Annotated in this window: 45 protein-coding genes and 1 pseudogene; 34 read left to right on the top strand and 12 right to left on the bottom strand. The window is 68.2% G+C overall.

From position 1 onward, the window contains the following. Positions 1–110 precede the first annotated feature (110 nt). The 6 genes from gudD to ACODT0_RS03125 all read right to left on the bottom strand — a co-directional run bounded on the left by gudD (position 111) and on the right by ACODT0_RS03125 (position 5,926). Positions 111–1,457 (bottom strand): glucarate dehydratase, encoded by a 1,347-nt coding sequence (gudD, locus tag ACODT0_RS03100; RefSeq protein WP_479672053.1) that lies wholly within the window; start codon positions 1,455–1,457, stop codon positions 111–113. A gap of 58 nt (positions 1,458–1,515) precedes the next feature. Continuing rightward, positions 1,516–2,493, bottom strand: coding sequence for a Bug family tripartite tricarboxylate transporter substrate binding protein (locus ACODT0_RS03105; protein WP_057594495.1), 978 nt, complete (start codon positions 2,491–2,493; stop codon positions 1,516–1,518). A 16-nt stretch (positions 2,494–2,509) separates the two neighbouring features. Further along, complete coding sequence (locus ACODT0_RS03110) at positions 2,510–2,965, bottom strand: nuclear transport factor 2 family protein (protein ID WP_057594496.1); 456 nt, start codon at positions 2,963–2,965, stop codon at positions 2,510–2,512. 51 nt (positions 2,966–3,016) lie between these two features. After that, entirely contained in the window at positions 3,017–3,928 is a 912-nt protein-coding gene (gene kdgD / locus ACODT0_RS03115; protein ID WP_057594497.1) for a 5-dehydro-4-deoxyglucarate dehydratase, read from the bottom strand. Between the two features lie 55 nt (positions 3,929–3,983). Beyond that, positions 3,984–4,973, bottom strand: coding sequence for a Bug family tripartite tricarboxylate transporter substrate binding protein (locus ACODT0_RS03120; protein WP_057594498.1), 990 nt, complete (start codon positions 4,971–4,973; stop codon positions 3,984–3,986). Positions 4,974–5,095: 122 nt separating this feature from the next. Then, positions 5,096–5,926, bottom strand: coding sequence for a FadR/GntR family transcriptional regulator (locus ACODT0_RS03125; RefSeq protein WP_057594531.1), 831 nt, complete (start codon positions 5,924–5,926; stop codon positions 5,096–5,098). Positions 5,927–6,040: 114 nt separating this feature from the next. Here ACODT0_RS03125 and ACODT0_RS03130 point away from each other — a divergent pair, with 114 nt between their 5' ends. From ACODT0_RS03130 to ACODT0_RS03240, 23 genes and pseudogenes are all read left to right on the top strand, one after another. Then, positions 6,041–6,787, top strand: a complete 747-nt coding sequence (locus tag ACODT0_RS03130) for an amino acid ABC transporter permease (protein WP_057594499.1) — start codon at positions 6,041–6,043, stop codon at positions 6,785–6,787. 29 nt (positions 6,788–6,816) lie between these two features. Next, a complete protein-coding gene (locus ACODT0_RS03135) occupies positions 6,817–7,440 on the top strand; it encodes an amino acid ABC transporter permease (protein ID WP_489040775.1) in 624 nt (207 codons plus the stop codon). After that, positions 7,424–8,239, top strand: coding sequence for an amino acid ABC transporter ATP-binding protein (locus ACODT0_RS03140; RefSeq protein ID WP_409976511.1), 816 nt, complete (start codon positions 7,424–7,426; stop codon positions 8,237–8,239). Before ACODT0_RS03135 ends, ACODT0_RS03140 begins: the two co-directional genes overlap by 17 nt. Positions 8,240–8,296: 57 nt before the next feature. Continuing rightward, positions 8,297–9,091 carry a transporter substrate-binding domain-containing protein gene (locus ACODT0_RS03145; RefSeq protein ID WP_413763993.1) on the top strand — a complete coding sequence of 265 codons (795 nt, stop codon included), beginning with the start codon at positions 8,297–8,299 and terminating at the stop codon, positions 9,089–9,091. Between the two features lie 13 nt (positions 9,092–9,104). Next, on the top strand, positions 9,105–9,917 hold the full coding sequence (locus tag ACODT0_RS03150) for an NAD-dependent epimerase/dehydratase family protein (protein ID WP_489040555.1): 813 nt from the start codon (positions 9,105–9,107) through the stop codon (positions 9,915–9,917). 14 nt (positions 9,918–9,931) lie between these two features. Next, a complete protein-coding gene (locus tag ACODT0_RS03155) occupies positions 9,932–10,822 on the top strand; it encodes an SMP-30/gluconolactonase/LRE family protein (RefSeq protein ID WP_489040776.1) in 891 nt (296 codons plus the stop codon). A 64-nt stretch (positions 10,823–10,886) separates the two neighbouring features. Continuing rightward, positions 10,887–11,864, top strand: coding sequence for a TRAP transporter substrate-binding protein (locus tag ACODT0_RS03160; RefSeq protein ID WP_261210498.1), 978 nt, complete (start codon positions 10,887–10,889; stop codon positions 11,862–11,864). 137 nt (positions 11,865–12,001) lie between these two features. Then, positions 12,002–12,490: a TRAP transporter small permease gene (locus ACODT0_RS03165; protein ID WP_057594505.1), complete on the top strand. Its 489-nt coding sequence runs from the start codon at positions 12,002–12,004 to the stop codon at positions 12,488–12,490. Between the two features lie 9 nt (positions 12,491–12,499). Further along, on the top strand, positions 12,500–13,795 hold the full coding sequence (locus tag ACODT0_RS03170) for a TRAP transporter large permease (RefSeq protein ID WP_057594506.1): 1,296 nt from the start codon (positions 12,500–12,502) through the stop codon (positions 13,793–13,795). Then, positions 13,795–15,354 carry a galactarate dehydratase gene (gene garD / locus ACODT0_RS03175; RefSeq protein WP_261210497.1) on the top strand — a complete coding sequence of 520 codons (1,560 nt, stop codon included), beginning with the start codon at positions 13,795–13,797 and terminating at the stop codon, positions 15,352–15,354. Before ACODT0_RS03170 ends, garD begins: the two co-directional genes overlap by 1 nt. Before the next feature lie 85 nt (positions 15,355–15,439). Further along, the gene (locus ACODT0_RS03180) at positions 15,440–17,461 is read left to right on the top strand and encodes a lipocalin family protein (RefSeq protein WP_261210496.1); all 2,022 of its coding nucleotides are present in this window, start codon (positions 15,440–15,442) and stop codon (positions 17,459–17,461) included. 59 nt (positions 17,462–17,520) lie between these two features. Then, the gene (locus ACODT0_RS03185) at positions 17,521–18,282 is read left to right on the top strand and encodes an SDR family NAD(P)-dependent oxidoreductase (protein ID WP_489040556.1); all 762 of its coding nucleotides are present in this window, start codon (positions 17,521–17,523) and stop codon (positions 18,280–18,282) included. 30 nt (positions 18,283–18,312) lie between these two features. Continuing rightward, positions 18,313–19,293 (top strand): Bug family tripartite tricarboxylate transporter substrate binding protein, encoded by a 981-nt coding sequence (locus ACODT0_RS03190; RefSeq protein WP_489040557.1) that lies wholly within the window; start codon positions 18,313–18,315, stop codon positions 19,291–19,293. A gap of 8 nt (positions 19,294–19,301) precedes the next feature. Further along, positions 19,302–20,291, top strand: coding sequence for a Bug family tripartite tricarboxylate transporter substrate binding protein (locus ACODT0_RS03195; protein ID WP_057594533.1), 990 nt, complete (start codon positions 19,302–19,304; stop codon positions 20,289–20,291). A gap of 138 nt (positions 20,292–20,429) precedes the next feature. Further along, on the top strand, positions 20,430–21,281 hold the full coding sequence (asd, locus tag ACODT0_RS03200; RefSeq protein WP_489040558.1) for an archaetidylserine decarboxylase: 852 nt from the start codon (positions 20,430–20,432) through the stop codon (positions 21,279–21,281). Positions 21,282–21,476: 195 nt separating this feature from the next. Continuing rightward, positions 21,477–21,779, top strand: a pseudogene (locus ACODT0_RS03205) (winged helix-turn-helix transcriptional regulator); the annotation flags it as partial. 274 nt (positions 21,780–22,053) lie between these two features. Beyond that, complete coding sequence (locus tag ACODT0_RS03210; protein WP_057594512.1) at positions 22,054–22,404, top strand: FKBP-type peptidyl-prolyl cis-trans isomerase; 351 nt, start codon at positions 22,054–22,056, stop codon at positions 22,402–22,404. Positions 22,405–22,643: 239 nt separating this feature from the next. Continuing rightward, positions 22,644–23,207, top strand: coding sequence for a nucleotide exchange factor GrpE (gene grpE, locus ACODT0_RS03215; protein WP_057594513.1), 564 nt, complete (start codon positions 22,644–22,646; stop codon positions 23,205–23,207). Positions 23,208–23,331: 124 nt separating this feature from the next. Then, positions 23,332–25,275 carry a molecular chaperone DnaK gene (gene dnaK / locus ACODT0_RS03220; protein ID WP_489040559.1) on the top strand — a complete coding sequence of 648 codons (1,944 nt, stop codon included), beginning with the start codon at positions 23,332–23,334 and terminating at the stop codon, positions 25,273–25,275. Positions 25,276–25,397: 122 nt separating this feature from the next. Next, positions 25,398–26,537 (top strand): molecular chaperone DnaJ, encoded by a 1,140-nt coding sequence (dnaJ, locus tag ACODT0_RS03225; protein WP_057594515.1) that lies wholly within the window; start codon positions 25,398–25,400, stop codon positions 26,535–26,537. 676 nt (positions 26,538–27,213) lie between these two features. After that, on the top strand, positions 27,214–29,136 hold the full coding sequence (locus ACODT0_RS03230; RefSeq protein ID WP_057594516.1) for a PrkA family serine protein kinase: 1,923 nt from the start codon (positions 27,214–27,216) through the stop codon (positions 29,134–29,136). A gap of 60 nt (positions 29,137–29,196) precedes the next feature. Further along, positions 29,197–30,489 (top strand): YeaH/YhbH family protein, encoded by a 1,293-nt coding sequence (locus tag ACODT0_RS03235; protein WP_057594517.1) that lies wholly within the window; start codon positions 29,197–29,199, stop codon positions 30,487–30,489. Further along, complete coding sequence (locus ACODT0_RS03240) at positions 30,486–32,060, top strand: SpoVR family protein (RefSeq protein WP_057594518.1); 1,575 nt, start codon at positions 30,486–30,488, stop codon at positions 32,058–32,060. Before ACODT0_RS03235 ends, ACODT0_RS03240 begins: the two co-directional genes overlap by 4 nt. Before the next feature lie 7 nt (positions 32,061–32,067). Here the strand turns inward: ACODT0_RS03240 and aroQ are convergent, their stop codons facing one another. After that, the gene (aroQ, locus tag ACODT0_RS03245; RefSeq protein WP_057594519.1) at positions 32,068–32,508 is read right to left on the bottom strand and encodes a type II 3-dehydroquinate dehydratase; all 441 of its coding nucleotides are present in this window, start codon (positions 32,506–32,508) and stop codon (positions 32,068–32,070) included. Between the two features lie 76 nt (positions 32,509–32,584). On the opposite strand from aroQ, the gene ACODT0_RS03250 reads away from it, so the two are divergent. From ACODT0_RS03250 to ACODT0_RS03295, 10 genes are all read left to right on the top strand, one after another. After that, on the top strand, positions 32,585–33,277 hold the full coding sequence (locus ACODT0_RS03250) for a Rieske 2Fe-2S domain-containing protein (RefSeq protein ID WP_489040560.1): 693 nt from the start codon (positions 32,585–32,587) through the stop codon (positions 33,275–33,277). 14 nt (positions 33,278–33,291) lie between these two features. Continuing rightward, positions 33,292–34,155, top strand: a complete 864-nt coding sequence (locus ACODT0_RS03255; RefSeq protein ID WP_489040561.1) for an aromatic ring-hydroxylating dioxygenase subunit alpha — start codon at positions 33,292–33,294, stop codon at positions 34,153–34,155. Continuing rightward, positions 34,152–34,802: a glutathione S-transferase family protein gene (locus ACODT0_RS03260; RefSeq protein WP_057594523.1), complete on the top strand. Its 651-nt coding sequence runs from the start codon at positions 34,152–34,154 to the stop codon at positions 34,800–34,802. Before ACODT0_RS03255 ends, ACODT0_RS03260 begins: the two co-directional genes overlap by 4 nt. Positions 34,803–34,875: 73 nt before the next feature. Then, the gene (locus ACODT0_RS03265; RefSeq protein WP_057594524.1) at positions 34,876–35,982 is read left to right on the top strand and encodes an S-(hydroxymethyl)glutathione dehydrogenase/class III alcohol dehydrogenase; all 1,107 of its coding nucleotides are present in this window, start codon (positions 34,876–34,878) and stop codon (positions 35,980–35,982) included. Positions 35,983–35,999: 17 nt separating this feature from the next. Then, positions 36,000–36,908 carry an alpha/beta fold hydrolase gene (locus tag ACODT0_RS03270; RefSeq protein WP_489040562.1) on the top strand — a complete coding sequence of 303 codons (909 nt, stop codon included), beginning with the start codon at positions 36,000–36,002 and terminating at the stop codon, positions 36,906–36,908. Next, positions 36,905–37,780: an S-formylglutathione hydrolase gene (gene fghA, locus ACODT0_RS03275; protein WP_489040563.1), complete on the top strand. Its 876-nt coding sequence runs from the start codon at positions 36,905–36,907 to the stop codon at positions 37,778–37,780. Before ACODT0_RS03270 ends, fghA begins: the two co-directional genes overlap by 4 nt. Before the next feature lie 9 nt (positions 37,781–37,789). Next, on the top strand, positions 37,790–38,284 hold the full coding sequence (locus ACODT0_RS03280) for a GNAT family N-acetyltransferase (RefSeq protein ID WP_489040564.1): 495 nt from the start codon (positions 37,790–37,792) through the stop codon (positions 38,282–38,284). Positions 38,285–38,307: 23 nt separating this feature from the next. Beyond that, positions 38,308–38,697 (top strand): VOC family protein, encoded by a 390-nt coding sequence (locus ACODT0_RS03285; protein WP_261210488.1) that lies wholly within the window; start codon positions 38,308–38,310, stop codon positions 38,695–38,697. A gap of 5 nt (positions 38,698–38,702) precedes the next feature. After that, positions 38,703–39,167: a TfoX/Sxy family protein gene (locus tag ACODT0_RS03290; protein ID WP_489040565.1), complete on the top strand. Its 465-nt coding sequence runs from the start codon at positions 38,703–38,705 to the stop codon at positions 39,165–39,167. Beyond that, positions 39,164–39,775, top strand: coding sequence for a 3'-5' exonuclease (locus tag ACODT0_RS03295; protein ID WP_489040566.1), 612 nt, complete (start codon positions 39,164–39,166; stop codon positions 39,773–39,775). Before ACODT0_RS03290 ends, ACODT0_RS03295 begins: the two co-directional genes overlap by 4 nt. Here the strand turns inward: ACODT0_RS03295 and ACODT0_RS03300 are convergent, their stop codons facing one another. Further along, the gene (locus tag ACODT0_RS03300; RefSeq protein ID WP_261210486.1) at positions 39,776–40,513 is read right to left on the bottom strand and encodes an alpha/beta fold hydrolase; all 738 of its coding nucleotides are present in this window, start codon (positions 40,511–40,513) and stop codon (positions 39,776–39,778) included. It lies immediately after the preceding gene. 79 nt (positions 40,514–40,592) lie between these two features. Continuing rightward, positions 40,593–41,609: an AraC-like ligand-binding domain-containing protein gene (locus ACODT0_RS03305; RefSeq protein WP_489040567.1), complete on the bottom strand. Its 1,017-nt coding sequence runs from the start codon at positions 41,607–41,609 to the stop codon at positions 40,593–40,595. A 201-nt stretch (positions 41,610–41,810) separates the two neighbouring features. Here ACODT0_RS03305 and gnd point away from each other — a divergent pair, with 201 nt between their 5' ends. Beyond that, a complete protein-coding gene (gene gnd, locus ACODT0_RS03310; RefSeq protein WP_057592460.1) occupies positions 41,811–43,238 on the top strand; it encodes a decarboxylating NADP(+)-dependent phosphogluconate dehydrogenase in 1,428 nt (475 codons plus the stop codon). Positions 43,239–43,277: 39 nt separating this feature from the next. Here the strand turns inward: gnd and ACODT0_RS03315 are convergent, their stop codons facing one another. From ACODT0_RS03315 to ACODT0_RS03325, 3 genes are all read right to left on the bottom strand, one after another. Then, positions 43,278–47,315: a prealbumin-like fold domain-containing protein gene (locus ACODT0_RS03315; RefSeq protein ID WP_489040568.1), complete on the bottom strand. Its 4,038-nt coding sequence runs from the start codon at positions 47,313–47,315 to the stop codon at positions 43,278–43,280. Between the two features lie 33 nt (positions 47,316–47,348). Next, complete coding sequence (locus tag ACODT0_RS03320) at positions 47,349–54,491, bottom strand: hypothetical protein (RefSeq protein ID WP_489040569.1); 7,143 nt, start codon at positions 54,489–54,491, stop codon at positions 47,349–47,351. 250 nt (positions 54,492–54,741) lie between these two features. After that, positions 54,742–57,618 (bottom strand): hypothetical protein, encoded by a 2,877-nt coding sequence (locus ACODT0_RS03325; RefSeq protein WP_479672039.1) that lies wholly within the window; start codon positions 57,616–57,618, stop codon positions 54,742–54,744. Positions 57,619–57,671: the final 53 nt, after the last annotated feature.

Genomic DNA, 57,671 nt, shown 5'->3' on the forward strand with positions numbered 1-57,671 from the left:
GTAGCTCGCGCCGGCGCGCCATTCGCCGCCGATCAGGTTGTCGTGGTTCTGCATGGAATGCATCCTTGTTGCTGCGGAAAGAACGGAATGAGGGGGTGAAGCCGGCGCGCTCAGCGGACCATGCAGGGCCGTTTGTTGTCGAAGCGCCAGTTGGGGATCAGGTACTGCATCGCCTGCGCATCATCGCGCGCGCCCAGGCCATGCTTCAAGTAGAGCGCGTGAGCTTTTTTGACTTCGTCCATGTCGAGCTCCACGCCGAGGCCGCCGCGCGTGGGCACCTTCACGAAGCCGCCCTCGATGCGCAGCGGCTCCCTGGTCAAGCGCTGGCCGTCCTGCCAGATCCAGTGCGTGTCGATGGCCGTGACCTTGCCGGGCGCGGCCGCCGCCACGTGCGTGAACATGGCCAGCGAAACGTCGAAGTGGTTGTTCGAATGCGAGCCCCAGGTCAGGCCCCAGGCCTGGCACAGCTGGGCCACGCGCACCGACCCGGCCAGGGTCCAGAAGTGCGGGTCGGCCAGCGGGATGTCGACCGACTGCAGCGACAGGCTGTGGACCATCTCGCGCCAGTCGGTGGCGACCATGTTGGTGGCCGTGGGCAGGCCGGTGGCGCGGCGGAACTCGGCCATCACCTCGCGGCCCGAGAACACGCCCTCGGCGCCGCACGGGTCCTCGGCATAGGCCATCACGCCATGCAGGTCGCGGCACAGCCGCACCGCGTCGGCCAGCAGCCAGCCGCCGTTGGGATCGAGCGTGACGCGCGCCTGCGGAAAGCGCTCGTGCAGCGCGCGGATCGCCTCCACCTCCTCCTCGCCGCGCAGCACGCCGCCCTTGAGCTTGAAGTCGGTGAAGCCGTAGCGTGCATGCGCGGCCTCGGCCAGGCGCACGATGGCCTCGGGCGTCATGGCCTCCTCGTGGCGCAGGCGGAACCAGTCGTTGTCGGCGCCGGGGTCGCTGTCGTAGGGCAGGTCGGTCTTCGCGCGGTCGCCGACGTAGAACAGGTAGCCGAGCATCTGCACCGCGTCGCGCTGCTGGCCCTCGCCGAGCAGCGCCGCCACCGGCACCTCGAGGAACTGGCCCAGCAGGTCGAGCAGCGCGGCCTCGACGGCCGTGACCGCATGGATGGTCACGCGCAGGTCGAAGGTCTGCAGGCCGCGCCCGCCGCTGTCGCGCGCGGCGAACTCGCGGCGCATGGCGTTGAGCACGGCGTTGTGGTTGCCGATGGGCTGGCCCACGACCAGGGCACGCGCGTCCTCGAGCGTCTGGCGGATCTTCTCGCCGCCTGGCACCTCGCCCACGCCGGTGCGCCCGGCGCTGTCGGTGAGGATCAGCAGGTTGCGCGTGAAGAAGGGACCGTGCGCGCCGCTGAGGTTCATCAGCATGCTGTCGCGGCCCGCGACCGGGATCACCTGCATCTCGGTGACGACGGGGGTGGAGGAACGGGAGTCCGGGAGCGTCATGGCTTTGGCGTCGGTTCTGAAGGCTGCGGGCCCGCGGGGCCCTTGTCGATCGGCGTGATCAATCGGCGGTGATGTGGCGGGTTTCGATCAGGGTCTTCCAGCGCGTCCATTCGCGCGCCTGGAAAGCGGTGAATTCCTCGGGCGTGCTCGCGACGATCTCGAGGCCCTGCTCGAGCATGCGCTTCCTGGTCTCGGGATCCTGCATCGCGGCCACCACGGCATCGGCCAGCTTCTTCTTCGTGGCCGGCGGCAGTCCGCGCGGCGCGGCCACGCCCTGCCACGAATAGACCTCGGCGCCCTTCACGCCGGCCTCGGCCAGCGTGGGCACCTCGGGCAGCACGGGCGAGCGCTTGTCGCCGGTGACGGCAATGGCGCGCAGCTTGCCGGCGCGGATGTGCGGCAGCACGGCATTGACGTTCTGGAACGAGAAGTCGACCTGGTTGCCGAGCAGGTCGTTGACCGCCGGCGCGCCGCCCTTGTAGGGCACGTGCACGCCCTCGGTCTTCGTCTGCTGCCAGAACAGCTCGGCCGACAGGTGATCGGACGATCCGTTGCCCGAGCTCGCGAACGAGACCTTGCCCGGCGTCTTGCGCAGCAGCGCGAGCACCTCGTCGACGGTCTTCTCGGGCCGTGCGACATTGGCCACCAGCACGTTGGGCGCCTGCACCGGCACGCTGATGTAGTCGAAGTCCTTGGTCGCGTCGTAGGGCACGCTCTTCTGCAGGTGCGGCGTGACGACGAAGGCGCCGAGCGAGGACACCAGCAGGGTGTAGCCGTCGGGCGCCGCGCGCTTGACGAAGCCGGTGCCGATGGTGCCGGTGGCACCGGGCCGGTTGTCGACCACGAAGCTGCCGCCGAGCTTCGTCTGCAGCTGCAGCGCCAGCGCGCGCGCCACCATGTCGGTGGAGCCGCCCGCGGGGAACGGCACGATGACGGTCACGGGCTTCTGCAATGGCCAGTCGCCTTGTGCGAAGGTGGCCATCGGCAGCCAGGCCGCGGCGGCCAGGCCGGCCGCGAGCAATGCTCTGCGCTTCATGCGTGTCTGCCCCGGATCAGGAGGCGCGCACGGCCTGGCGCGCGAGCAGCTTCCAGTTGCCGCCCTGCTTCTGCCACACGCCGAGGATCTTCAGCGCCACCTTGCCGGGCTTGCCCGAGTCGTTGGTGTCGGCGGCCAGCGCATGGCGCACGATGGCGGTGCGGGCATCGACCACCTTCACGGTCTGCTCGGTGATGGTGATGGTCACGAAGTCGGACTTGCCGTCGAGCAGGTCGGCGATGAAGCTTTCCTTGGTGTCGACCTTGCCGCCCGAATGGCCGTAGCTGAGCTCGTCGGCCACCAGCGCCGACAGCGCGGGACGGGTCGGGTCGACCATCGCGATGCGCAGGCGCTCGGCGGCCGCGGCCACGTCGGCCGCATCGGAGGCGCTGCCGCCGCCCGTGGGCATGACATTGGCGCAACCCGAGAACAGCGCCGCGGCGGCGGCAACGAGGAACAGTTTCTTCAGCATGTCGTCATCTCCGGTGTTTTGTATTTGCTTCTCTTTCGACAGCGGCGCCGCTTACTGCGGACCCAGCTTCTCGATCAGCGCGGCGAGCTGCGCGACCTCGTCGGGCTTGAGGTCGGTCAGCGGCGCGCGCACCGGGCCGGCGTCATGGCCGACGATCCTGGCGCCGGCCTTGACGATGCTCACGGCGTAGCCCGGCACGCGGTTGCGCAGCTCGAGGTAGGGCATGAAGAAGTCCTTCAGCAGGCGGTGCTGGGTCGGCAGGTCGTCGTTGGCGACGGCGTTGTAGAAGTCCATCGCGGTCTTCGGGATGAAGTTGAAGACGGCCGACGAATACACCGGCGTGCCCATGGCCTTGTAGGCCGCGGCGTAGACCTCGGCCGTGGGCAGGCCGCCCAGGTAGGCGAAGCGGTCGCCCATCTTCTGGTAGATGGCGACCATCGCCTCGATGTCGCCCACGCCGTCCTTGAAGCCCACCAGGTTCGGGTTGCGTTCGGCCAGGCGCGCCAGCGTGTCGGGCTTGAGGCGGCTGGTGGCGCGGTTGTAGACGATCACGCCGAACTTCACGCTCCTGCACACGGCCTCGACGTGCGCGGCGATGCCGTCCTGGCCGGCTTCGGTCAGGTAGTGCGGCAGCAGCAGGATGCCGTGCGCGCCGGCCTTCTCGGCCGCCTGCGCGCACTGGATCGCGAAGCGCGTGGGGCCGCCTGCGCCCGCGATGATCGGCACCTTGCCGCGGCAGGTGTCGACCGCGGTCTGGATGATGCCGGGGTACTCCTCGCCGGTCAGCGAGAAGAACTCGCCCGTGCCGCCGGCCGCGAACAGCGCGCTGGCGCCGTAGGGCGCGAGCCATTCGAGGCGCTCGATGTAGCCCTTCTGGTCGAAGTCGCCATTGGCATCGAAGTCGGTCAGCGGGAACGAGAGCAGGCCGGAGCCCATGATGTTTTTGAGTTCTTGCGGGTTCATCGAAGAAAACGTCCAGTGAAAGAAATGAAGAAAGGGTTGGAAGCGGCGAGCGCGTTCAGTCGAGCTTGATGCTGGCGTCGGCCACCACCTTGGCCCAGCGCGCGCGTTCCTTGTCGAAGAAGCGCTCCTCCTCGGCCGGGGTCATGGTCACCACCTCGGCGCCCTGCCCCGCGAGGCGCGAGCGGATGTCGGCCGTGCGGATGACGGCGATCAGTTCCTTGTTGAGGCGCTGCACGATGGCCTCGGGCGTGCCGCGCGCGACGCGCACGCCCTGCCAGGTGCCCGATTCGTAGCCGGGCACGCCCTGCTCGGCGATGGTCGGTACGTCGCCGATCAGCGGCATGCGCGTGGCCTTGGACACGCCCAGCACCTTGAGGCGGCCGCCCTGCACCTGCGGCAGGGTGGCGAGCATGCCGTTCATCAGCACCTGGGTCTGGCCCGAGACGGTGTCCTGCACCGCCTGCACGCCGCCCTTGTAGGGCACGTAGGTCCACTTGGCGCCGCTCGCGCGCTCGAGCGCCACGCCGGCCAGGTGCGGTGCACTGCCGGTGGCGGTCACGGCGAAATTCAGCTCGGAGGTCTTCGAGAGCGCGACCAGTTCCTTGAGGTTGTTGGCCTTCACCGACGGATGCACCACCAGCAGGTGCGGCGAATAGGCCAGCATGGTCACGCCGCGCAGGTCCTTCGACGGATCGAAGGACAGCCTGGTGTAGACCGAGGGGCTGATCGCCAGCGCGCCCACGTCGCACAGCAGCAGCGTGTAGCCGTCGGGCGCGGACTTGGCGACGAAGTCGGCGCCCAGATTGCCGTTGGCGCCGGGCTTGTTCTCGACGATCACCGGCTGCTTCAGCGCCTCCGACAGCGGCTGGCTGATGGCGCGCGCGATGATGTCCGACGAACCGCCGGGCGGGTACGGCACCACGATGCGCAGCGGCTTCGCGGGCCAGCCGGCGGTGCCGGCTTGCGCCAGGGCGAACCCCGGCAGGCTTGCGGCCAACGTCGTGGCCAGTGCGGCGCTGAGCGCGCCGCGGCGTTTGATGGTCATCCTCTGCCTCCAGTTGTCTCGATGGTCGATGCCTCGCTCGTTGGCCTTGCGAGTTATCAGTCATCGTACAACTAGAAAAACAAGTTGTCCAGCATCACGAACGCCAAAAGGCGTTCGCGGGGCTAGTTATCGGAGGACTTGGCCGCTTCGGCCTTCTTCTGCGCCGCTTCCTGCGCCATGCGCAGCCGTTCGCGGCTGTTGGTCAGGTGGATGCGCATCGCGGCGCGGGCCGACTCGGGGTCGCGCCGCGCGATCGCCGCATAGATCTCTTCATGCTCGCGGTTGACGCGGCTGAGGTAGGCCCCGCCCTCCTGGTGGCGGATCGCGCTGATGCGGGTGCGCGGGATGATCGTCGTGCCCAGGTGCCGCATGATGTCGGCGAAATAGGGGTTGCCGGTCGACTGGGCGATCTGCAGGTGGAAGCGGAAGTCGGGCGCCACGGTGTCGCCCGAGACGGTCACGTTGTGCTCGAAATCGTCGAGCGCCTGGCGCATCGCGACCAGTTGCTCCTCGGTGCGGCGGCTCGCGGCCAGCCCGGCGGACTCGGTCTCGAGGCTGATGCGCAGCTCGAGCACGGCCAGCACGTCGACCGAGGTCGCGATCTCGCCCGGCTCGAGCCGGAACACCCCGCCCGGGCGCGGCTGCAGCACGAAGGTGCCGACGCCGTGCAAGGTCTCCACCAGCCCGCCGGCCTGCAGCTTCGACAGCGCCTCGCGCACCACGGTGCGGCTCACGCCATAGGCCTGCATGATGGCCGACTCGGTCGGCAGCTTGTCGCCCGGCCGCAGCGCCTGGCTGCGGATCTTCTCGCCCAGGTCTTCCACCAGGCCGTGCGCCAGTCCGCGCGCGCGCTGGCGCGGCCGCCCCACGAAGGCGCTGCCGCCCTTCGCGGCGGAGGCGCCGGTTTCCGGCGCATCGGAAACCAAGGGATTACCCGCAGTCGTCTGGTCCATGCCCACGATCATAATCTCCCGTAAGTTGTACGACAACAGATAACCTATCACTCAAAAACTGTCCAAGCGCCTTTTTCGCACCGCCGCGGGTGGTGTTCCGGAAGCGGCTTTCGCATGAAGTATTCGCTCGATTTCTCTCCGCTGGCATCGTACTGGCCCGTGTTCGTCAACGGGGCATGGCTGACCCTGAAGATGACCGCGCTGGCCGTGCTGATCGGCGTGTGCGTGGGCACGCTGGTGGCTTTCGCCAAGCGCAGCCGCATCCGGCCCCTGTCGCGCGCCTGCTCGATCTACATCGAGGTGGTGCGCAACACGCCGTTCCTGGTCCAGATCTTCCTTTTGTATTTCGGCCTCGCGAGCTTCGGCCTGCGCATGCCGACCTTCGCGGCCGCGGTGCTGGCGATGGTGATCAACATCGCGGCCTACGCGGCCGAGATCATCCGCGCCGGCCTCGAGTCGGTGCCGCGCGGGCAGATCGAGGCCGCCGAATGCCTGGGCCTGTCGAAATGGCGCATCGGCTGGCACGTGATGCTGCAGCCCTCGATCGAGAAGGTGTACCCCGCCCTCACGAGCCAGTTCCTGCTGATGATGCAGGCCTCGGCGATGGCCTCGCAGATCTCGGCCGAGGAGCTCACGGCGATCGCCAACACCGTGCAGTCCGACACCTTCCGCTCGCTCGAGACCTACATCGTGGTCGCGGCGCTCTACCTGGTGCTGTCGCTTCTCATCAAGCTCGTGACCTGGGCGCTCGGCGAGTACATGTTCCGCCGCCGCCGTGTGGTGCGCCGCGCGGCCGCGCAGGCCGGCAAGGCGCAGCCGGCCGCAGCGGCCGCCGTTGCGATCCATGGGGGTGCAGCGTGAGCATCGGCCACTTCACCTTCACGCATTTGATGTACCTGGTGCAGTCCATCGGCTGGACCCTGGTGCTGTCGGCCATCGCCTTCGCGCTCGGCGCCATCGGCGGCTTCGGCCTGATGCTCGCGCGCATCTCGCCGCGGCCCTGGCTGCGCTGGTTCGCGCTGGTCTACATCGAGTGCATCCAGGGCATCCCGCTGCTGATCCTGCTGTTCATCGTCTACTTCGGCCTCTCGGTCTACGGCCTCGCGCTGCCCTCGCTGATCGCGGCCGGCATCGCGATGATGATCTACGTCAGCGCCTACCTCGGCGACATCTGGCGCGGCTGCGTCGAGGCCATGCCCAAGCCGCAGTGGGAAGCCTCCGAATGCCTGGCCATCACGCGCTGGCAGACCTTGCGCCTGGTGATCATCCCGCAGGCGGTGCGCCTGTCGCTGCCGCCCACGGTCGGCTTCCTGGTGCAGATCATCAAGATGACCTCGCTGGCCTCGGTGATCGGCTTCGTCGAGCTCACGCGCGCCGGCCAGATCATCAACAACACCATCTTCCAGCCCTTCCTGGTCTTCCTCCTGGTCGGCGCTTTCTATTTCGCCCTGTGTTATCCGCTGTCGCGCTGGAGCGAAGCGATGGAGAAGAAGCTCAATGTCGCCAATCGTTGAATCCCTGCGCACCCCCTACATGGACGCCAGCGTCGGCACGGCCGGCGGCGGTGCCGCGCAGGTCCCGGGCGCCGCGCCCATCGTGCGCCTGGACCAGGTCTACAAGAGCTTCGGCGCGAACCAGGTGCTCAAGGGCGTCTCGTTCGAGGTCGCCAAGGGCGAGATGATCGCCATCATCGGCGCCAGCGGCTCGGGCAAGAGCACGGCGCTGCGCTGCATCGACCGGCTCGAGGTGATCGACCGCGGCAGCATCGAGGTCTGCGGCATCCGCGTCGACGATCCCGCGGTCGACCTCAAGCGCCTGCGGCTCGAGGTCGGCATCGTGTTCCAGAGCTACAACCTGTTCCCCCATCTCACGGTGCAGGAGAACATCATGCTGGCGCTGCGCCACGTGAAGAAGCTCTCGCGCGGCGAGGCCGCCGAGGTCGCGATCCGCGTGCTCGACCAGGTGGGCCTCAAGCAGAAGGCCGACGCCTATCCCGAGCAGCTCTCGGGCGGCCAGCAGCAGCGCGTGGCCATCGCGCGCTCGCTCGCGATGTCGCCCAAGGTCATGCTGTTCGACGAGGTGACCTCGGCGCTCGATCCCCAGCTCACCGGCGAGGTGCTGCGCGTGATGGAGGACCTCGCGGCCGGCGGCATGACCATGCTGCTGGTGACGCACGAGATGGCCTTCGCCAAGCGCGTGGCCGACCGGATCATCTACATGCACCAGGGCACCGTGTGGGAGACCGGCCCCGGCGAGATGCTCGACGCGCCACGCACGCCGGAGCTGCATGCCTTCCTGAACAACGGGCTGTAAACAGGCAGCCCGGGTCTTTCTCTTTACTCCCATACCAAACCACACCAGGAGATATTCATGAAACTCGGCAAAGCCTTCACCCGCAGCTGCATCGCGCTGGCCCTCGTGGCCGGCGTGGCACAGGCCGCCATGGCCGACCAGCTCGACGACATCAGGAAGGCCGGCAAGATCCGCGTCGCGATCGCCATGGGCACGCCGCTGTTCAGCTTCGCCGACGCCAACCTGCAGCCCACCGGCTCCGACGTCGACACCGCCGCGCAACTGGCCAAGGACCTGGGCGTGAAGCTCGAGATCGTCTCGGTCACCAACGCCGCGCGCGTGCCCACGCTGCAGGCGCAGCGCGCCGACATCGTGGTGGCCGACCTGTCGATCACGCCCGAGCGCGAGAAGGTGGTCGACTTCTCGACGCCCTACGCCGTCATCAGCATCATCGTGGGCGGCCCCAGGAGCATCAAGGTCACGGACTACGCCGACCTCAACGGCAAGCGCATCGGCCTGACGCGCGCCACCGTCAACGACACGCTGACCACCCAGCAGGCCAAGGGTGCCGAGATCGTGCGCTACGAGGACGACGCCACGCTGATCACCTCGATGGTCACGGGCCAGATCGACCTGTTCTCGAGCACGCCTTCGAACCTCAGCGAGATGATCAAGCAGGCCCCGGCCAAGAACCTCGAGCTGAAGTTCTCGCAGAAGGACTTCGACCTGGGCATCGCGCTCAACAAGGAGCAGCCCAAGCTCAAGGAGTGGATCAACAACTGGGTCGTGACGAACCAGAAGAACGGCAAGCTCAACGCGATCTACAAGAAGTACCACGGCCGCGACCTGCCCGAGCGCATCACCAAGCTGTAAGGACGAGCGACGGATGGAATCGAACAAGAAACTCAACCGGCTGCTGTTGACCGGCGCCGCTGGCGGCCTCGGCAAGGTGCTGCGCGATCGGCTCAAGCCCTATGCGGACGTGCTGCGCGTGTCCGACATCGCGGCGCTCGCGCCGGCCGCCGACGCGAGCGAGGAAGTGGTGCCCTGCGACCTCGCGGACAAGGCCGCGGTGCATGCGCTGGTCGAGGGCTGCGATGCCATCGTCCACCTGGGTGGCGTGTCGGTCGAGCGGCCGTTCGAGGAAATCCTCGAGGCCAACATCAAGGGCGTCTTCAACGTCTACGAGGCCGCGCGCCGCCACGGCGTGAAGCGCGTGGTGTTCGCGAGCTCGAACCACGTGATCGGCTTCTACCGGCAGGACGAGCACATCGACGCCCGTGCCGCGCGTCGGCCCGACGGCTACTACGGCCTGTCGAAGTCCTTCGGCGAGGACATGGCGCAGTTCTACTTCGACCGCTGGGGCATCGAGACCGTGAGCATCCGCATCGGCTCCTCGTTCCCCGAGCCGGCGAACCGCCGCATGATGAGCACCTGGCTCAGCTACCGCGACCTCACCACGCTGATCGAGAAGTCGCTGTTCACGCCCGGCGTGAAGCACACGGTGGCCTACGGCATGTCGGCCAACCGCGACGTGTGGTGGGACAACAGCGCGGCCGCGCACCTGGGCTTCGTGCCGCAGGACGGCTCCGAGGTGTTCCGCGACAAGATCGAGCAGCAGCCGCCGGTGGCCCCCACCGATCCCAACGCGATCTACCAGGGCGGTGCCTTCACGGCGCAGGGCCCGTTCGGCGATTGAGCGGCACGCCCAGCATGCAGGCCGAACTCGTTCTCGACGCGCGCAACGGCACCGGCGAAAGCCCGGTCTGGCATGCGGCCGAGCAGGCGCTCTACTGGGTCGACATCCCGGCGCGCGCGCTGCACCGCTGGCACGCCACCGAGGGCCATGCCAGCTGGACCGCGCCCGAGATGATCGCCTGCATCGCGCCGCGCGCCGACCGCCCCGGCACCTGGATCGCGGGCATGGAGAGCGGCCTGTTCTCGCTCGAACCGCGGGCCGACGGCACGCTGGCCGCCACGTCGGTCGCGCCGGTCGAGCACGCGGCTCCCGCGATGCGCTTCAACGACGGCCGCTGCGACCGCCAGGGCCGCTTCTGGGCCGGCACCATGCTGCTGGACATGGCCGCGGGCGCGCGCGTCGGCCGCCTCTACAGCCACGGCCGGGGCGACGCGAGCGCCGCCTTGCGCCTCGACGACCTGATCGTGCCCAACGGCCTGGCCTGGAGCCCCGACGGCCGCACGATGTACCTCTCCGATTCGCACCCGAGCGTGCAGGCGATCTGGGCCTTCGACTACGACACCGCCAGCGGCACGCCGTCGAACCGCCGCCTGTTCGTCGACATGAAGCCCCTGCCCGGCCGCCCCGACGGCGCCGCGATCGATACCGAGGGCTGCTACTGGATCTGCGGCAACGACGCCGGCCTGGTCCACCGCTTCACGCCCGGGGGACGGCTCGACCGCTCGCTCGCGGTGCCGGTGAAGAAGCCCGCGATGTGCGCCTTCGGCGGCGCGGGCCTCGACACCCTGTTCGTCACCTCGATCCGGCCGGGCCACACCGACCTGTCGGACCAGCCGCTGGCCGGCGGGGTGTTCGCGCTGCGGCCGGGCGTCACTGGATTTCCCGAGCCGATGCACGGCACTTGATTGGGTACCCGAGTCTTTGCGCTTTCATTTTCACGACAACCAACGATCAGAGGACGAGACAGACATGAAACTCCAGAAGACACTCATCGCACTTGCAGTCGGCGCCGCGGCCATGCTGACCACCCTGGCCGCCAGCGCCACCGAGTTCCGCTCGGCCGACATCCATCCCGACGACTACCCCACCGTCACCGCCGTCAAGTTCATGAGCGAGCGCCTCAAGGCGCTGTCGGGCGGCAAGCACAGCATCAAGGTCTTCAACAACAGCGCGCTCGGCAGCGAGAAGGACACCATCGAGCAGACCAAGATCGGCGCGCTGCAGATGGTGCGCGTGAACATCGCGCCGATGAACAACATCTGCGCCGAGACGCAGGTGCCCACCATGCCCTTCCTGTTCCGCTCGGTCGACCACCTGCACAAGGTGCTCGACGGTCCGGTCGGCGAGGAGATCCTCAAGTCCTGCGAGAAGCAGGGCTTCATCGGCCTGGCCTTCTACGACAGCGGCGCGCGCTCGATGTTCACGGCCAAGAAGCCGGTGCGCAGCTTCGCCGACATGAAGGGCCTGAAGGTGCGCGTGCAGCAGTCCGACCTCTGGGTCTCGATGATCGAGGCCATGGGCGCGAACGCCACGCCGATGCCCATGGGCGAGGTCTACACGGGCCTGAAGACCGGCCTGGTCGACGCGGCCGAGAACAACTATCCGAGCTACGAGAGCGCGCGCCTGTTCGAGGTGGCCAAGTACTACACCAGGACCGAGCACTCGATGGCGCCCGAGATGCTGCTGTTCTCCAAGCGCGCCTGGGACAAGCTCTCGGCCGAGGAGCAGGGCTGGATCCGCCAGGCCGCCAAGGAATCGGTGCCCTACATGCGCAAGCAGTGGGAGGAGCGCGAAGTGAAGTCGCTGGCCACCGTGAAGGCCGGCGGCGCCGAGATCATCGACATCGACAAGGCCGCCTTCCAGGCCGCGATGAAGCCGGTGTACGACAAGTTCATCACCGACGCGAAGCTCAAGGACCTGGTGAAGCGGGTGCAGGACACGAAGTAACCGGACCGGTTCGCTGAATTGGCTCCTTCCCCCGCCGGGGGAAGGCCGGGATGGAGGCACGGCGGCGCCCGACGCAAGCACCGCCTGCCCCCTCCCCTGTCCTTCCCCGAGGGGGAGGAAGAAAGAAGGAAGACCTCATGTACACCAAACTCTGCCGCACGCTCGCGCGTGCCTGCATGTGGCTGGGCATCCTCGGACTCGTCGCGGTGATCTGCGCGGTGAGCTGGCAGGTGTTCGGCCGCTACGTGCTCAACAACACCCCGACCTGGGCCGAGAGCCTCGCGCTGCTGCTGGTGCTCTACGTCACCATGCTCGGCGTGGCCGTGGGCGTGCGCGACGCCGGCCACATCGGCCTCGAGTCCTTCCTCGTGCTCGCGCCCGACTGGCTGCGGCTGAAGATGGAATACCTGATCCACGCGCTGATCCTGGTCTTCGGCGCCGCCATGGCCTGGAACTGCGCCGAGCTGGCCGATTCGGTCTGGGAATACCGGCTGCCCACGCTGTGGATCTCCGAAGGCTGGAAGTACATCCCCGCCGCCGTCTCGGGCGTGCTGATCGTCCTGTTTTCCATCGAACACATCATCGCGCTCGCCAAGGGCCGCGAAGTCGAACCCGCCTGGGGATAAGCCGCCATCATGACGATCCCGCTCCTCATCCTCTGCCTCTCGTTCACGCTGTTCCTGCTGCTCGGCGTGCCGGTGGCCTTCTCCATCGGCCTGTCCGCGCTCGCCACCCTGCTCTACGAAGGCCTGCCGCTGGCGGTCGGCTTCCAGCAGATGACCTCGGGCATGGGCATCTTCTCGTTCCTCGCGATCCCCTTCTTCATCTTCGCGGGCGAGCTCATGCTGTACGGCGGCATCGCCGACCGCATCGTCAACTTCGCGCGCGCGCTGGTGGGCCACGTGCGCGGCGGCCTCGGCATGTCGAACGTGGTGGCCTGCACGCTGTTCGGCGGCGTCTCGGGCTCGCCCGTGGCCGACGTCTCGGCCATGGGCGCCGTGATGATCCCGATGATGAAGAAGGAGGGCTACCACGCCGACTACGCGGTCAACGTGACGACCCACGCGGCCCTGGTCGGCGCGCTCATGCCCACCAGCCACAACCTGATCATCTATTCGCTGGCAGCGGGCGGCAAGGTGTCGATCGCGGCGCTGATCCTCGCGGCGCTGCTGCCGGCGGCGGTGCTCACGCTCAGCAACCTCGCGGCCGCCTACCTGGTGGCGGTGAAGCGCGGCTATCCCGCGGGCACCTTCCCGGGCTGGGACATCGTGTGGCGCTCCTTCGCCGCCGCGCTGCCCGGCCTGTTCGTGGTGGTGCTGATCCTCGGCGGCATCCTGTCGGGCATCTTCACGGCCACCGAGTCGGCCGCGGTCGCGGTGATCTACGCGCTGCTGCTCACCATCTTCCTCTACCGCACGCTGAAGTGGGAGCACTTCATCAAGGCGGCCTCGAAGGCGGTGCGCACCACCGGCGTGATCCTGCTGCTGATCGGCATCTCGAGCACCTTCGGCTACCTCATCAGCCTCTACGGCGTGGCCGAGCTCACGGGCCAGATGCTGTCGCAGGTCACGACCACGCCGTGGATGATCTTCCTGCTGATCAACATCATCCTGTTCGTGCTCGGCACCTTCCTCGACATGGCGGCCACCATCCTGCTGTGCACGCCGATCTTCCTGCCGATCGCGCAGCACTACGGCATGAGCTCGGTGCAGTTCGGCGTGGTGATGCTGATCAACTGCGCGCTCGGCCTCAACACCCCGCCCGTGGGCACCACCCAGTTCGTGGGCTGCGCGATCGGGGGCGTGTCGGTGGGCCAGGTGATGCGCACCATCTGGCCGTTCTACGGCGCGCTGATCTTCGCGCTCGGCGTCGTGACCTTCGTGCCGGCCTTCTCGACCTGGCTGCCGAGCATGTTCATGGTCGTGCGCTGATGACCGAGCCCGTGCGCCCGCCGCTGTACATCCGCATCCATCCGGCGGACAACGTCGCCATCGTCGCCAACGACGGCGGCCTGAAGGCCGGCGCGGTGTTCGCCGACGGCCTCGCGCTGGTGGACAACGTGCCGCAGGGCCACAAGGTGGCGCTGGCCGACCTCGCCGAGGGCGAGGCGATCCGGCGCTACGACGTGGTGATCGGCTATGCGCAGAAGGCGCTGCCGCGCGGCAGCTGGGTGCACGAGCGCGTGATGCGCATGCCGACCGCGCCCGAGCTCGACGGCCTGCCGATCGCCACCGTCAAGCCGCCGCCGATGGCGCCGCTCGAGGGCTTCAGCTTCGAGGGCTACCGCAATGCCGACGGCTCGGTGGGCACGCGCAACATCCTCGCGATCACGCAGACGGTGCAGTGCGTGGCCGGCGTCACCGAGTTCGCGCTGCAGCGCATCAAGCGCGAGCTGCTGCCCAAGTACCCGAACGTCGACGACGTGGTCGCGCTCGAGCACGGCTATGGCTGCGGCGTGGCGATCGACGCGCCCGACGCGATCGTGCCGATCCGCACCCTGCGCAACATCAGCCTCAATCCGAACTTCGGCGGCGAGGTGATGGTGGTGAGCCTGGGCTGCGAGAAGCTGCAGCCCGAGCGCCTGCTGCCGCCCGGCAGCATTCCGATCGCCGATGGCCGCGATGCCGATCTCGACGTGGTCTGCCTGCAGGACGACGAACACGTGGGCTTCATGTCGATGATCGATTCGGTCATGCGGCAGGCCGAGCAGCACCTCGCACGGCTGAACGCGCGCCGGCGCGAGACCGTGCCCGCGAGCGAGCTCGTGGTGGGCGTGCAGTGCGGCGGCAGCGACGCCTTCTCGGGCGTCACCGCCAACCCGGCCGTGGGCTTCTGCACCGACCTGCTGGTGCGCGCCGGCGCCACCGTGATGTTCTCCGAGACCACCGAGGTGCGCGACGGCATCGACCAGCTCACCGCGCGCGCCAGCACGCCCGCGGTGGCCGAGGCCATGGTCCGCGAGATGGCCTGGTACGACGACTACCTGCGCAAGGGCCGCGTCGACCGCAGCGCCAACACCACGCCCGGCAACAAGAAGGGCGGCCTGTCGAACATCGTCGAGAAGGCGATGGGCTCGATCGTGAAGTCGGGCTCGGCGCCGATCTCGGGCGTGCTCGCGCCCGGCGAGAAGGCCACGCACAAGGGCCTGATCTACACCGCCACGCCGGCCAGCGACTTCATCTGCGGCACGCTGCAGCTCGCGGCCGGCATCAACCTGCACGTGTTCACCACGGGCCGCGGCACGCCCTACGGGCTGGCCGAGGTACCGGTCATCAAGGTCGCCACGCGCAGCGACCTCGCGCGCCGCTGGCACGACCTGATGGACGTGAACGCGGGCCGCATCGCCGATGGCGACGCCACGATCGAGGAGGTGGGCTGGGAGCTGTTCCGCCTGATGCTCGACGTCGCCAGCGGCCGGAAGAAAACCTGGGCCGAGCACTGGCAGTTGCACAACGCGCTGGTGCTCTTCAACCCGGCTCCCGTGACCTGAGAAAAAAGAGGCAGGCGCGGGTATTCCGGACGACCCGGCAAAGGGGGCCGGGCGTCCTTCTTTCAACCGAGAGAGGAGACCGAGGATGCAAAGAACCCGTTTGGTGGCGAGCATGATCGCCGGCGCTGCCCTGCTGGCCGCGTGTGGCGGCGGCGGCGGTGGTGGCGGAGCGAGCTTCGTGCCGCTGCCACCCGCGGCGAACAACCCGCCGCCCGAGACACCCGTGCCGCCCGAGGTGCAGGCAGCCCAGCCGAAGCTGTCGAACACGCCGATGGACGAGATCGTGAGCAGCCACCTGCTGCCCACCATCGAGCGCCTGTTCGCGCAGGTGCGCGCGCAGAAACTCGACACCGTGCTGCTGGGGCAGAAGGTGTTCGCGCCCGGCAGCAAGGACAAGTTCCTGCCCGGCAAGGTGGCGATCGGCTTTTCGTACATCCTGCTGAACACGCCCAGCTCCGACCCCAAGTACCGCGAGTACATCGACGGCTACCGCGAGATCGCCGACGCGACCATCGACGTGACCAACGACAGCTGGGGCATCTACTACTACATGTCGGCGCTGTGGAAGCTCAAGAAGGCCGGCCTGCTCGAGGGCAGCGGCGCCGCGATCTCGCCGGCCACGCTCGACAAGCTCAAGACCAAACTCAACTGGACCGCCTTCGTCGACCCTGCCGACTATTCGCTGATCGGGCTGCCGACCAACTACTACGGCGTGGCCTTCAGCATCGCGCGCCTGCGCCACCTCATGGGCTGGGAAGGCCCCGAGGCCAGCGAGGCGCTGCTGCAGAAGATGATCAACCACTACAAGACCTTCTCGGCCTTCGGCTTCTCCGACGAGACCGACGGCAGCGGCCGCTTCGACCGCTACAGCGTGCTGCTGATCGGCGAGATCATGCAGCGGCTGATCGAGACCGGCATGACGGTGTCGGCCGAGGACGAGGCCTCGCTCAAGGGCTGGCTGCGCCAGTCGGTGGACGTGATCAAGGTGCGGCTGAACCCGGCCGGCAACGGCGTGGACTACGGCCGCAGCCTCGCGGGCTATGCCGACACGGCCTTCGCTGAAGTGCTGTCGGCCGCCGAGCACATGAACGTGCTGAACGAGGAGGAGAAGCAGATCGCCTATGCCTTCGCCACGCGCGTCACGGCCAAGTACGTGGAGTTCTGGTACGACGCCGAGCTCGGCTCGCTCAACATGTGGCAGAAGGGCCGGCGCGTCGACAGCTACCGCGGCATCGACCGCGTGCTCGGCGAGAACCTGAGCCTGTCGCACCAGCTGATCTACACCAACAACCTCTGGAAGTCGGCCGGCTACGCGCAGAAGGCGCCGGTGTCGACGCAGACCTTCCTGGCCTACCTCGACAGGCAGCCGCGCGCCACGCTCACGAAGTTCGCGGGCTTCGACGGCGCAGCCTCGACCTACGACCGCGGCCTGGTGACCTACCGCGACGGCCTGCGCGTGATCAGCCTGCCGGTGGTCAACGGTGCGAAGACCTACCACCACACCAACCCCTACTTCGCGATCCCCCACTCCTACAACATGCTCTCGGGCGTGGCCGACACCCAGTGGCCGCAGCTGCAGCCGCGCTTCACCGTGGCGACCGGTTCGCAGCCGCTGATCCCCGCGGCCTACCAGAAGAACCTGAAGATCGCCGAGGCCGGCCAGGTGCTCACCGTGAGCTACGACCAGGACGCGATGGACCGCGCCACCTCGGGCAACGACCCGATCAAGGACCCGCGCATCACCTCGAGCACGCGCTACACCTTCGAACCCGGCCGGATCACGCGCGTCGACACCTACACGCCCGCGGCCGCGCTCGACATCGCGAAGCTCGAGCTCGAGTTCGGCAGCTACTCCGACGGTGCCCGCGCGCTCGGCGGCAACCGCTTCGCCTTCGCGAACGGCGACGTGCAGGGCTTCGCGGTCGAGGGCCTGCAGGACTGCGCGGCGGTCGACGTGCGCGAGAACCTCGACTACAACACGCCGACCGGCGCGCTGAAGACCAGCATCCGCTGCAGCACGCCGGCCTTCAGCCTGGCGGCGCCGCTCACGATCAAGTGGGTGCTCGAGTACCGCTCGCCGAGCGTGGCGGGCATCGCGCCGAAGTGACCCACCGCCCGGCCGCCGCGAGACGGCCGGGCTTTTTTTCTCCAACCACGACAAGCCCCATGGAAGACCTCAGGAACAAGACCGCCCTCGTGACCGGCGCCAGCACCGGCATCGGTGCCGCGGTGGCCATCGCCTTCGCCGCGCGCGGCATGCGCGTGGCGGTGCACTACAACAGCTCGGCCGATGCCGCGAACCAGGTGGTCGAGACCATCCGCGCCGCCGGCGGCAGCGCCTTCGCGGTCAAGGCCGACGTGCGCGACACGGCCGCGATCCGCGACTGCGTGCAGCGCACCGCCACCGAGTTCGGCCGCATCGACGTGCTGGTGAACAACGCCGGCAGCCTGGTCAAGCGGGTGCCGATCGCCGAGTTCGACGATGCGCTGTTCGACGAGGTGCTGCATGTCAACGCGCGCTCGGTGCTCGCCTTCTGCCGCGAGACGGTGCCGCTGATGCGCCGGGAGGGCGGCGGCAACATCATCAACGTGACCTCGGTCGCGGCACGCACCGGCGGCGGCCCCGCCGCCTATCTCTACGCGGGCGCCAAGGGCTTCGTGAGCACGGCCACCCACGGGCTGGCCAAGGAACTGGTGGGCGACCGCATCCGCGTCAACGCGGTGGCGCCGGGCGTGATCCAGACGCCGTTCCAGGACCGCTTCTCCACGCCCGCGATGCTCGAGAACTTCAGGGCCGGCATCCCGATGGGACGCCTCGGAGAGCCCGAGGAGTGCGTGGGCGCCTTTCTCTTCCTCGCTTCGGAACAGCTCTCGGGTTATGTCACGGGGCAGGTCATCGAGGTGAACGGCGGGCAGTACATGCCCTGAGTTTTCGCAACAACAACCACTGGAGACAACATGAACAGAAACGACTTCCTCCGCGGCCTCGCCGCCCTCTCGGCGACGGCCGCGCTCTCGCTGGGCCTGGCCGCCACGGCCTCGGCGCAGGCCAGCGACTATCCGAACCGCACCATCGAGCTGCTGGTGCCCTACCAGCCCGGCGGCGGCACCGACGGCCTGGCGCGCGCCTTCTCGGACGCGAGCCGCAAGTACATCTCGCAGCCCATCGTGATCGTCAACCGCCCCGGCGCGGGCGGCGCCATCGGCTGGACCGAGGTGATCAATTCCAAGCCCGACGGCTACAAGCTCGCGGTGCTCACGGTCGAGCTGCTCACGTTGCCGCACCTGGGCCTGGCGAAGTTCAACTACGACGACTTCCAGCCGATCGCGCAGCTCAATGCCGACCCGGCCGCGATCACGGTGAAGGCCGACTCGCCCTGGAACACGATCGAGGACTTCCTCGCCGCCGCGAAGAAGGACCCGGGCAAGGTGAACGTCGGCAACTCGGGCAACGGCTCGATCTGGCACCTGGCCGCGGCCGCGCTCGAGGACAAGACCGGCACCAAATTCGGCCACATCCCCTTCCAGGGCGCGGCGCCCGCGGTGCTCGCGCTGCTCGGCGGCCACATCGACGCCGTGGCCGTGAGCCCGGCCGAGGTGACGACCCACGTGCAGGGCGGCAAGCTCAAGGTGCTGATGGTGATGGCCGACCAGCGCGTGAAGGGCTTCGAGAAGGTGCCGACCGCGAAGGAGCGCGGCATCGACCTCACGATCGGCACCTGGCGCGGTCTGGGCGCGCCGAAGAACACGCCGCCCGAGGTGATGGCGCGGCTGCGCGAGATCACGGCCAAGACCGCGGCCGAGCCGCTGATGCACGAGGTGATGGACAAGCAGAACCTGGGCTACGTCTACACCGACGGCGCGGCCTTCAAGGAGACGCTGGCCAAGGACAACGCCTACTTCAAGGCGCTGATCACCAAGCTCAACATCAAGCCGTGAGCACCGCCATGCAACGCCGCACCCTGATCCGCAGCGCCCTCGCCACGCCGCTGCTCGCCGCCCTGCCCCATGCCTTCGCCCAGGGCAACTGGCCGACGGGCAAGGCCATCACCTACCTCGTGCCCTTCCCGGCCGGCGGCACCACCGACGTGCTGGGCCGGTTGATCGGCCAGAAGCTCGGGCCGGTGCTCCACACCAGCGTCATCATCGACAACAAGGGCGGGGCCGGCGGCAGCGTCGGCTCGGAGATCGGCGCGCGCGCCGCGCCCGACGGCTACACGCTGGTCGGCGGCACCATCAGCTCGCACGCGATCAACGTGAGCCTTTACCCAAAGATCGGCTACGACCCGCAGAAATCCTTCGCGCCGGTCACGCTGATCGGCACCAACCCGGTGGTGCTGGTGGTGAACCAGGCGAGCCCGCACAAGACGCTCAAGGACGTGCTCGAGGCCAGCAAGGCCAAGGCCGGCGGGCTCTCGTCGGCCTCGGCCGGCACCGGCACCTCGCAGCACCTGGCGCTGGAACTGCTGGCCTACAAGTCGGGCGTGAAGTTCACGCACATCCCCTACAAGGGCAGCGGCCCGGCGATCCAGGACGTGATCGGCGGCCAAGTCGACATGATGTTCGACACCACGGTGGTGGCCGGCCCGCACATCCAGAGCGGCAAGCTGCGCGCGATCGCCGTCACCTCGGCGAAGCGGCTGGCCTCGATGCCCGAGGTGCCGACGGTGGCCGAGTCGGGCATCGCGGGGCTGCAGGACTTCGAGGTGGTGTCGTGGCAGGCGATCTTCGTGCCCGCGGGCACGCCCGCGCCGGTGGTGCAGCGGCTGCACACGGAGATCCGCACCATCCTCGCGACCCCGGAGATGCAGGACAAGCTCAAGGGCTTCGGCATGGAGCCCGCGGACCTGGGCACGGCGCAGATCGCGGCCTTCCAGAAGGCCGAGGTCGAGAAATGGGCGCAGGTGATCAAGGCGGCGGGGATCAAGGCCGAGTAGCGGAAAAGCGCCCGGCGGCCGCGGCCGGGAAATTCCGCGCAATTCGCCCCCGCGAAATCCCGAGGGAAGTTTCCTACGCCCCGGGCCGGGCCCGCTTTATAGAATGCCCCTCCCATCCAAGAACCAGAAGCTCCGCACGTGTCTGATCGCTCCGCCGTCCTGCCCCAATACCTGTTCCCCAAGCAGGCACTGACCAATTTCGCCGGCTGGGTCGCGGGCAAGGAGCGGGGAGCGGTCACCACCTGGATCATCCGGCGCTTCGTCGACAAATACGGCGTCGACATGAACGAGGCGCTCGAGCCCGATATCGCGCACTACAAGAGCTTCAACCAGTTCTTCACGCGCGAGCTCAAGCCCGGCGTGCGCCCGCTCGCCGACGCCGACCTGATCTGTCCCGTCGATGGTGCGATCAGCCAGTTCGGTGCGATCGAGGGCGACCAGATCTTCCAGGCCAAGGGCCACAGCTACAGCACCACGGCCCTGGTGGGCGGCGACGCGGCGCTCGCGGCGCAGTTCGCGCACGGCAGCTTCGCCACGCTGTACCTGAGCCCGCGCGACTACCACCGCATCCACATGCCCTGCGACGGGCGGCTGCTGCGCATGATCCACGTGCCGGGCGAACTGTTCTCGGTCAACCCGACCACCGCGCGCGGCGTGCCGGGCCTGTTCGCGCGCAACGAGCGCGTGGTCTGCGTCTTCGAATCGGCCCATGGCCCCTTCGTGCTGGTGCTGGTCGGCGCCACCATCGTCGGCAGCATGGCGACCGTGTGGCACGGCGTGGTCAACCCGCCGCGCGGGGGCGAGCTGCGCGAATGGCGCTACGACGACCGTCGGATCGAACTGCGCAAGGGCGAGGAGATGGGCCGTTTCTTGCTCGGCTCGACCGTCGTCATGCTGTTCCCCGCGCCCGCGGTGGCCTTCAATTCCGAATGGGCGCCCACGCGCCCCATCCGGCTGGGCGAAGCCATGGCGAATTTTTCGAAGATGTGACGCTTTGTCTCTGGAGCCGCATGCAGCGTACGCCCATAGCTATAAAACTAGTAGCATCGTAATCATTTGAGCTATAGTCCCCGGCCGGAGCGAAGGCCGGAGAGCGGTCCGCCAACCATCAAAAAAGAGCGAGGCCGAGGCACTGCCCACCAGCCGGCCTCCCGCGCAGCACAGATCGCAGAGGAGATGATGACGATGAGTTCCAAGGAAAACGCAGCCATCAGCCAGTTGCTCGCGCTGCTCGAGGCCCGCTATGCGCTGCGTGTGCTCTGGGCCCTGCGCGACGGCCATGCCCAGACCTTCCGGCTGCTGCAGGACAGCGTCGGCGGCATCACTCCCAACACCCTCAACACCCGGATCAAAGAACTGCGCGAAGCCGGCGTGGTGAGCCACGGCGGCGACGGCTACAGCCTCACGCTCAGCGGCCAGGACCTGCTCAAGCGGCTGTCCGACCTGCAGGCCTTCGCGAGCAAGTGGCAGCTCGGCCAGGCCAAGAAGGCGGCGGCGCAACCGGCCGCCGCGGTACCCGCGGCCGCGACGCCGACGGCCGCGCCCGGGCCACAACCGCCCACGCCGCCGCTGCCCGCGCCCGCCTCACCGCCGCCCTCCCCACCCTCCTCGCCGATCCCGCCGCCGATCTCGGACTGAACCCGGCGGCGCCCCGTCCGGCAAGCGCCGTCCTCCGGCCTCGGTAAACTCCGCGCCTTCGATCCCCGGATCGATGCCTTTTCTTTCATCTCGCGAACACATACCGACGCAAGGAGCGTTCACCATGCCCACCACTCCCTCCGGCCTGCAATACGAAGACACCGTCGTCGGCGACGGCGCGGAAGCCAAGCCCGGCCACCACGTGCACGTGCACTACACCGGCTGGCTCTACAACGACGGCGTGCAGGGCGCCAAGTTCGACTCGAGCCGCGACCGCAACGACCCGTTCGCGTTCTCGCTCGGCGCCGGCCAGGTCATCAAGGGCTGGGACGAAGGCGTGGCCGGCATGAAGATCGGCGGCCAGCGCACGCTGATCATCCCGGCCTCGCTGGGCTACGGTGCCCGCGGCGCCGGCGGCGTGATCCCGCCGAACGCCACCCTGAAGTTCGACGTCGAGCTGCTCGACACCCACTGATCGAGCGGCGGGCCCTCGGCTCGAAGGCCCTGCGAAGGGCCTTTTTCATCGCCGGGCCGCCCCAAGATGGAAAACGCCCCCTCGGGGGCAGCGACCTCACGAAGTGAGGGAGCTCGGGGGCCATCTTTCATGCCCATGCGGCCTTTTCGGCCGCATTTTTTCGCTTGAAAAGCCTCCGGAGGGCCCCAACTGGCCCGCAATCGTTTGTTTCCAGCCCATCGATCAATCCGCTTCCAAAGATGTCCGATCCGCAACAATCCGCCCCGAATTCGCAAACCCTGCACGGCGAACCCAGCCCTGAAGAGCTGGAGGCCGCGCAAGCCGCCAACGAGGCGGACGCGCTGGCCGCGGCCCAGGGCGAGCTCGCCGCGCTGCAGGCCAAGAACGCCGAACTGGCCGACCAGTACCTGCGCGCGCAGGCCGACGTGCAGAACGCCCGTCGCCGCGCCGACGACGAGATTTCCAAGGCCCGCAAGTTCGCGGTCGAAGCCTTCGCCGAGAGCCTGCTGCCGGTGACCGACAGCCTCGAGGCCGGTCTCGCCGTCAAGGACGCCACCCCCGAGCAGATCCGCGAAGGCGCCGAAGCCACGCTGCGCCAGCTCAAGAGCGCGCTCGAGCGCAACAAGGTGATCGAGATCGCGCCGGCCCCCGGCAGCAAGTTCGATCCGCACCAGCATCAGGCGATCTCGGTGGTGCCGGCCGACCAGGAACCGAACACCGTGGTGGGCGTGCTGCAGAAGGGCTACACCATCGCCGAGCGCGTGCTGCGCCCCGCGCTGGTCACCGTCAGCGCTCCGAAGTAAGCCGCCTCGCCCCCTTCCCCATCCACACGAATTCCACAGGAAAACCCCGTTTCCTCCCTTGAATAGACCCGGGTTATCCACAAGTTCATAACAACATATTTTTCAGGTTTCAGGAGTACAGAACATGGCAAAGATCATCGGCATCGACCTCGGCACCACCAACTCGTGCGTGTCGATCATGGAAGGCAACACCACGCGCGTGATCGAGAACTCGGAAGGCGCGCGCACCACGCCTTCGATCGTCGCGTACCAGGAAGACGGTGAAGTGCTGGTCGGTGCCTCGGCCAAGCGCCAGGCCGTCACCAACCCCAAGAACACGCTGTACGCGATCAAGCGCCTGATCGGCCGCAAGTTCGAGGAAAAAGAAGTGCAGAAGGACATCGACCTAATGCCCTACACCATCGCCAAGGCCGACAACGGCGACGCATGGGTGGAAGTGCGCGGCAAGAAGATGGCCCCGCAGCAGGTCAGCGCCGACATCCTGCGCAAGATGAAGAAGACCGCCGAAGACTACCTCGGCGAAGCCGTGACCGAAGCCGTGATCACGGTGCCGGCCTACTTCAACGACGCCCAGCGCCAGGCCACCAAGGACGCCGGCCGCATCGCGGGCCTCGACGTCAAGCGCATCATCAACGAACCCACCGCCGCGGCGCTGGCCTTCGGCCTCGACAAGCAGGACAAGGGCGACCGCAAGATCGCCGTGTACGACCTCGGCGGCGGCACCTTCGACGTCTCGATCATCGAGATCGCCGACGTGGACGGCGAGAAGCAGTTCGAAGTGCTGTCGACCAACGGCGACACCTTCCTCGGCGGCGAGGACTTCGACCAGCGCATCATCGACTACATCATCGGCGAGTTCAAAAAAGAACAGGGCGTCGACCTCAGCAAGGACGTGCTCGCGCTGCAGCGCCTGAAGGAAGCCGCAGAGAAGGCCAAGATCGAGCTGTCGAACAGCGCCCAGACCGACGTCAACCTGCCCTACATCACGGCCGATGCCACCGGTCCGAAGCACCTGAACATCAAGCTCACGCGCGCCAAGCTCGAGAGCCTGGTCGACGAGCTGATCGAGCGCACCATCGCGCCCTGCCGCCTGGCCATCAAGGATGCCGGCATCAGCGTGAGCGACATCAACGACGTGATCCTGGTCGGCGGCATGACCCGCATGCCCAAGGTGCAGGACAAGGTCAAGGCCTTCTTCGGCAAGGACCCGCGCAAGGACGTGAACCCCGACGAGGCCGTGGCCGTCGGCGCCGCCATCCAGGGCCAGGTGCTCTCGGGCGACCGCAAGGACGTGCTGCTGCTCGACGTGACCCCGCTGTCGCTGGGCATCGAGACCATGGGTGGCGTGATGACCAAGATGATCACGAAGAACACCACGATCCCGACCAAGTTCGCGCAGACCTTCTCGACCGCGGAAGACAACCAGCCAGCCGTGACGATCAAGGTGTTCCAGGGCGAACGCGAAGTGGCCGCGGGCAACAAGCTGCTCGGCGAGTTCAACCTCGAGGGCATCCCGCCGGCATCGCGCGGCACGCCGCAGATCGAGGTGAGCTTCGACATCGACGCCAACGGCATCCTGCACGTCGGCGCCAAGGACAAGGGCACCGGCAAGGAAAACAAGATCACCATCAAGGCGAACTCGGGCCTGTCGGAGGACGAGATCCAGAACATGGTGAAGGACGCCGAGCTCAACGCGGCCGAGGACAAGAAGAAGGTCGAGCTGGTGCAGGCGCGCAACCAGGGCGAGGCCATGGTCCACAGCGTGCGCAAGTCGCTGGGCGAGCACGGCGACAGCCTGGACGCCGGCGAGAAGGAAAAGATCGAGACCGCGATCAAGGAACTCGAGGACGTGGTCAAGGGCGAGGACAAGGCCGCGATCGAAGAGAAGACCAACACGCTGATGACCGCGAGCCAGAAGCTCGGCGAGAAGATGTACGCCGACGCGCAGGCCGCGGCCGGTGCCGCCAGCGGCCCGGGTGCCTCGGCTGGCGCGGAAGCTGCGAGCAGCGCCCCGGCCGACGACAACGTGGTCGACGCCGAGGTCAAGGAAGTCAAGAAGAAGGACTGAGCGTCCGCTCGGTCGAACGGGGCTGGAACACCTGAAAGGGTGCTCCAGCCTTTCTCGCTTCGATCGATACCCGTTTCCAGAAGAAGACCCGAAGACCGCCCCGCCGCCCGACCGAACCTGCCATGGCCACCAAACGCGACTACTACGAAACCCTCGGCGTTCCCAAGAACGCGAGCGACGACGAAATCAAGAAGGCTTATCGCAAGCTCGCGATGAAGCACCACCCGGACCGCAACCACGGCGACACCAGCAAGGACGCCGAGGCCAAGTTCAAGGAGGTGAAGGAAGCCTATGAAATGCTGTCGGACGGCCAGAAGCGCGCGGCCTACGACCAGTACGGCCACGCCGGCGTCGATCCCAACATGCGCGGCGGCCCGGGCGCGGAAGGCTTCGGCGGCTTCGCGGAAGCCTTTGGCGACATCTTCGGCGACGTGTTCGGCGGCGGTGGCCGCGGCCGCGCCGGCGGTGGGCGCCAGGTGTTCCGCGGCAGCGACCTGAGCTACGCGATGGAGATCACGCTCGAGGAAGCGGCCGAGGGCAAGGAAGCCCAGATCCGCATCCCGAGCTGGGACGACTGCGGCACCTGCAAGGGCACCGGCGCCAAGCCGGGCACCAAGCCGATCACCTGCACCACCTGCCACGGCGCGGGCGCGGTGCAGATGCGCCAGGGCTTCTTCAGCGTGCAGCAGACCTGCCCGACCTGCCACGGCAGCGGCAAGATCATTCCCGAGCCCTGCGCGACCTGCCACGGCCAGGGCAAGATCAAGAACAACAAGACGCTGGAAGTGAAGATCCCGGCCGGCATCGACGACGGCATGCGCATCCGCAGCACCGGCAACGGCGAACCCGGCACCAACGGCGGCCCGCCCGGCGACCTCTACATCGAGATCCGGCTCAAGAAGCACGAGCTGTTCGAGCGCGACGGCGACGACCTGCACTGCGTGGTGCCGGTCAGCGTCACCACCGCGGCGCTCGGCGGCGAGATCAACGTGCCCACGCTCAAGGGCAACGCGGCCATCGACATTCCCGACGGCACGCAGAGCGGCAAGCAGTTCCGCCTGCGCGGCAAGGGCATCAAGGGCGTGCGCTCGAGCTACCCGGGCGACCTCTACTGCCACGTGCGCGTCGAGACCCCGGTCAAGCTCACCGAGCACCAGCGCAAGCTGCTGAAGGAACTCGACGAGTCGCTCAAGAAGGGCGGCGAGAAGCACAGCCCCACCGACAAGGGCTGGTTCGACAAGGCCAAGGAATTCTTCAGCTGAGGACGAAACGCACGGCCCTGCCGTGCTGAACCGTGGCGCACGAGGGGTGCGCCACGGCCTCGAGGCCCCCTGCGGCCTTTTGTTTGCGGCCACGCACGCGAACGGTGCCCCTCGAACGCCTTCGGTGCCACGCACCACAACGGCGCCTTCTTCCGCTTCCCTCCGACTCGCAGCTGGCGCGCTTTCCCACGCCGCGGCGCGCGCCGCGCTCATCAAAAGATGGCGCGCAGATTGCTTTTAGATTTTTTTTGAATGAGCAATAAACCCAAACCGAAGCTGCCGCGTTATTGAAGGACAGCGTTGTTTTTTTGAGTCAACGGGCTCAATAGGAGGTGCTTGCCGTTAAAACACGCAAAGGACGCATATGTCGATTGCCATAGGTATTTTCACTGGCAGACTGGTTTACCCGAACCGGTTTGCGGAACCTGGGAATTTAGCTGGAATTCGCAAACTCGTGCACGATTTTTTTGTTGAACTTTACTCGTGACTGTGGTTCTGAATTAACAACTATTTCCCGGGTGCACTCTTTGCTTTATGCTGATTGTGCAGATTGTGTTTAAGGGAGTTTTCCAAGGCATGCAGCCCTGGGCGGCCACACCTTTTTCAAAAGATGCGACGCTTTCGGACTGCAGGATTTCGGGCTTTAAAGGCCCGCTGACTTGACGGAGGCGTGACCATGGATGTGATCAGCAACTTTGCAGCGCGTTACGAGCGCACTCGCGAAGAGGTCCTTTCACTGCAGGACTACCTGGAACTCTGCAAACGGGATCCGATGGCCTACGCCACGGCTTCCGAGCGCATGCTCAAGGCCATCGGCGACCCCGAACTGGTCGACACCCGCAACGACTCCCGCCTTTCGCGCATCTTCGCCAACAAGGTCATCAAGATCTACCCGGCGTTCAAGGAGTTCTACGGCATGGAGGAGGCCATCGAGCAGGTGGTGTCCTATTTCCGCCACGCCGCGCAGGGCCTGGAGGAAAAGAAGCAGATCCTCTACCTGCTGGGCCCGGTCGGCGGCGGCAAGAGCTCGATCGCCGAGCGCCTCAAGCAGCTCATGGAGCACGTGCCCTTCTACGCGATCCAGGGTTCGCCGGTGAACGAATCGCCGCTCGGCCTGTTCGACGCGGCCGAGGACGGCGAGATCCTCGAGAAGGAATACAACATCCCGCGCCGCTACCTGCAGCGCATCCTCTCGCCCTGGGCCGTCAAGCGGCTCGAGGAGTACGGCGGCGACATCCGCCAGTTCAAGGTGGTGAAGCGCTACCCCTCGGTGCTGCGCCAGATCGCGGTGGCCAAGACCGAGCCCGGCGACGAGAACAACCAGGACATCTCCTCGCTGGTCGGCAAGGTCGACATCCGCAAGCTCGAGACCTATGCCCAGGACGACCCGGACGCCTACGCCTATTCGGGCGGCCTGTGCCTCGCGAACCAGGGTCTCCTGGAGTTCGTTGAGATGTTCAAGGCGCCGATCAAGGTGCTGCACCCGCTTCTGACCGCCACGCAGGAAAGCAACTTCAAGGGCACCGAGGGTTTCGGCGCGATACCGTTCGATGGCATCGTGCTGGCCCACAGCAACGAGAGCGAGTGGAAGGCTTTCCGCAACAACAAGAACAACGAGGCTTTCCTCGACCGGATCTACATCGTCAAGGTGCCCTACTGCCTGCGCGTGTCCGAGGAGATCAAGATCTACGAGAAGCTGGTGCGCAACTCCTCGCTGGCCCAGGCGCCCTGCGCACCCGGAACCCTGCGCATGATGGCGCAGCTGTCGGTGCTCACGCGGCTGAAGGAACCCGAGAACTCGAGCATCTTCAGCAAGTCGCAGGTCTACGACGGCGACAACCTCAAGGACACCGACCCCAAGGCCAAGTCGATCCAGGAGTACCGCGACTACGCGGGCGTCGACGAGGGCATGAGCGGCGTCTCCACGCGCTTCGCCTTCAAGATCATCTCCAAGGTCTTCAACTTCGACAGCTCCGAGGTGGCCGCCAACCCGGTGCACCTGATGTACGTGCTCGAGCAGCAGATCGAGCGCGAGCAGTTCCCGCAGGAGGTCGAGCAGAAGTACATCAGCTACATCAAGGAACTGCTGGCGCCGCGCTATGCCGAGTTCATCGGCAAGGAGATCCAGACCGCCTATCTCGAGAGCTACAGCGAGTACGGCCAGAACATCTTCGACCGCTACGTGACCTACGCCGACTACTGGATCCAGGACCAGGAGTTCCGCGACGTGGACACCGGCGAGGTCTTCGACCGCGCCTCGCTCAACGCCGAGCTCGAGAAGATCGAGCGGCCGGCCGGCATCGGCAACCCGAAGGACTTCCGCAACGAGATCGTCAACTTCGTGCTGCGCGCGCGGGCCGGCAACAACGGCCGCAACCCCGCCTGGACCAGCTACGAGAAGCTGCGCGCGGTGATCGAGAAGAAGATGTTCTCCAACACCGAGGAGCTGCTGCCGGTGATCAGCTTCAACACCAAGAGCAGCGCCGACGAGCAGAAGAAGCACGAGGACTTCGTCACGCGCATGGTCGAGAAGGGCTACACCGCCAAGCAGGTGCGCCTGCTGTGCGAGTGGTACCTGCGCGTGCGCAAGAGCTCGTAGCGCGCACCGCCAACGGAGCACGCCAACGCCCATCGTTTTGCAAGGAGCTTTGAAACCATCGTGGCCATCCTGCAGCAGATCATCGACCGCCGGCTCTCGGGCAAGAACAAGTCCATCGGCAACCGCGAGCGCTTTCTCCGGCGCTACCGCGGCCAGATCCAGGAGGCGGTGCGGCGAGCCGTGAGCGGCCGCAACATCCGCGAACTGGAACAGGGCGAGGATGTGACGCTGCCGCGCCACGATGTGTCGGAGCCGGTGTTCGGCCATGCGCGCGGCGGCGACCGCGAGTACGTGCACCCGGGCAACCAGGAGTACGTGCGCGGCGACCGCATCAAGCGCCCAGAGGGCGGCCAGGGCGGCGGCTCGGGCAGCGGCGAGGCCAGCGACAGCGGCGAGGGCAACGACGACTTCGTGTTCCACCTCACGCGCGAGGAGTTCATGCGCGTGTTCTTCGACGACCTCGCGCTGCCGCACCTGATCCGCACGCAGATCGCCGACGTGCCCGAATGGAAGAGCCACCGCGCGGGCTTCACCAGCGACGGCACGCCCAACAACCTGCACGTGGTGCGCTCGATGCGCGGCGCGCTGGCCCGGCGCATCGCGCTCGGCGGCGAACCGCGCAAGGAACTGCGCCGGCTCGAGGCGCACCTGCTGCACCTGAAGGCGCATCCGCAGGCCACGCAGCCCTTCATCCAGAACGAGATCGCCGAGACCGAGGCGCGCATCGAGGAGCTGCGCCGCACCGCGCGCCACGTGCCCTACATCGATCCGATCGACCTGCGCTACCGCAACCGCGTGAAGACGCCGGTGCCCAGCGCCAAGGCCGTGATGTTCTGCCTCATGGACGTCTCGGGCTCGATGGACGAGGCGCGCAAGGACATGGCCAAGCGCTTCTTCATGCTGCTGTACATGTTCCTCACGCGACACTACGAGACCATCGACCTGGTGTTCCTGCGCCATCACACGCAGGCGCAGGAGGTCAGCGAGGACGAGTTCTTCCACGCCACCGAGACCGGCGGCACCGTGGTGTCGAGCGCGCTGGTGCTGATGGACGAGATCGTGCGCGCGCGCTACCCCAGCGGCGAATGGAACATCTACGGCGCGCAGGCCAGCGACGGCGACAACTGGCACCAGGACAGCGGGCGCTGCCGCCAGCTGCTCGAGGAGAACATCCTGCCGAAGGTGCGCTACTACGCCTACGTGCAGGTGGCCGAGACCGAGCAGAACCTGTGGCAGGAATACGCGCAGCTCGAGGGCATCGAGCCCAACTTCGCGATGCGCAAGGTGTCCGAGGCCAGCGACATCTACCCCGTGTTCCGCGACCTCTTCAAGAAGGAAGGAGCCAGCGCATGACCCCCGCCGACCGCCCTCCTTCGGCACCGCCGCTGCCGACCGCCGCCACCATCCCGCAAGGCAAGCTCGAGCGGCTGCCCAGCCCCTCGGACTGGACCTTCGACCTGATCGAGCGCTACCACACCGAGATCGCACGCACCGCGCGCGGCTACGGCCTCGACGTCTACCCGAACCAACTCGAGATCATCACGGCCGAGCAGATGATGGATGCCTACGCCAGCGTGGGCATGCCGATGATCTACAGGCACTGGTCGTACGGCAAGCAGTTCATCGCCACCGAGAAGAACTACCGCCGCGGCCACATGGGGCTGGCCTACGAGATCGTGATCAACTCCGATCCCTGCATCGCCTACCTGATGGAGGAGAACACCATGGCCATGCAGGCCCTGGTGATCGCGCACGCGGCCTATGGCCACAACAGCTTCTTCAAGGGCAACTACCTGTTCCGCATGTGGACCGATGCGTCCTCGATCATCGACTACCTGGTCTATGCGCGGCACTACATCGCCGAATGCGAGGAGCGCCATGGCGTGGACGAGGTCGAGAAGCTGCTCGACTCCTGCCATGCGCTGATGAACTACGGCGTGGACCGCTACCGCCGGCCGCAGAAGCGCTCGCTGGCGCAGGAGAGCGCCCAGCGCGCCGAGCGCGAGCGCCACATGCAGCAGCAGGTCAACGACCTCTGGCGCACCCTGCCGCGGCGCAGCGAGCAGAACGCCGGCTCGGAATCGGCGCCGCGCTTTCCGCTCGAGCCGCAGGAGAACCTGCTCTACTTCATCGAGAAGAACGCCGCTCTGCTCGAACCCTGGCAGCGCGAGGTGGTGCGCATCGTGCGCAAGATCGCGCAGTACTTCTACCCGCAGCGCCAGACCCAGGTCATGAACGAGGGCTGGGCCACCTTCTGGCACTACACGCTGCTCAACACCATGTACGACCGCGGCCAGCTCGACGACGGCTTCATGATGGAGTGGCTGAGCTCGCACACCGGCGTGATCTTCCAGCCGCCCGTGGGCCACCGCGCCTACAGCGGCATCAACCCCTACGCGCTCGGCTTCGCGATGTACACCGAGCTGCGCCGCATCTGCGAGAAGCCCACCGACGAGGACCGGCGCTGGTTCCCCGATTTCGCGGGCAGCGACTGGGTGGCCACGCTCGACTACGCGATGCGCAACTTCAAGGACGAGAGCTTCGTGGGCCAGTTCCTGAGTCCGAAGACCATGCGCGACTTCCGCCTGTTCGCGATCCGCGACCACCAGAGCGAGTCGGAGCTCGAGGTCTCGGCGATCCACGACGACAGCGGCTACCAGGCGCTGCGCGAATCGCTGTCGCGCCAGTACGACCTCGGCAGCCGCGAGCCCGACATCCAGGTCTGGAACGTCAACATGCGCGGCGACCGCTCGCTGACGCTGCGCCACACCCAGCGCAACAGCCTGCCGCTGCACGACGATGCCGAGGAGGTGCTCAAGCACGTGGCGCGCCTGTGGGGCTTCGACGTGCACCTCGAGAGCGTCGATGCGCAGGGCCGCATCAGCCGCAGCTGGAAGGCCTCGGCGCCGCGGGCGCTGTACTAGCCGGGGCTCAGGGCACGAGCGCGGCGATCGCCAGCGTGTAGCCCTTCACGCCCAGCCCCACGATGATCCCGCGCGCCGCCGGCGAGATGTACGAGCGATGGCGGAACTCCTCGCGCGCATGCACGTTCGAGATGTGCAGCTCGATCAGCGGCACGCTCGCGCCCTTGATCGCGTCGTGCAGCGCGATCGAGGTGTGGGTGTAGGCCCCCGGGTTCATCACCACGCCGAGCATGGTGCCGGCCGCCACCTCGCGGCCCGCTTCCTGGATCCAGTCGACCAGCACGCCTTCGTGGTTGGTCTGGCGGCACTCGATCGCCACGCCGAGCTTCGCGCCCGTTTCATGGCACAGGCGCTCCACGTCGGCCAGCGTGTCGCGGCCATACTGTTCGGGCTCGCGCGTACCCAGAAGGTTGAGGTTGGGGCCGTTGAGGACGAGGATTTTCTTCATGATGGATCGGCTGGCAGCACGCGTCGGACGGGCCGCCATTATGGTCTGGCACCTTCCCTGCCCCACGGAGAACCCGATGACCAATTCCACCACCGCCCCCTCCCACCCATGGCACCCTGTTGCCCCTTCGGCCGGGCTGCGCCCCGGCGCCAATATCGTCGCCGGCTTCGCCCAGGGCCAGGAGCTCGCGCTCTGGCGCTCGGCCGACGGCGCGGCCCAGGCCTGGGAGAACCGCTGCCCGCACCGCAGCGTGCGCTTCACGCTCGGGCAGGTGATCGAAAACCGCCTCGCCTGCGCCTACCACGGCTGGCAGTACGCCGCGGGCAATGGGCAATGCGTCGCCATTCCCGCCCATCCGGCGATGCCGGCGCCGCGCAGCGTCTGCGCCAGGGTGTTTGGCGCGGTCGAGGCAGCGGGCATGGTGTGGGTGAACCTGGCGCACGAGGGCGATGCCGTTCCATCCGCGCCGCAAGAACTGGCCGATGCCGTGCCGGCCGGCTGGCATTTCTGCCGCACGCTGACGCTGCGTGCCGGCGCGCGGCCGGTGCGCGAAGCGCTCGCACGCCATGGCTTCGTGGCTGGCACCGCCGCGGACGCATGGCGCGGCACGCTCGGCGGCACGCCGACCGTCGCGCTGTTGCTCGACGCGCAGCCGCAGTTGGCCTTCGTCCACCTGTGGACCGAGGCCGCCCCGGGCTCCAACGCGATGAAAGCCCTGCACGCGGCCGCGCGAACCCTGCGCGGCGACATCGAACCACCCGACGCCTGAAGGAAGGACGCACCATGCCCTTCGCCACCGACGATCCCAACATGCTCGACGACTGGCTGGTCGTCGGCCCCGCGAGCGCGCTCGCCGGCCGCTCGCAGCGGCAGCCCTACGACACCTGCCTGCTCGGCGCCACGCTCTCGCTGTGGGCCGAGGCCGGCGGCACGCCGCAATGCCGGCTCGGCACGCAGCCGCTTTCCGTGCAGTCGCGCCACGGCTACCTCTGGGTCTGCCCCAGCGGCCGGCCCGCGCGCCCGCTGTTCGAGTTTCCGGAGTACACCGAGCCCGGGCGCCGCCTCGTCGACTGCGGCGGCATCGGCGTCGCGGTGTCGGGGCTGCGCGTGATCGAGAACTTCCTCGACATGGCACACTTTCCCTTCGTGCACGCCGACTACCTCGGCAAGGTGCCGCACACCGAGGTCGCCCGGTACGAGGTGGCGATCGAGCCCGCCACCGGCGAGATCTGGGCCACCGACTGCCGCTTCTGGCAGCCGCGCGCCTCGGCCGCGCACGACAGCGGTGCCGACGTGCGCTACACCTACCGCGTGATGCAGCCTTTCTCGGCCATGCTCTACAAGTCGAGCCTGCAGCCCGAGGCACGGGACGCGATCGGCCTGTTCCTGCAGCCGCTCGACGACGAGCACGTGATCGCCCACACGGTGCTGGCCTACTTCGACGATGTGTCGAGCGACGCCGAACTCATCGCGTTCCAGCACACGATCTTCGGCCAGGACAAGCCGATCCTCGAGAACCACGCCTTCAAGCGCATGCCGCTCGAAGGCCGCGCCGAGACGCCGACGCGCGGCGACACCACCTCCGTCACCTACCGCCGCTGGCTGCGCGAACGCGGCATGCGCTTCGGCACGAGGGCCGCCGCATGACGACGCTGCTCAGGCTCCACGACTACCCGCTCTCGGGCAACTGCTTCAAGGTGCGACAGCTGCTGGCCTGGCTGGCCGTTCCCTACGAGGCCGTGCCGGTCGACTTCTACCCGGGGCGCGCGCACAAGTCGGCCGCGTTCCTCGCGCAGCTCAACCCGCTCGGCCAGATCCCGGTGATCGAGGACGAGGGCTTCGTGCTGCGCGATGCGCAGGCGATCCTGGTCTACCTCGCGAGCCGCCACGACGCCCGGCGGCGCTGGTACCCCGACGATCCGAAGCTGCGCGGCCAGGTCGCGATGTGGCTCGCCACAGCCGACGAGATCACGCGCACCGCCTCGGCCGCGCGGCTGCACGACGCGCTGGGCTACCGCCACCTCGACATCGAGGCCTGCCGCGCCGGCGCGCGCGCCGTGTTCCGCGTGCTCGACGACCACCTGGCCGAGCAGGCCAGCGCCGGCCTGCGCTGGCTGGCCGCGGCGGCCGAGCCGACGATCGCCGACCTGGCCTGCTTCCCCTACGTGGCGCTGGCCGGCGAAGGCGGCATTTCGCTCGACGAATTTCCCGCGCTGCGACACTGGGTCTGGGATTTCCGACACCTACCCGGGTTCATCGGCATGTCGGGTATCTTCCCCGCTGGCCCCGCCTGAGTATCCTTGGGGCCTCGCGCCGTCTTCCGGCCCCCATTCCTTCCCTCCTCCCCCCTTTCCCCCCGAACACGCCATGAAAACCAAAGCCGCCGTCGCCTGGAAATCCGGAGCCCCCCTGACCATCGAAACCGTGGACCTCGACGGCCCCCGGTTCGGCGAAGTGCTCGTCGAGATCAAGGCCACCGGCATCTGCCACACCGACTACTACACCCTGTCGGGCGCCGATCCCGAAGGCATCTTCCCCGCCATCCTCGGCCATGAAGGCGCGGGCATCGTGGTCGACGTCGGCCCCGGCGTCACCACCCTCAAGAAGGGCGACCACGTCATCCCGCTCTACACGCCCGAATGCCGTCAGTGCAAGTTCTGCCTGTCGCGCAAGACCAATCTGTGCCAGCTGATCCGCGGCACCCAGGGCAAGGGCCTGATGCCCGACGGCACCAGCCGCTTCAGCCTCGACGGCAAGCCCATCGCCCACTACATGGGCACCTCCACCTTCAGCAACTACACGGTCGCGCCCGAGATCTCGCTGGCCAAGATCCGCGAGGACGCGCCCTTCGACAAGGTCTGCTACATCGGCTGCGGCGTCACCACCGGCATCGGCGCGGTGATCTTCACGGCCAAGGTGGAAGCCGGCGCCAACGTGGTGGTGTTCGGCCTCGGCGGCATCGGCCTGAACGTGATCCAGGGCGCGAAGATGGTGGGCGCCGACAAGATCATCGGCGTCGACCTGAACCCCGAGCGCGAAGCCATGGCGCGCAAGTTCGGCATGACGCACTTCATCAACCCGAAGGACACCGAGAACGTGGTCGACGCCATCGTGCAGCTGACCGACGGCGGCGCCGACTACAGCTTCGAGTGCATCGGCAACACCAAGGTGATGCGCCAGGCGCTGGAGTGCACGCACAAGGGCTGGGGCCGCAGCATCATCATCGGCGTGGCCGAGGCCGGCGCCGAGATCAGCACGCGCCCGTTCCAGCTGGTCACCGGCCGCAAGTGGGAAGGCTCGGCCTTCGGCGGCGCACGCGGCCGCACCGACGTGCCGAAGATCGTCGACTGGTACATGGAAGGCAAGATCAACATCGACGACCTGATCACCCACACCATGCCGCTCGAGAAGATCAACGACGGCTTCGACCTCATGAAGCGCGGCGAGTCGATCCGCGGCGTGGTGCTCTACTGACGCCGCGGGTGCCGACCATGGAACGCATGGAGCCCCTGCGCCGCATCGAAGCCGGCGTGCTCGAGGTCGCCTACCACGAGAGCGGCCCGGCCGACGGACCGCCCGTGCTGCTGATGCACGGCTTCCCCTACGACATCCACACCTACGCCGAAGTCGCGCCGATCCTGGCCGCGCAGGGCTGTCGCACCATCGTGCCGTACATGCGCGGCTACGGCGGCACGCGCTTCCTGAGCAAGGACACGCCGCGCTCGGGCGAGCAGGCGGCCTTCGGCGCCGACCTGCTGGCGCTGCTCGATGCGCTCGAGATCGAGCGCGCCGTGCTCGCCGGCTACGACTGGGGCGGCCGCGCCGCCTGCGTGGTGGCGGCGCTGTGGCCCGAGCGCTGCGCGGGACTGGTATCGCTCAACAGCTACAACATCCAGAACATCGCCCGCGCGATGGAGCCCGACACGCCCGAGAACGAGCACAGCCTCTGGTACCAGTACTACTTCCACAGCGAACGCGGCCGCGCCGGCCTGCGGAAGGACCGCAAGGCCATCGCCAGGCTGCTGTGGAAGCTGTGGTCGCCGACCTGGCGCTTCGACGACGCCACCTTCGAGCGCAGCGCCGCGGCCTTCGACCATCCCGACTTCGTGGAGGTGGTGATCCATTCGTACCGCCACCGCTTCGGCCTGGTGGCGGGCGATCCGGCCTATGCCGACATCGATCGCCAGCTGGCCGCGCAGCCGGTCATCCGTGTGCCCGCGATCACCTTCGACGGCATCGACGACGGCGTGCGACCGCCGGCCGACGCATCGGCGCATGCGCCGCGCTTCAGCGGACCGCGCTCGCACCGGCTGGTGCCGGGCGCGGGCCACAACCTGCCGCAGGAGGCGCCGCGCGCCTTCGCCGACGCGGTGCTCGAACTGGTGCGGGGCGCCGCATGACCGATCTGCTCAAGACCCTGTCCGAGCACCACTGCTTCGGCGGCGTGCAGGGCTTCTACGAACAGGCCTCGCACGAGATCGGCCTGCCGATGCGCTTCTCGGTCTACCTGCCGCCGCAAGCCGCGAACGAGCGCGTGCCCGCGCTGCTGTACCTCGCGGGCCTGACCTGCAACGAGGAGACCTTCGCGATCAAGGCCGGCGCGCAGCGCATGGCCGCCAGCCTCGGCCTGGCGCTGATCGCGCCCGACACCAGCCCGCGCGGCGCGGCCGTGGAAGCGCTGCCGGGCGCCAGCGCGAGCTGGGACTTCGGCATCGGCGCCGGCTTCTACCTCGATGCCACCGAGGCGCCCTGGTCCACCCACTGGCGCATGGAGAGCTGGATCGTGCAGGAGCTGCTGCCGCTGATGGGCCGCCAGTTCGCGATCGACACCGCGCGCCTGGGCATCTTCGGCCACTCGATGGGCGGCCACGGCGCGCTCACGCTGGCGCTGCGCCATCCGGGGCGCTTCCTCTCGCTGTCGGCCTTCGCGCCGATCTGCGCGCCCACCCAGTGCCCCTGGGGCGACAAGGCGCTGCGCGGCTACCTCGGCGAACCCGGCGACGACCGCGCGGCCTGGCTCGCGCACGATGCCAGCGCGCTGATGCAGTCGCAGACCGCGGCGCCCTATCCGCACGGGATCCTGGTCGACCAGGGCCTGGCCGACAAATTCCTTGCCGAGCAGCTGCACCCCGAAGCCTTCGAGGCCGCCTGCTTCGCGGCCGGCCAGCCGCTCACGCTGCGGCGCCACGCGGGCTACGACCACGGCTACTACTTCATCCAGAGCTTCATGGCCGACCACCTGGCGCACCATGCGCAGGTGCTGCGCGGCTGACGAACGGCCATGTCCGACGCCCAGACGCCCGCCTTCCACCTGCGACTGCGCGACGGCGCGGCCGAGGAGAACATGGTGCTCGCCGGCATCTGGCGCCGGGCCTGGTCGGCCTCGCATCCGGGCGCGGCCTCGATCGAGCCGATCGCCCACTGGCTGCAGCGCGTGCGCACCGAGTTCGTGGCGCCGGCCGAGGTGGTGATCGCCGAGCGCGACGCGCAGGCACTGGCCTTCATGGTGCTGCACGACCGGCGCGAGTACGTGGCGCAGCTGTTCGTCGATCCGCACCTGCGCAACCAGGGCCTGGGCCAGGCGCTGCTCGACGAGGCCTGCGTGCGCATGCCCACCGGCTGGCGGCTGCACGTGGCGCTCACCAACACCGCGGCCCAGCGCTTCTACGAACGCTACGGCCTCGCGCGCGGCACGGTCGACCGCCATCCGACCAGCGGGCGCGAACGCATCAGCTACCACTGGTACCCGGCGCGCGCGCCCTGGCGCAAGGCCTGAAACCACCTGCCATCTCCCCCACCATGCGCATCGACCACATCGCCCTCTGGACCACCGACCTCGAACGCTGCAAGCGCTTCTACGTCGACTATTTCGGCGCCGCCGCGGGCGAGGGCTACGTCAATCCCGCGAAGGGTTTCGCCTCCTGCTTCCTGAGCCTGGGCGACGGCGCCCGCATCGAGGCCATGACCACCAGCACGCTCTCTCCGGTGACGGCCGAGCCCGGCGCCCAGCGCATGGGCTGGACCCATCTCGCGATCAGCGTGGGCTCCGAGGAAGCGGTCGACGCGCTGAGCCGCCGGCTGCAGGCCGACGGCTACCCGCTGCTCGACGGCCCGCGCCGCACCGGCGACGGCTACTACGAGAGCGTGGTGCTCGACCCCGACGGCAACCGCATCGAGATCACGGCCTGAACACCATGAAGAACGCCTTCGCCGACAGCCTGCACGAGACCTTCGAGCGCTTCGGCCGCATCGACATCCGCCGCATGTTCAGCGGCTTCGGCATCTACCACGAGGGCCGCATGTTCGCGCTGGTGATACGCGACACGCTCTACCTGAAGTCCGACGCCGAAAGCACCATGCATTTCGACCGGCTGAACCTGCCGCCCTTCATCTACGAGCGCCAGGGCAAGCAGATGCCGATGTCCTACCGCGAGGCGCCGCCCGAGCTGTTCGAGGACCGCGAGGAAGCCGCCCTGTGGGGCCGGCGCGCCTTCGAGGCCGCGCTGCGCTCGGGCACGGTGCCGAAGGCGGCGCGCAAGGCGGCCGCCGCGAAGAAGGCGGCGGCGAAAAAAGCGCCCGCCAGGAAGGTGGCGGCGAAGAAAACCGCCGCGAAGAAGACCGTCCCGGCAAAGAAGGCCCGGAAGGCGGCTCCCCGTTGAACACGACCCGCACACCCCTGCCCCCGCTGCCCGAACGCGAGGAGATCGCGCTGCTCGAACCCTTCGAGGGCCTGGGCCTGAACGACATCGTGCTGGTCGCCACGCGCGACGATGCCGAGCGCGCGGCCACCGCGCTGCTGGCCGCGGGCGTGGTCGGCTTCGACACCGAGTCCAAGCCCACCTTCGCCAAGAACGAGGTCTCGACCGGCCCGCACCTGGTGCAGTTCGCCACGCGCGAGACCGCATGGCTGTTCCAGCTGCATCGCAGCGACTGCAACGAGGTGCTGGGCGCGCTGATCGGCTCCGAGGCGCTGCGCAAGGTGGGCTTCGGCCTCTCGAGCGACCTCTCGCTGATCCGCCAGAAGCTCAAGGTGGAGCCGCGCGCGGTCTACGACATCGACGACGAGTTCCGCCGCCGCGGCTACCGCCGCTCGGTCGGCGTGAAGACCGCCGTGGCGCTGGTGTTCGGCCAGCGCTTCACCAAGTCGCGCAAGGCCACGACCTCGAACTGGGCCAGCCACCGGCTCAGCGAGGCGCAGCTGCGCTATGCGGCCAACGACGCCTATGCGTCGATCCGCGTGTTCGACGCGCTGCTGCCGCGCGTCTGATCAGTCGCGCCCCGCCTCGAGGATCGCCTGCGCGAGCCGCTTGGGGTTCGAGAAGAACATCTCGTGGCTGCCCGGGCATTCGACCAGCCTGAAGAGGCCCAGCCGCTCCGACAGCCGCGGATGCCACGGCAGGCTGTGCGGCAGCGCGATGTCCTGCTGGCAGTTGACGTAGGACTTGCCCACCTGCAGCGCGGCCATCGGCTGGCTCAGCACGATCTTGTCGGTGAAGGTGCGGTACGGGTGCGGGTTGAGCTGCTCGTAGGCCGAGCGCGCGAGCGCCATGTCGGCGTCGTTGATGAAGGCATCGCGCCAGATCTCGAACGGCAAGGTCACGGCCTGATTGTTTGCGGCCGCCACCGCATCGAACAGCGCCACGTAGTGCGGCGGCACCATGTCGTTGAGCGACTCGCCGGGCTGCGGCACGAAGGCGTTCACGTAGACCAGCCGCGCGATCCTGCCCGGCTGCTGCGCGAGGCGGTCGGCCACGCCCGTGATCACCATGCCGCCATAGCTGTGGCCCACGAGCCGCAGCTGCGAGAGATTCTTCTCCTCGATGTACTGCAGCGCCGAATCGATCGCGTCGGCCAGGCCGATCTTCGCGCGGTCGTCGCCGGGCCGGTTGCCCGCGAGCGTGGGGCAGTGCACGGTGTGGCCGGCCTCGCGCAGGCCGTTCGCGACGGCCTCCATTTCGGCACCGGTGTGCCAGGCGCCGTGGATCAGGACATAGGTATCGGACATGGGGGTCTCCTCGATGGGTGCGGGGTTGCGTGCGGTGAACGCAGCGACTGTAGGAAGCCCGGCGCCGCGCCGATGGCCGCTAGCCGCCAGCACGATGGCCGATTCGCGCCAGCCGCAGGGCACCCGGGGTGGCGCCCAGCTGCTGGCGGCACAGGCGCACGAAGTGCGAGGCATCGGCCAGGCCGCAGCGAAAGCCGATCTCGGCCACCGCAAGACGGTCGAAGCGCGCGTCGCCGAGCATGCGCCGCGCGGCCTGCATGCGGCAGTCGAGCAGCGTGGCGGCGAAGGTAGCGCCACCGTCGGCCAGGCAGCGGTGCAGGCTGCGCTGCGAGATGCCGAGCTCGCGCGCCACCGCCTCGGCCGTGAGGCCGGGCTCGGCATGGCGCTCGCGCGTGGCCTCGAGCACGCGCCGGCGCAGCGCGGCGCGCGCGCCCGGTTCCACCGCCGCGGCCACGCCCGGCCCGGTGGCCAGCGCGAGCAGCCCGCCGAGCTGGTCGGCCAAGAGGCGCGGCGGCAGCGGCGGCGCGGTCGCGGCCTCGGGCGTGAGCTGCTGCACGAAGCGGCTCAGCACGCTGCCCCAGCCCGCGTTGCCGTCGATGCGGCAGGCGAGCTGGCCCGGCGCGTCGGGCAGCCAGGACTCGACCCAGGCCGTGGGCAGCTCGAGCGAGATGGTGTCGGCCGACTGCACGAAGTGGAAGGCATAGCTGCGCCGCGAATCGACCAGCACCGCGTCGCCCGGCAGCATGCGCGCGCTGCGCCCTTCCTGCTCGACGCTCCAGGCGGTGTCGGTCTTGCACAGCAGGTAGTAGAAGTTGCTGCGGCTGCGCTCGATCGCGCGGCGCGTGCGGTAGACGTCCTGCGCGCTGCCGCGCACGCGGTTGACGCCGATGCCGAGCTCCGGCGTGCCCAGCGGGGCCGATTCGAGCGTGGCGTCGAAATGCCGCGCCTGCGGGCTGGTCACCTCCATCTCGAGGAAGCCCTCGCAGACCGCGCCGACCCAGTAGTCCAGGCGCTGCGCGGGCGGCACCGCGTCGGTGGACCAGCGCTCGATCGCGGCCGGCGGACGATGGGCTTCGGCGTGGGGCTGGATGGGCATGGAGGGGTCTCCCCGTGGATGGGTCGGCTGCAACATACCGAAGCCGGCCAGGCTTGCCAAGCGGGCTCGCCCGGGAAGGCGGTCCGGTTATAGGCGGCGGCTGACGGCGCGGCCGACGGGCGGTCGGCACAATGGCCTGCTGCATCAACCCCGCGCACCGGCCGCCGCCGGCGTGCGCACCAGGAAGGAAATACCCAGGCCATGACCACCACCAAACAAAGCGACTTCGGACTGATCGGGCTGGCCGTGATGGGCCAGAACCTCGTGCTGAACGTGGAAAGCCGCGGCTTCCAGGTCAGCGTCTACAACCGCACCGAAGCCACCACCGAGGCCTTCATCGCCGCCAACCCCGGCAAGAAGCTGGTGGGCGCGAAGACGCTCGAGGAATTCGTGCAGAGCCTCGCGAAGCCACGCAAGATCCAGATCATGGTCAAGGCCGGCGCGCCGGTCGACCAGGTGATCGAGCAGCTCATCCCGCTGCTCGACAAGGACGACATCGTCATCGACGGCGGCAACAGCCTCTACACCGACACCGAGCGCCGCGACGCCTACCTCTCGAGCAAGGGCCTGCGCTTCATCGGCGCGGGCGTCTCGGGCGGCGAGGAAGGCGCGCGCAAGGGCCCGTCGATCATGCCGGGCGGCCCGGCCTCGACCTGGGAGGTGATGAAGCCGATCTTCGAGAGCATCGCGGCCAAGGTCGATGGCGAGCCCTGCGTGATCCACATCGGCCCGGGCGGCGCCGGCCACTACGTGAAGATGGTGCACAACGGCATCGAGTACGGCGACATGCAGCTGATCTGCGAGGCCTACAGCCTGTTCAAGGCCGCCGGCTTCACGACCGACGAGATGGCCGCGATCTTCAACGAGTGGAACGACGGCGAGCTGCAGAGCTACCTGATCCAGATCACCGCCAAGGCGCTCGAACAGAAGGACCCGGAAACGGGCAAGCCCATCGTCGACGTGATCCTCGACAAGGCCGGCCAGAAGGGCACGGGCCAGTGGACGCTGATCAACGCGGCCGAGAACGCGGTGGTCATCAGCACCATCAACGCCGCCGTCGAGGCGCGCGTGCTGTCGTCGCAGAAGAAGGCGCGCGTGGGCGCGAGCAAGCTGCTGCAGGGCCCGAAGGTCGAGCTCTCGCTCGAGAAGAAGGCGCTGGTGGCCAAGGTGCACGACGCGCTCTATGCCTCCAAGGTCATCAGCTACACCCAGGGCTTCGACCTCATCAAGACCATGGGCGACAAGAAGGGCTGGGGCCTCGACCTCGGCCGCATCGCGGCGATCTGGCGCGGCGGCTGCATCATCCGCGCGCGCTTCCTCAATCGCATCACCGACGCCTTCCGCACCGATCCGGCGCTGGCCAACCTGATGCTCGATCCCTTCTTCAAGGACCTGCTCAACCGCACCCAGCAGAACTGGCGCGAGGTGGTGGCGCTGGCCGTGAGCAACGGCATTCCCGTGCCGGCCTTCAGCGCCTCGCTGGCCTACTACGACAGCTACCGCACCGAGCGCCTCAGCGCCAACCTGCTGCAGGCGCAGCGCGACTTCTTCGGCGCCCACACCTACGAGCGCGTGGACAAGCCCGAGGGGCAGTTCTTCCACACGGAGTGGCCGGAAGTCATCGGCTGAGGGCCGCCCTTTGCGGGCGCCGGACCGCCGGCGCCCGCCTCAATCCACCTTGATCTGGAACAGCACCGATCCGGATCCGCCCGGCGCCACGAAGCCGTTGAAGCGCCAGTCGACCGGCCCGGCCTTGCCGGCGGGCTGTGCCTCGGTGCAAGCCACGGCCGGCGCAGGCGCGGCATTGGCCGGCGTGTTCTTCATGCATCCCGTCAGCGTCGCGGGCGTTTCCCCCGCGGTCGCGCCGACGAAGCTGGTGTAGGCCGGCGTGGTGTCGTTCACCGCGAGGTTGCGGATCGGTGCGTCGCCGTTGTTGGTGTAGGTGATCCGGTACTCCAGCGTTTCGCCCGGCTTGGCCCGGTTGTTCAGGCCGAAGGTCAAGACCCCTTGGGTCACGTTGCGCACCTCCTTGCGCAGTTCCAGCGCGACATCGGACACGGTCGTGATGTCCTGCAGGGTGTAGCGGCCGCTGAGCGCCGGGGAGGCGTTGGCATAGTCGAACTCGGCCTGCACCACCACCTTGTTGCGGGCACCCAGCGGCGCGGCCGCGGGAATGAACTGCTTCACGATCACGCACACCCGGCCCTCGAAGGCCACCGCCTGGCCCGTGCCCGCCGGCGGATAGAGCTGCGCCGCCCCGGGCTGCAGGCTGCCGGTGCAGCCCGCATCGGCGAAGATCTGCACGCTCCAGCCGCCGACATCGGGGGTGGCGGTCTCGCTCGCGATGCCGAAGCGCACCTTCCCGGCCGTGCCCGCGGCAAAGCCGTGGCCATAGGTCACGCTGTTGCCGGGCATGCCGGTCTTGGCCCCGTCGGCGGCGAAGCTGCCGTTGTCGACGTCGCCGAAGTTCAGTTCGGCATGGCCGACGCCGTTCCACGCGAAGGCGATGCGATCGGGCGTGCCGGTGCGCGTATAGGTGTAGGTGTCCGCGCCGGCGGCCACCGCGGCCCCCGACGGCAGGGCCACGCGGCCCACCGAGGCGCCCGTCGACACGCGCGTGCCGGGGTTGTTGAATTCCTCCACGCACATCGCCGCGCCCTTCGCCATGCCGTCGGGCACGGGCAGGGTGTAGTTGCCCGCCGCGTCGGTGACCGCGCTCGCATGCACGGCGGCGGCGCAGTCGGTCAGGCGCACGCTCACGCCGCGCTGCGGAACTTCGCCGCCGTTGGCCACGCCGTCGTTGGCCGTGCCGCCGCCCGTGCCGTTGTCGAGGAACACGCGGCCGCTCACGATGGTGCTGACGCGGGCATGGGTGTTGGTGAAGGTGCAGGTCCAGAGCGCGCCGGCCGACATGTCCGCGGCGGAAAGCGCCACCGTGCCGGTACCGGCCACGGTGCGGCCCTCGCCGTTCACGCAGACCGACTGTGTCGTGGCGTCGGGCACCGCGGTTTCGGTGATGCTGACGGCCGTGCCCGGCGTGCCCAGGTGGTGCGCGGTCTTCGACGGCATGGGCACGTTCGACTCGTTCGTGGTCACGCTGTCGGTGGCGTTCGCGACCACGGTGCCCGTGAGCTGGAAGTCATAGGTGCCGGTGCCGCCCAACGAGTTCTTGACGATGCGAACGCGCGGCCTGACGGTGTGGGTCACCGTGCACATCTTCTCGCGGGTATCGATGTCCGTGACGGTGTTCGCCGGCGACGTCATGGTGTAGACGCCAGTCGAAGGATTGGCCAGGTTGCTCGTCGAAAGCTTCTCGTAGCCATCGCACGAAAAAGTCTGGGTGTAGTTGCTCAAGGCGGTTCCTGTCCCTGCCACCGCCTTGAAAGTCATCGTCGTGCTGACATCGATGCCCAACCGGCCCGTCCGCCCTCTGTGACCGACGTCCTTCACGGAGGGAGTCCCCGTCTCGCTGAAAGTCTGAAGATTGACGCCCGAAAAGCTCAGGTCAAATTTTCCTGCGTCGAACGGCGCACCGACGATGCGATTGATCAATCCGAATGACGGCCGATAGTTGTCGATGTAGCAGCCGAATATCGAGTTCGGAAAAATGTACTTCTTGTCCAGTATGAATTTGTTTCCTTCAATCCTCCACAAGATGGAGATATCGACCGGATTGGTGTTGCCGTCGACACCCGCGTTCTCGTCTTTGCACCCACCCTCCACCGGGTTCGTGGATGGATAGAGCGGCCAGCCCGGGTGAACGGTTTTTTCCGTGACCACCAGATCGACCCCGGGGATGATCCGCAGAGTCCCTTGCGTCCAGTTCTTGCTTCCAGCACCGTAGAGGCCCGGCGGATCCACAGGAACCGTGATCGTTTCATCAACGGCCCCACTCACCCCCGAGAAGGAGAAGCCAAAGCTGGGGGAGGTCGATTCAGACGCGCTGCCGATGGACTTTCCGAAGCTGACAGTCGCCACGCGGGTGTTGGAAAAGGTGCAGACGATGTCGGTGTCGTCGATGTTGCCTTGCGTCGCGGGCGTGTCGTTGCCACCGATGCTCGCGCTGACCATGGCGGTGAACTTGCCGCTCATGGCGTCCGGCAGGTTCAGGACCTCCCTGTCGGCGCGGTTGACGCAACGCAGCGACGACTGATAGCGCCCCGTCGTACCGGCGGCCTCCGTTTCGCTGACGGTGATCTGGGCGCCGAGGCCGACGGTCGCGAAGCCGGTGGCACTGGGCACGGCGCCGCCATGGCCGGCACCGGCCAGGGTCGCCGTGCCGGTCGTGCCATCGGGCCGGATCGTGGGGTCGATGGCGAGATCGAACCTGCCGGCATCCGAGTCCGGCGCCAGGCTCTTGGCCAGCCGCACGCGCGGCAGCAGCGTGATGCGGTAGTCCTCGACCTCGCCGCTATCGGCGCCGCCCCTCGCGCTGGGCAGGGGGGAATAGCTCAGCCGCAGCCGCACATAGGACTTGCCCGCGACATAGCCCGCGCCGGGAGGCACGTCGAAGCGGAGATTGCCGCTCGCGGCGCCCGCGGGCACCACGGTACAGGCGCGCTCGGTCGCGTCGTTGAAAACGCCGTCGCGGTTGAAGTCGATCCAGCCGCACAGGTTGGCGGCGGCCGTGTTGCCGCTGACGGGAATGTTCCTGATCTCGTGGACGGCCTCGCCCATGACATCGGAAAGAGGCCCGGACAGGGCGTCATCCGCATCGCGATCCGCCGCCGGGCTTGCCAGGGGCGTGGCCGCGGCGAGATCGGGAAAGACCGCGTCGGTCGCATCGATCGTCACGTTCCGCCCCAGCACGAGCCCGGAGCCGATGGCATGGCCGGCGCCTCCATAGCTGGCCGGTGCGTCGCCGAGGTCCTCGTCCAGGCTGACGGTGAACTTGAACTCGTCGAAGATTGCGGGACCTTTTCCCGGGGTGTCGTCCACGAGAAAGGTGCAACCAAGATCGCAGGCCGTCCGGTTCAAGGTGGTCTTGAATGTGAGCTGCGTGTAGGTGCCGTTGAAAATGACGGTACCGCAACCGGCACTCACCGATGCGTCGGGATTGCAGCCCTCGCTGGTCCGGGCGATCGCCGGGCTGATGCGCAATCCTTGCGGGGCCGGGCCATTCTGGTCCTCGATCTTCAGGTAGTTGGACACCAGCGTCATATCGCCGCTGCCGCCCGTGGCTCCGTTCATCAATTCGAGCATCAGCGAGGCGTACTGGTAGTAAGTCTGATCGCCCGTATAGGGGCCATACTTGATCCATGTGCCCATGTAGGAAAGGTGAAGCCTGGGATTGGTCACAGGACGGCTGAAAGTGATCGTCAACGTTCCCAATGGAAAACTGGCATTCGGGTCCGGCGAATGTCGGTTCTGTTCACTGCCTGAAGGTGGGTAGGAGAATACATAGAACCCCCCCAGTACGCTGGACAGGTTGATGCTGCTCGGCGAATAGGCCGAGGGCGGCAGGCCGTTGAACTTGCCACCTCCTGGTCGCAGGTACAACAGGTCTGGGCGGGACATCGATGCCGTCACGGTGACACCCGACGGCATGATCCCCTGAAGCCCGGACGCATCCACTTGCAGGATCTGCTCGTGCGCCCGTGCCGTCACTGCGGCGAACAGGAAACAAGCCAGTACCAGCAAAGCTGCGGCAGCCTTTCTGACCCAAGGCAATACCGGCCTGATGCCGAATGCGACCAATCCCTTCATATGCATCCTCGATGATCTGGCGTGCCCATCGGCTCACCGCTGCCCATTGGTCGCCCCGGTGTCCCGGCTCGCGGCCGCTGCGGGCATGGCCCCGCCCGTCGACGGAAAGCCCAGCGTGGTCTCGTCGAACTTGAAGCGCAGCCGCACGTAGGCGCCCTTGCTCGTGTATTCGTTGGCCGTGAGGTCGCGGTCATTCAGGCCCACGAAGTTGTAGCCCGCCGACAGCCACAGGTTCTTGTAGACCTGGTAGCCGAGCTCGAAGCCGAAGGTCTTCTGCAGTCCGCCGCCCTTGCCGTAGAGCAGGCCGGCCTGCACGCCCCAGTCCCAGTCCTGGTTGATGTCCTGCGTGTAGCGCGCCTGCACCAGGTGCGCCCAGTACGTGCTCGCGAGCAGGCCGTCGCTCATGCGGCTGAGCTTGCCCGCGTAGCGCGCCATCACGACGCGTCCGGGCGCGGGGTTGTAGTTGAGGTGGGCCGAGACGATGTCGGCGCTGGTCCTGCCCGGCAGGCTGGCGCCGTTGTCGGCGCCGAACACGCTGCTGCCCTGCAGTGCACCCGCTGCGTTGCCCGCGCCCACCACGTTCTGCGAGCGGCGCTCGTAGCGCGCGAGGGCGTTCCAGGTGTCGTCGTCCACTGGGCGATAAGCCACGCCGATCTGGTGGCGCTGCAGGTGGCGCTCGTTGCCGGCGTTGGTGCCCTGCCCTTGGCTGCTGCTCATGATGCTGCGCGCCAGCAGGCTCCACGAAGGATCGAGCTTGTAGGCGAAGCCCGCGCTCAACAGCCGCGTGTTGGCGTCGTCGCCGCGGCGCACTTCGAACACGCCGCTGGTCTTGAGCCGGTCGGTCATGTACTCGATGCCGCTGGTGACGGCGGTCGATTGCCCGAGCCCGCCCGCGTAGCCGGTGCCGTTGTTGCCGCTGTTGGCGTAGCCGCCCAGGTTGCGCGTGTGTTCGATGCCGCCGGTCACGCTGATGCGCTCGGTGAGCTTGACGGTGTTGCGCACGCCGATCGCGGCCTGCACGCCGCGGCCGTCGGCACCGTCGGCGAGGCGGTACTCGTTGTACACGCGCCCGCCCTCCATGTAGTTGCTCTCGATGCCGACGATGCCGGTGTTGTTGTTGCGCGCGCTGTCGAGCGCATAGGGGCCATAGAGCGAGGAGATCAGTTCGTAGCGCCCGTAGACGCGGGTCTTGTCGGTCACGGCGTAGTTGCCGCCGATGGCCAGCACGCGCTTGTCGCTGTGCTTCAGGTCCTGCTCGCCCTCGATGAAGAGCTGTGCGTTCGGCACCCACGGCAGTTGCGTCGACAGCCGCGCGCGCAAGGTGGTCAGGGTCTGCGTGTCGACACCGTTGGCGGCCACGGCCGCGCCCAGCACGGTCACGCTGTTGGCGCCGATGCTGCTGCTCGTCTGCGCGTTGTAGGTGGAGATCTGGCCGTAGTCGAAGCCCGAGTTCGAACCCATCGCCTCGTTGCTCTGGCCGTGGCGCAGCCCCACTTCCACCGCGGTGTGCTCGCCGAGCTTCTTCTGCGCGCTCAGGGTCAGTCCCTTGCGCTCGTCCGTCTGCGCGGCGTCCTTGCTGTAGAGCGCCTCGGCGCGCACGGCCAGCGTGGGGTCGATGCGGTATTCGGCACGCGCCGAGGCCTCGGTGCGGCCCGCCGAGGAGCTGGCACCGGGGTTGTCGAAGCCCTCGCTGGTCCTGGTCGCGAGCGCCACCACGGCGAGCTTGTCGTCCTGGTAGCGCGCCTCGATGCGCGCGCCATGGCCGCGGCCCTTCTCGTCGGACTGCGTCTCGACGACTTCGCCCGCCACGGTGGTGTTCTCGCCGAGGCGCGCGATGCCCGTGACCGCCTGCAGCTTGCGCCTGTTCTCGGGGTTGCGGTCGGTGCTGACCACCACGCCGACCTGCACGGTCTCGGCGACCTTGAGCTGCACGTCGACGCCCGCCACGGTGAACTTCGGCCCGCCCGAGTCGACCTCGTAGGTGACGCGGATCGACTGCGGATTGAGGTTCTGGTCGACCGAGGAAATCGCGCGCGTGAACAGGATGCGCCGCGTCAGCGGCTCGACCGTGTAGTCGACGAAGCGCGTGACCGCCGTGCGCTGCAGCACGATGTTCGGCTGGTTGCGGTCGCGCACCACGATCTCGACCTGCTCGCTGTTCTCGACGAACTCGCCATTGCTGCCGCTCAGGTAGTACGGCCCCGAGGTGCCGACGGCGCGGAACTCCTCGACCTGCTGCGTCTGCGCGGTGCGCGAGACGTAGCTGGTCGCGCGCACGCGCTCGTCGTCGTAGACATGCTTCAGGCCCGTGAGCGAACGGTTGCTCTGGCTCAGGTTGCGCACCTCGGTGCTGCTGGTGGTGGTGAAGTCGCCGTACAGCAGGTAGGAGCGGTTCCTGTCGATGCGCACATAGAGCTTCTGCGTGCTCTGCGCGTCGAAGCCCTTGACCGAGGAGTCGCCGTAGATCGGATAGAACTCGTCGGGCCGGATGTCGCGGAACAGGCGGCCCTTGCGCTGCTTGTCGGAGTCGTAGGCCGCGGTCAACAGGTACTCGCCCTTGATCGCGCCCTTGAAGAAGAAGGCGGCGCGTCCACCCGCGCGGCTGCTGCCGCCTTCGTTGCCGAGGCTCGTGAGCTCCGACTCGAAGGCCGCGCCGGCCGGCATCGCGCCCAGCGGCAGCTTGCCGCGCCTGGTGAAGTCGAGCACGCCCTCGACGATGCCCACGCCGATCATCGGGCGCAGTTCGGGCGTCAGCGCGAGGCGCACTTCCTTGACCAGGTTCGCGGCCGTGACGCGGATGCGTGCGTCGCCGGGCTCGCCGGGCGGCAGCAGCCGGAACTCGGCGCGGCCGCCTTCCATGAAGACCTGGGTGCCGGGTTCCTCGGGGTTCAGGTCCTCGGTGAGCCAGCGGCCGCGGTCGGCCTCCAGCGTGAGCTGGGTGCGCGCGGTGACGGGCACGCCGGCGGCGTCCGTGAGCCGCACGGTGACGACGACGGGCGTGCGCAGGTCGGCCTGGGCCGACGCGGGCAGGTCGAGCTCGATCGCCGAGAGCTTGTCGGGCGCGACCACCGTGATTTCCTCGGCCGCGCCGCGCGCGTTGCCGAAGCCGTCCATGGCCTCGAGCCGCAGCGTGTTGGCGCCGGGCTTGAGCGTCACGCCGATGTACTCCCAGGCCGCGAGCTGCTTCGAGGGCAGCTGCGACTTCTTGCCCACGCGGCGATCCTCCACCGCGGCGCCGTTCACGCTGAGGCGGAAGCCCGCCCCATCGCTGCCCTTGACGCGCACGTTGATCGAGGTGCCGGCCACCGTGTCGCGGTCCTTCAGGTCGATGAAGCCCAGTGCGTTGTTCTCGATCTGCGGCAGCAGGGTTTCGAGTTCCACCGGGCTCGGCGCGGCCGGCGCCAGCAAGGGCAGGTTGCGCGGCTCGAGCATCGCGCCGCCCAGCCCGATCGGGCGCGCGGGCGGGGTGCCGCCGACCGGCGCGAACAGGCTGCCGGCGGGACTTGTCGACGGCGTGCCGCCCAGCGGCGCATTGGCACCGAGCTGGTTGCCGAGCGTGCCGCCTATGGAGCCGCCGGCGCCGCCGACGAAGGTGCTCGGGTTGGCCGGCGGCGCAGGCAGCGCGATCAGCGGCACGGAGGTGGTCTGCACCGTGCCCGTGCTGCCGCCGGCCAGTGCCTGGCCCGAGGCCGGCAGGCCGCGCAGATCGCCGGCCGGCACCACGCGGCCCTCGGGATCGAGGCGCAGCCGCACCTGGGCTTCGGCCTCGGTGTCGGGCTTGGCCGCGATCGCGGCGCGCCGTGCCGCCACGTCGTCGAGCACCGCCTTGTCGTCGCAGTTGGCGATGACGAAATTGGCCTTGTGGAACTCGCCCTTCTTCAGGTCGAGGAAGCGGCTCTCGGGCGCGCCCGCGTTACGGTTGTCGAGGATCTCGAGGCGGGCGCCCGCGGGCAAGGTGAGCTGGTCCACGCGCAGCACGTGCGTCACCGGCTTCAGGCCGTAGAGGCTCCACTTGCCCTCGACGTCGGTCACGACGTGCGTGCCGTCCTCCAGGTACAGCCGCACGCCCGGCACGCCGATCTCGTCGGCGCCCTGCTGCCTGCCGTCGCGCTTGCAGTCCATGTAGACCTTGCCGAAGGCGAAGGCATCGTCGGAGAACACGCCGCCGGTGACGCGCAGCGTCCAGCTCGCGAGGTTCGACTGGATCGGGCCCGAGCTGGCGCGCGCGCGGTTGATCGCGTCGCCGTCGGTCGGCGCGCCGACGCCGATGCGCACGCGGTAGCGCACCATCGCCGACTGGTCGGGCGCGATGACCAGCGCGGGATAGTCGAAGCGCAGCCCCGGGCCGGCGCCGCCCGCGGGGTTCGGCACGATGGCGCCATTGAGCCGCGCGCTGTTGGCCACGTAGGCGAAGCCCGGCGGCAGCGTGTCGCTCAAGCTCACGCCGGTGACGGGAAAGCCGGTCTTGTTGGTGACGGTGAGCGCGTAGTCGACGAAGTCGCCGAACTCGGCCTGCCGCTTGCTGCCGTCCTTGCGCAGCACCAGGCCCAGGATGTTGCCGGGGTCCAGCGGGATGTGGTTGTTCGCGACCTCGCAGGCCGAGCCGTCGGTGTGGGTGCCGGTGCGCAGCTGGAGGTAGTGGGTGGTGGGCTCGCCGTTCTGCGGCGCCGCGGAGTTGGGCACCACGGCGCCGCAACTGGCGAAGCTGCCGGCGGTCGCGGGGAGGAGCTGCGACGGCGCGACGTAGCCGCTGCCCGCGGGCGGCGCCACCTTCAGGCCGTAGCTGCACATCGCGCCGGCCGGCGGCGGCTGCATGTGGAACTGGTAGGCGCCGTCGGCGCCGGTGCTCATCGAGACGCTGCCGTCGGGGTTGAAGGTGTAGAGGCCGGAGGTGCCGCCGTTGAGTTCGGCCGCGGTGATCGGCGTGGTCGCGCCGCTGCTGCACGACTGGCGCGCGTAGGTCGCCACCGCGCCGGCCACGGGCTGGCGCGTGAGCGCGTTGTAGACCACGCCCTGCGGATCGACGAGCAGCGACCGGACCGTGGCCATGGCGGCGGCCACCACCGAGCGCGGCGTGACGTTGACCGTGTTCTGCTCGAAGGCCGCGGCCCAGGCCTTGTTGTTCAGCGCGACCCGGCTGCCGATCGCGGCCGGCTTCTCGGTGACCCGCACGGTGAAGCTCAGCTGCTCGCTCTGACCGGCCTCGAGCGCGCGGCTGCCGTCCGTGAGGCTCAGCGCGACCTCGGTGGGGAACTGGAACGGATCGGCGCTGTCGTGGTGCGCGCGGTTGCAGGTGGCCCGGCCCGTGAAGCCCGGCGCCGCCACCAGGCGGCCGCCCGCCACCTTCGGCCGGCCCACCAGCTCCCACGACGCGACCTGGCCCTCGGCCTTGTCCATGTCGAAGCTGCAGTTGAGGTTGTCGATCAGCCGCAGGTTCGGCGCGGCGGCCGCGCCCATGTTGCTGACCTTGAGCACGTAGTCGAGCTCGAACACGCCCGGCGCCACGCGCCGCGCCATCGAGGCCTGCTTGCTCAGCAGCAGCGTCGGCAACTGCGTCGACACCGGCGTGGGCAAGCTGTTGTTGCCGGGATTGCCGTCGCCGTCGGGGTCGGGGTTGTCACCATTCATCGAATCGTCGAAGGCGACGGCCGTGCCGCCGGCCGACAACGCGCCCGAGGCCTTCATGCTGTTGAGCAGGGTGCCGGTGCGGCCCGTGAAGTTGATGCGCGCCTCGAACTCGACCGTGACCTGCGCGCCCGCGGGCAGCACGGCGCCGTCGGCCAGCAGCTTCTGCGCGTTCGCCGTGCCCTTGAAGGCGGGGTTCGCCACCGCCACGAGGCCGCCGCCGTTGCCGCTGGGCGCCGGCACGATCGCGACCGAGCCCGGCACGATGGTGTACTGGTTCGCAGCCGGCACGGCCGCGGCCGTGTAGCTGCCGAACTGGGTCTCGCCGGGCCCTTCCATGAGGTCGGTGGCCTGCGCGTCGTAGAGCCACGAGGCGCCGTAGTTGCGCAGCTTGACGCGGAAGCGCACGTTGGCGGTGCCGTCGGGCTTGCCGTCCGCGCCCTGGTTGAGCCGCGGCGCCGAGGCGGCCTTCGCCACGCCGATGCGCGCCTGGCTGGTGGCGATCACCACCGTGTTCGACGGCGCCGTCGTCGGGCCCGTGCCATCGTCGTACTGGCCCTGGGCCGTGTTGCGGATGTCGTCGCCAGGGGCGGCATCGACCTTCACGGCGAACTGCATCGCGATCGATCCGTTGCGCACCAGCGGCGCGGGGATGCCGATCGCGACCTCGATGACCGAGGCGTCTTCTGCCCGCTCCTTGCGGTAGCTGAACTCCGCGTCGCCCGGCAAGCGATAGAGCTTGATCGCGCCGGCCGCCGCGGTCTGCAGCGAGCCCACGATGTACTGGGTGCCTTCGGGCACCTTGTCGCGGATCAACACCAGCGCCATCGGCACGCGGTCCACGAGCAGCGGCGTGTTGGTCGGCGCCACGATGCCGCTCGGCTTCGCATCCTGCGCGCCGATGTTGGTGCCCGACACCGTGAAGTCGATGCGCGTCTGGCCCGGCACGACGAAGCCGGGGTAGCTCGCCGACTTGACGAGGCTCAGCGCCGCCGCATCGCCCACGACGACAGTGTCGCGGTTGCTGGCCTGCAGGCGCTGCAGCGCGGTGGTGGCCGTCAGCCCGAGGCAGGCCGTGCCGCGCGCCACCATCGGGATCGTGCCCTGCACCAGCAGCGCGGCCGCCTCGCCCGGCTTCAGCGTCAGCACGCCCGGCTTGTCGAGCGCGAGCACCGGGTCGACGGGATCGGACACGCCGTTGTTGTTGGCGTCGCGCAGCACGCGCAGCGCCGACAGGTCGAGCGTGTCGGCGGCGCAGCCGGCCGCGTTGTTCGCCAGCGCGATCGTGTAGCTCGAGGCGACGTTGCCCGTGTTGGTCAGCAGGTGGTTCAGCGTGACGATGCTGCCCGGCGGGCGGCTGAGGGTCTGGTCCTGCGTGAGCACCAGCGCCTCGACCGGCAGCACGGTGGCGATCACCTCGTTGGAGGAGATCGTCTCGGTCTGCGCCATGCCGCCGGGCACGTAGGTGCCGGTGGCGATGCTGCGGATGACCGTGCCGCCTGGCGCGGCCGTGGCATTCGCCTGTGCCATGCCGCCGAGCAGAAACACCATGCCTGCGGCGAGCGCGGCAGCGAATCCGCGCCACGATCGCAGGCTGGAGCCTCTGAGCTTGGAAGTCGACGACATGCGGTGAACTCTTGGAAAGCCCGGCAACGGGCCGGAAGAAAAAAGAATGGGAGACGAACGGGGGCTCCCTTTCCCTTGCGCCTTCGCACGAGGACGCAAGGGAAAGGCGAACGGCCTTGGAAGGAAGAAGGAACCGGCAGGCCGAAGCCCGCCGATCCCATCGTTCAGCCGACGCTTACTTGTTGACCTTCACCGAGAAGGTCAGCGTGGCCTTGCCGCCGGGCGCGACCGTGTTGGTCGCGCTGCCGCAGGACACGGACGTCGGGGTCGCGGCGTAGTTCGCCTGCGCGAAGGCCGGCGTCACGCCCGCGGAAGCGCACTGGTCCGACGGTTGCGCGCCGTCCGGTGCGGCCGTCAGGCTCGTATAGGCCGGCACCGCGTCGTTGATCGACATGTTGGTCACCGGCGAGGCGCCTTCATTGGTCGCGACGATGCGATAGACGATGCACTGGCCCGGCTTCACCGTGAGTGCCGCCGACGAGCTCGGCACGATGGTGCCCTTGCACTCCTCGTCCTTGGCCTGGAGCTTGATCAGGCGCATCTGGCCCGAGATGACGGTGCTGATGTCGGTCGCCGAGGGCGCACCGCACTTCGCCTGGTCCGGGAAGGTCACGGTGACCGTCGCCGTGTCGGTGGCACCGGCCGTCGCGCCGCCCGGTGCGAACACCTTGACGAGCAGCTTGTGCGCCTTGCCACCGCTCAGGTCCACGGTGGGGCCGACCTGGCCGTTCGCGCCCACCAGCGTGTCGCCGGTGTCGATCTGGCCGTCGCCGTTGTTGTCGATGTACAGCGCGGTGGTCCAGCCCGCGGTCACGTCCGCAGCCGGCAGGACCGCCTTGACGTTGAACTGCGTGCCGCAGCTCTGCGCGCCGGTGATGGTCAGCGTGTGGGCGTAGATCACCGAGCCGCCGGGAGCGACCTGGCCTTCGTTGTTCGGCGTCAGCGTGGCACCGTAGGTATCGGCCGCGATCACCTTCACCGCGTCGAGCTTGGTGTCGATCGCCACGGCGCCGGTGGAGGTCGGGCCGGTCGACTTCACCTGGAAGTAGATCAGCTGAGCGTCGACCGCAGCCTGCGACGCGGGCGGCGTCACGCAGGCATCGACCGCCATTTGCGCACCGGCAGCCACGTTCACCGTCGTCATTCCGCTCGCCGAGCAGGCGGCACCGCCGGCCACGAACTTCACCGTCCAACCGCTGGGCAGGCTGCCCGGGAAGTTGTTGGTCTGGCTCGCCGCGAGGCTGAAGGCGTTGTCCTTGGTGTCGTTGTTCCTGATGAACAGGTTGAAGACGGCGGGGGTACCGGCCGGTGTCGTCGTCGTGGTCGTCGGGGTCGGGCTCGGGCCCGTGCCCACGTCGCCGTTGCCCGCGTTGCCGGAGGTGCCGTTACCGGTCGGGGTATTGGTCAGGTCGACCAGCACGCCGATCAGGCTCGTCAGGATGTCGCGCGTGGCATCGAACTTGGTGCTGTCCTTGCTCGAGGTACCGCGAACGATGGCTTCGAACGGTCCGTTCGGCAGCGGCGTGGGCGCCGACAGCGTGACCGCCAGCACGATCCTGACGCTCTGGCCGGGCCGGATCGGACCGGTGTCGACGATGCCGTCGTTGTTGGTATCGATCAGCGGCGCGGAACCACCGTCGGCGAAGAAGCGGAAGGTCGAACCCGCGGGGAACTTGCTGACGTCGGCCGTGAGGTTCACCGTGTCGTCCGCGTTGCCGGTGTTGAACACCGTCTGCGGGAACTTCACCGTGGAGCCCGCGACGCCGGAGGCCAGGGTCGTCTGGTCGGCATCCGTCGTGAGCGGCGTACCCGCCGTGGCGTCCTTCGACGCAACCGGGCTCGCCGAGGCGTGCGTGGAGCCGAGCACGATGCCGTAGCTGCCCGACACCTCGAAGGGCGAGGGGTTGGTCGGCGTGGTCGGATCGGTCGGCGGGTTGGTGGTCGTCTTGTCGTCCGGCACCTTGGTCGGAACGTACTCGGCCTTGTTGGTCGTGGTCGTTCCACCGACTTCGGCGGTGCTGTTGATCAACACCACGAAGCTCACGGTCTGCGTCACGTTCGGGGGCAGCGAGGCCACCAGGAAGCTCAGCCGCTGGCCGTCCGCCAGGAAGTCGATGCCGACCGGATCGCCGCCCGCGCCGTCACCCAGCGCGGTACCGGGCGCGCTGCTCCAGACCGCGGAACCCGGCACGTAGGTGAAGCCGCTCGGCAAGGTATCGGCCATGTAGAACTTGCCGGCCGCGCCACCCGTGTTGTTGAAACGCAGCGTGTAGGTGGTGTAGAGGCAGTTCGGATCGTTCGACGTCGCGCCGGCGATCGTTGCTGGGCAGGAGGCCGCCGAACGCGGACCGCTGGTCCTTGCCGCGGGCCAGACACCGCCGTTGGCGACCCAACTGACCGCGGGAACGCTCAGGCTCTTGGAGGCGTTGAAGGCCGCGTCGGTGGTGAGCACCACGTGGTCGACGTCGGCCACCTTCTGGTTCGCCAGCTCGTACAGGTCGAGCGTGGCGGGCGCAGCGTTGATGGTCGCGGGCTGCGGCGACGTGAAGTTGGCCGCCGTCGCCGTGCTCGGAATCGAGTACGCCACGACGAACGGGAAGGTGCCGTTGCCGCCCGCGACTGTCTGCGCGGGCACCGTGCAGACGGCGCCCGGCGTGACCGAGCACAGTGCATTGGTGCTGTCGGGCACGCCGTCGGCGTTGGCATCGGCGAACACCTCGATCTTCGAGAAACCGTTCGGCGGTGCCGTGGTCGTGTCGATCGTGATGGTGAACTTGTCGGCGCCGTTGCCGGTGTTGGTCAGCACGTGGGGCGCATAGACGATCGCACCCGCGGCGCCGATCTTCTTGTTGATCACGTCCGTGGTGACCGTGGTCCGGCCGTCCAGGTTGAACGAGCCGACCTGCTGCACCGTCGTCTGCACGAGGTTCGAGGTCGCGAGCTGGCTGGCGCCATTCGGGTCGAGGTAGGTGGCCGAAGCCTGGTTGCCGATGATGGTGTTGGCAGGCGGTGCCGCGGCGAGCGCATCGGAGCTTCCGAACAGGAAGCTCATCGTCAGAGCTGCGGCGCCCGCCCAGAACGCACGCGGCACATGGCCGGCGCGAC

Source organism: Variovorax sp. FG153, assembly GCF_057809595.1.

What these genes read in the sequence shown, in the direction of transcription:
- ACODT0_RS03150 (WP_489040555.1), top strand. Translation starts at nt 9,105, where the DNA reads ATGGAATCGAACAAGAAACTCAACCGGCTGCTGTTGACCGGCGCCGCT.
- garD (WP_261210497.1), top strand. Translation starts at nt 13,795, where the DNA reads ATGACCGAGCCCGTGCGCCCGCCGCTGTACATCCGCATCCATCCGGCG.
- ACODT0_RS03290 (WP_489040565.1), top strand. Translation starts at nt 38,703, where the DNA reads ATGAAGAACGCCTTCGCCGACAGCCTGCACGAGACCTTCGAGCGCTTC.
- ACODT0_RS03140 (WP_409976511.1), top strand. Translation starts at nt 7,424, where the DNA reads ATGTCGCCAATCGTTGAATCCCTGCGCACCCCCTACATGGACGCCAGC.
- dnaJ (WP_057594515.1), top strand. Translation starts at nt 25,398, where the DNA reads ATGGCCACCAAACGCGACTACTACGAAACCCTCGGCGTTCCCAAGAAC.
- ACODT0_RS03315 (WP_489040568.1), bottom strand. Translation starts at nt 47,315, where the DNA reads ATGAAGGGATTGGTCGCATTCGGCATCAGGCCGGTATTGCCTTGGGTC.
- ACODT0_RS03155 (WP_489040776.1), top strand. Translation starts at nt 9,932, where the DNA reads ATGCAGGCCGAACTCGTTCTCGACGCGCGCAACGGCACCGGCGAAAGC.
- ACODT0_RS03240 (WP_057594518.1), top strand. Translation starts at nt 30,486, where the DNA reads ATGACCCCCGCCGACCGCCCTCCTTCGGCACCGCCGCTGCCGACCGCC.
- gnd (WP_057592460.1), top strand. Translation starts at nt 41,811, where the DNA reads ATGACCACCACCAAACAAAGCGACTTCGGACTGATCGGGCTGGCCGTG.
- dnaK (WP_489040559.1), top strand. Translation starts at nt 23,332, where the DNA reads ATGGCAAAGATCATCGGCATCGACCTCGGCACCACCAACTCGTGCGTG.
- ACODT0_RS03110 (WP_057594496.1), bottom strand. Translation starts at nt 2,965, where the DNA reads ATGCTGAAGAAACTGTTCCTCGTTGCCGCCGCCGCGGCGCTGTTCTCG.
- ACODT0_RS03230 (WP_057594516.1), top strand. Translation starts at nt 27,214, where the DNA reads ATGGATGTGATCAGCAACTTTGCAGCGCGTTACGAGCGCACTCGCGAA.
- ACODT0_RS03210 (WP_057594512.1), top strand. Translation starts at nt 22,054, where the DNA reads ATGCCCACCACTCCCTCCGGCCTGCAATACGAAGACACCGTCGTCGGC.
- ACODT0_RS03170 (WP_057594506.1), top strand. Translation starts at nt 12,500, where the DNA reads ATGACGATCCCGCTCCTCATCCTCTGCCTCTCGTTCACGCTGTTCCTG.
- ACODT0_RS03285 (WP_261210488.1), top strand. Translation starts at nt 38,308, where the DNA reads ATGCGCATCGACCACATCGCCCTCTGGACCACCGACCTCGAACGCTGC.
- ACODT0_RS03185 (WP_489040556.1), top strand. Translation starts at nt 17,521, where the DNA reads ATGGAAGACCTCAGGAACAAGACCGCCCTCGTGACCGGCGCCAGCACC.
- ACODT0_RS03300 (WP_261210486.1), bottom strand. Translation starts at nt 40,513, where the DNA reads ATGTCCGATACCTATGTCCTGATCCACGGCGCCTGGCACACCGGTGCC.
- ACODT0_RS03190 (WP_489040557.1), top strand. Translation starts at nt 18,313, where the DNA reads ATGAACAGAAACGACTTCCTCCGCGGCCTCGCCGCCCTCTCGGCGACG.
- ACODT0_RS03305 (WP_489040567.1), bottom strand. Translation starts at nt 41,609, where the DNA reads ATGCCCATCCAGCCCCACGCCGAAGCCCATCGTCCGCCGGCCGCGATC.
- ACODT0_RS03280 (WP_489040564.1), top strand. Translation starts at nt 37,790, where the DNA reads ATGTCCGACGCCCAGACGCCCGCCTTCCACCTGCGACTGCGCGACGGC.
- ACODT0_RS03160 (WP_261210498.1), top strand. Translation starts at nt 10,887, where the DNA reads ATGAAACTCCAGAAGACACTCATCGCACTTGCAGTCGGCGCCGCGGCC.
- ACODT0_RS03130 (WP_057594499.1), top strand. Translation starts at nt 6,041, where the DNA reads ATGAAGTATTCGCTCGATTTCTCTCCGCTGGCATCGTACTGGCCCGTG.
- aroQ (WP_057594519.1), bottom strand. Translation starts at nt 32,508, where the DNA reads ATGAAGAAAATCCTCGTCCTCAACGGCCCCAACCTCAACCTTCTGGGT.
- ACODT0_RS03145 (WP_413763993.1), top strand. Translation starts at nt 8,297, where the DNA reads ATGAAACTCGGCAAAGCCTTCACCCGCAGCTGCATCGCGCTGGCCCTC.
- gudD (WP_479672053.1), bottom strand. Translation starts at nt 1,457, where the DNA reads ATGACGCTCCCGGACTCCCGTTCCTCCACCCCCGTCGTCACCGAGATG.
- ACODT0_RS03260 (WP_057594523.1), top strand. Translation starts at nt 34,152, where the DNA reads ATGACGACGCTGCTCAGGCTCCACGACTACCCGCTCTCGGGCAACTGC.
- ACODT0_RS03250 (WP_489040560.1), top strand. Translation starts at nt 32,585, where the DNA reads ATGACCAATTCCACCACCGCCCCCTCCCACCCATGGCACCCTGTTGCC.
- fghA (WP_489040563.1), top strand. Translation starts at nt 36,905, where the DNA reads ATGACCGATCTGCTCAAGACCCTGTCCGAGCACCACTGCTTCGGCGGC.
- ACODT0_RS03265 (WP_057594524.1), top strand. Translation starts at nt 34,876, where the DNA reads ATGAAAACCAAAGCCGCCGTCGCCTGGAAATCCGGAGCCCCCCTGACC.
- ACODT0_RS03120 (WP_057594498.1), bottom strand. Translation starts at nt 4,973, where the DNA reads ATGACCATCAAACGCCGCGGCGCGCTCAGCGCCGCACTGGCCACGACG.
- grpE (WP_057594513.1), top strand. Translation starts at nt 22,644, where the DNA reads ATGTCCGATCCGCAACAATCCGCCCCGAATTCGCAAACCCTGCACGGC.
- ACODT0_RS03320 (WP_489040569.1), bottom strand. Translation starts at nt 54,491, where the DNA reads ATGGTGTTTCTGCTCGGCGGCATGGCACAGGCGAATGCCACGGCCGCG.
- ACODT0_RS03105 (WP_057594495.1), bottom strand. Translation starts at nt 2,493, where the DNA reads ATGAAGCGCAGAGCATTGCTCGCGGCCGGCCTGGCCGCCGCGGCCTGG.
- ACODT0_RS03255 (WP_489040561.1), top strand. Translation starts at nt 33,292, where the DNA reads ATGCCCTTCGCCACCGACGATCCCAACATGCTCGACGACTGGCTGGTC.
- ACODT0_RS03165 (WP_057594505.1), top strand. Translation starts at nt 12,002, where the DNA reads ATGTACACCAAACTCTGCCGCACGCTCGCGCGTGCCTGCATGTGGCTG.
- ACODT0_RS03125 (WP_057594531.1), bottom strand. Translation starts at nt 5,926, where the DNA reads ATGGACCAGACGACTGCGGGTAATCCCTTGGTTTCCGATGCGCCGGAA.
- ACODT0_RS03180 (WP_261210496.1), top strand. Translation starts at nt 15,440, where the DNA reads ATGCAAAGAACCCGTTTGGTGGCGAGCATGATCGCCGGCGCTGCCCTG.
- ACODT0_RS03325 (WP_479672039.1), bottom strand. Translation starts at nt 57,618, where the DNA reads ATGAGCTTCCTGTTCGGAAGCTCCGATGCGCTCGCCGCGGCACCGCCT.
- kdgD (WP_057594497.1), bottom strand. Translation starts at nt 3,928, where the DNA reads ATGAACCCGCAAGAACTCAAAAACATCATGGGCTCCGGCCTGCTCTCG.
- ACODT0_RS03270 (WP_489040562.1), top strand. Translation starts at nt 36,000, where the DNA reads ATGGAACGCATGGAGCCCCTGCGCCGCATCGAAGCCGGCGTGCTCGAG.
- ACODT0_RS03135 (WP_489040775.1), top strand. Translation starts at nt 6,817, where the DNA reads ATGTACCTGGTGCAGTCCATCGGCTGGACCCTGGTGCTGTCGGCCATC.
- ACODT0_RS03195 (WP_057594533.1), top strand. Translation starts at nt 19,302, where the DNA reads ATGCAACGCCGCACCCTGATCCGCAGCGCCCTCGCCACGCCGCTGCTC.